The following is a 55,291-nucleotide window of genomic DNA, read 5'->3' on the forward strand; positions in this document are numbered from 1 at the left end:
CGCCCACCACGGGGCCAAGGACGGAGGAGATGCCGAAGACGGACATGAAGTAGCCCTGGAACTTGGACCGGTCCTTGAGCGAAACGATGTCGCCGATGATGGTCAGCGCGAGGGCCAGCAGGCCGCCGGCACCCATGCCCTGGATGCCGCGGGCGATGGCCAGCTCTGTCATGGACTGCACCGAGCCGGCGTACAGGGAGCCGGCGAGGAAGATCACGATCGCGGCCAGGTAGAGCGGGCGGCGGCCGAAGATGTCGCTCAATTTCCCGTACAGGGGCGTGGTGACGGTGGAGGTGATGAGGTAGGCGGTGGTGGCCCAGGCCTGCAGCGACAGGCCGTCCAAGTCGTTGGCGATGGTGTAGATGGACGTTGAGACGATGGTCTGGTCCAGCGACGAGAGGAACATGCCGAGCATGAGCCCCACCATGACGGTGATGGTTTGCCGCTTGGTCAGAACCTCTCCGGGTGCGGGTCCGGCGGTGGTTTTGGACATGGGTGCTCCAAGGGAAGAAAGGGGGCTCGCAATTTATAGTTGCTTTCAGTAACTATATTACTTTCCGCTTTGTTCCCGCAGGGCACAATTATTTATCGCTCGACGAGGATGCCGTCCGGGTCGCACCAGATCGTGGCGCCGGGCCGGATGGTCACGCCGTCGATAAGCAGGTCGACGTCGGTCTCCCCGGCGCCCGCCTTGGCACTCTTGCGCGGGTTGCTCCCCAGGGCCTTGACGCCGAGCGGCAGGTCCGCGATCGCCTCGCGGTCGCGGATGGCCCCGTGGATGACGACGCCGGCCCACCCGTTCGCCACGGCGCTCGCCGCGATCATGTCCCCCATCAGGGCGGTCCGCAAAGAGCCGTTGCCGTCCACCACCAGCACGGCGCCGTTGCCCGGCGAGCCAAGGGTGGACTTGACGAGTGCGTTGTCCTCAAGGCACCGGATGGTCCGGACCGGGCCGCTGAAACGGGAGTGGCCGCCCAGGGACTGGAACTGCAGGGCGATGGAGGCCAACTCCTCACCCCGTTCGTCGTAGAGGTCGGCCGTGCTGATGGCTGCCGCCTGGTGAGCTGCGGAATCGTTGGCAGGGGAAGCGGTCATTGGTTCTCCTTGGCGTAGGTGCAGGTTCCATCCGAGGCGGGGCAATCCTTTGGTGCCCTGTCGTGACGAGGAATTTCGGCTCCGATGACGCCCGCTGCTCTGTGCTCCCACGATAGTCTGATTTCACACGATCAATACCGTTCCAGGGGGAGCCTGCCATGAGTCTGTCGGACATTCCAGGTGCAGTTCCCGAGCCCGGGCTGGTGGGCTCACGGCAGGCCACTGCGTTCGCCGAGCCGACGGTCCGGGTCAGGCCCCTGTGGACCACCGGTGTGGTCCTGGTCAACCTCGGGATCAACGCTGCGTTCTTCGGTCCCATCCAGGTTCTGCTGGGCCAGCAGGCCGAGCACTTCGACCCCGGCCAGAAGGAAGCGATCCTGGCGCTCGTGACGGGCGCCGGCGCGGCGGTGTCGCTGGTGGCAAACCCCCTTTTCGGCGCGTTCAGCGACCGGACCACGTCCCGCTTTGGCCGGCGCGTCCCGTGGGTGCTCGCGGGCGCAATCCTCGGGGCCGCTGCGCTGATTGGCCTGGCGGGGGCGCCGAACGTGGCTGTCATGACGGTGCTGTGGTGCCTGGTGCAGGCAGGGTGCAACGGCGCCTACGCCGCCATCACCGCCGCCGTCCCCGACCGGGTGCCCGTGCCGCAGCGCGCCACCGTCGGAGGCCTGGCAGCGATGGGCCAGACGGTGGGCATCCTGCTCGGTGCGGTGATTGCCGCCGTCGTCAGTGGGAATTTCGCCCTGGGTTACGTGGTGTGCGCCGCAGCCCTGCTGGCGGGCGTCGTCATGTACCTGTTCAAGAGCGACGACGCACCGCTCCCGGCGGCAGCGAGGCCCGCGTTGAACTGGGCCGCCTTCCTGCTCAGCTTCATCCGGCCGCTGCGCCACTCCGACTTCGCGTGGGCGTGGATCACGCGGCTGCTCGTCAACATCGGCAACCACATGGTCACGCTGTACCTGCTGTTCTTCCTCGCGGACGCCGTGCACCTGAAGGAAACCACGGGTCTCGAGCCGGCCGTCGGCGTGCTGGTGCTGACCGGGCTGTACGCCGTGTTCGTCATCATCACGAGCGTGATCGGCGGCCGGCTCAGCGACCGCATGGGCAAGCGCAAGCCCCTGGTCATCGCCTCCTCCGCCATCATTGCGGCCGCTTCGCTGATCCTCGCCTTTGCTCCCACCTGGATCGGAGGCATTGTGGGCGCCAGCGTCCTGGGCATCGGGTTCGGCGCGTACCTCGCGGTGGACTTCGCCCTGATCACCCAGGTCCTGCCCAGCGCCGGCGACCGCGGAAAGGACCTGGGCGTCATCAACATTGCCAACTCCCTGCCGCAGGTCATCGCGCCGGTCCTTGCCTGGCCCTTCGTTGCGTTCTGGGGCGGATACGTTGCGCTCTATGTCGCCGCGGCGGTGATCGGTCTGCTGGGTGCCGTGTTCGTGGTGAAGATCAAGGGCGTCGACTGAGGACAGCCGCCTGGCCTGCTCTCCGGCTAGAGGAGCTGGCGTGCTTCCCGCCTCGGGCGGCCAGCGGCCGGAAATGGTGCCGTATAGTTGGGGGCGAATTGCGGGCAGGATCGGGATGGGGACTCTCCTGGCTGCCAGGAATCTCAACCTCCGGACTGATGATGCTTGAATTTAATCCAGATCTTCCGCCCATGGCCGCTCCTCCTTCCCTGCCCCGGCAGCAGGCCCGGTATGCCCGCATCCTGGACGTTGCGGCGGGCTTCGCGCGCAAGGGAATCAAGTCCGTGACGCTGCCCGAGGTTGCCGCCAAGGCTGATGTACCCCTCAGCACCCTGTACCGCTACTTCCCGTCGGCGACGCACCTCATGCTAGCGCTCTACCGGCATCAGCTGAGCGAGCTCAAGGTCGGCAGCTGGCCCGGCGCCGGGACGGTCCGCGTCCATGCCCTGTCCGGCGTGGTGATGGAGATTTTCCACATGCGCGTGATGCAGCCAGCCGTGGAGCACTGCCTCAGCAAGGGTGTATACGTCAAGGACCGGGACACCACCGCGCTGCTTCGTGAAATCGACACCCTGTCCGAGCGGGCCGTGACCTCCGCCAGCGGCGACGCCGGCATCTCGAGGGTGCTGCTGCTGACCGTTACCGGTCTAGTCCAGTCGGTCCGCTGCCGCCGACTGTCGCTCTTCGAGGCGGAGGAAGACCTGAAGAACGCCTGTGCGCTGCTGGTTCCGCGCCCGCGCTCCATGCGCCACACTGCGTAACCGGTCTAGACCATTGGCTCCGAAATGGGGGCATATCGCGTGAATTTGGGCACAAGATAAGTTCAAATCCCGCCCGCGGGCCTCATCTGGCCAAGAGCGGCGTCCCGCGCTGTTTACCATTGCAGGACCGGAGTGGCTAGCAACCCGTACCACGCGGGCTTCCGGACAGGCCCCGCCACCTTGTGGGCCCGTCAGCGAAGCGCGCACCTGACCATCTTGAGCCTCCCACGCTTGAGCCATACTGTGCCGTGCGCCCACGGCTAGCCAAGGAGACAACGAAGTGTCCACTGAAACGATTGCCCCCATCGACAACACCGCGGCCGAGGCGCTGACGGAGCAGGAAATCTTTGCCTCCCACGAGGGCGGCAAGCTTTCCATCACCAGCACGGTCCCGCTCGACAACAAGCGCGACCTTTCGATCGCCTACACGCCCGGCGTCGCCCAGGTCAGCCGTGCCATCCACGCTGATCCCGAACTTGCCAAGACCCACACCTGGGCCCAGCGCCTGGTTGCCGTGGTCAGCGACGGCACCGCCGTTCTGGGCCTCGGCAACATCGGCGCCAGCGCATCCCTTCCGGTCATGGAGGGCAAGTCCGCCCTCTTCAAGGCATTCGGTGAGCTGGACTCCATTCCCTTGGTCCTGAACACCACCGACGTGGACGAGATCGTGGAAACGCTGGTCCGGCTCCGTCCCAGCTTCGGCGCCGTCAACCTCGAAGACGTCTCCGCCCCGCGCTGCTTCGAGCTCGAAGAAAAGCTCATTGAAGCCCTCGACTGTCCCGTGATGCACGATGACCAGCACGGCACCGCCGTCGTGGTCCTCGCCGCGCTGACGGGAGCCGCCAAGGTCACCGGCCGCGAACTCGAAGGCCTGCGCGTGGTGGTTTCCGGTGCCGGAGCCGCAGGCATCGCCGTCGCGGAAATCCTCCTCACGGCCGGGGTCAAGGATGTGGTGCTGCTGGACTCCCGCGGCGCCATCAGCGCCGAGCGCGCCGACATCGCCGCCGATCCCACCAGCAAGAAGGCCGAGATGGCGCAGCGCAGCAACCCGCGCGGCATCACGGGCGGACCCGGCGAGGCCCTCCTCGGCGCAGACGTCTTCGTCGGCGTGTCGTCCTCCAAGCTGGACGAGGAGCACCTGAAGCTGATGAACCACAGCTCCATCGTGTTCGCGCTGTCCAACCCGGACCCGGAAGTCCTGCCGGACGTTGCCGCCCGCTACGCCGCCGTCGTCGCCACCGGACGCAGCGATTTCCCCAACCAGATCAACAACGTCCTGGCCTTCCCCGGAATCTTCCGCGGAGCCCTCGACGCCGGCGCCCGCCGCATCACCCCGGCCATGAAGCTTGCCGCGGCCCGCGCCATTGCTGAACTGGCAGAGGAGAACCTGTCCGCCGACTACATCGTTCCCAGCCCCCTGGACCCGCGGGTGGCACCGGCCGTGACGGCGGCCGTCGCCGCCGCGGCAGCGGAAGACGCCGTCTGAACCGGCGGATCTGACTGAGGATCACGACGGCGGTGCCGCCCCCTTGCCGGGCGGCGCCGCCGTCGTCGTCCTTTAAGGGAGAGGGGAGCTCAAGGCAGCGGTGAGGCCGCCCGCTGCCGGACCCCGGGCTCCAGGACCCTGGACTCCCGGACCCCAGACTGCCGGGACCTAGACTGGGGGCATGAACGCCCAGACCATAGTGACCATCCTGTGCGGCCTGGCCATCGTTGTGGGCGTGGCCGGCACCGTTATCCCCGTGCTGCCCGGCGGCTTCCTGATCGGACTGGGCCTGCTGGCCTGGGCCATCTGGGGAGGCGAAGGGGCCATCGGCTGGGTGGTGTTCGGCATCGGCATGATATTCGTGCTGGCGGGGATGGCAGCCAGTGCCGTGCTGGCCGGGCGGAAACTCAAACAGCATAAAATTCCCAACCGGAGTGTCGCGGCGGGCATCGTACTGGGGATCGCCGGCATGTTCCTCATCCCCGTGGTGGGCCTCTTCGTGGGCTTCGCCGCCGGGCTGCTGCTCAGCGAGGTGCACCGGACGCGGAACTTCGGCACGGCCCTGACAACCAGCTGGGCCGCCCTCAAAGCCACCGGACTGGGTATCCTCGTGGAGTTTGGCCTCGCCTGCCTTGCCGCCAGCACCTGGGTGATCGGCGTGTGGGTTGGTGCGGCTTCGGGCTAGATTCGTGCGGCTACTAGCATGGAAGAATGAGCGCCGGGCAGATTCCAGGACCGATCTACCGTGACACCCGTGACCTCACTCCGTTTGGCGCCGGGCTGATCCGGACACCTGTACGGGAAATCGCCGAGGGCGTCGGCGGTCTGATCCATGGGGTGCTGGGCGGCCGGGATGCCGCCCTGATCGGCGTGGATGGCAGCGTCCCCAGGCTGAAGCTCCTCCCCGGCAAAACCGCCAAGGCGGTCTACGACGCCATCTTCAATAACACCGACCCGAACCGGTTGATCGCCGTGGGCCGGGAGTACCCCGGCTGGGCCGGCCTGTGCTACGTCATGGCCGGCCTGCTCGCGCACAAGCAGGGCGGGTACCTGCGCGCGGTGGAGCTGCTGCAGCGCGGCCTCAGCATCAGGAACGACGACGAAGCGAACCAGTTCGCGGCCAGCTACCTCACGCGCGTTGTCACCCGGGTGGAGGTCGCCGAGCGCATCGAGGTTCCGGTGCTGTTCAGTGAGGAGTCCGTGTTCCTCGCACTGTCGCAGTCCCTGCGCGAGACGGGCCAGACTGAAGCCGCGCTTGAAGCGCTGACCATGCTTCCGCCGTCGCTGCCAACCGCCCTTGCGAGGTGCGCGCTGGCCTACACTCTCGGGCGCGACCAGGAGGTGGTTGTTTGGACCGAAGGTCTGCTCAACGCCGACGACCTCTCCGCGGCCCTGCTGCTGCTCCGGGGTCGCTCCCTCCGCCGGCTCGGCGCCCATGAGCACGCGCAGCGGGCGCTGAAGGAAGTCCTGCGGCGGCGGAAAACCAATTTGGCGCTGCGCAACGACGCCATCACGGACCGCGCCCTGCTTGTGCTGGACAACGGCCGGAAATCCCTGAACCCACGGGACTGGCGGCGGCGGCGCGCAGAGCTGGAAACCTTCGAGGTCATCCGCAAGGACGTGGAGGCGCGCAGGCTTTGGGAACAGGAGTGGAAGGAGCTGGACGGCGACTGACGCCGCCGTCGCTGCCAGGCTCCACCCCGTGGCTCTTGTGGGCGCGTTGGCCCGGGGGTACAACGGACAAATGACTGACGCAATCAGGCAATGGATGGAAAAGTACATCGCAGCGTGGGAAACGAATGCGCCGGACGATATCCGGGCGCTTTTCACCGAGGACGCCGTCTACGCAACCCGCCCGTACGACCCGGACGCCTGGCGCGGCCGTGAGGAGATCGTGGACCGGTGGATCGCCTCAGCCGACGAACCCGAGGACTGGAGGTTCGAGTGGTCCGTGCTCGGATCCGACGGCGACCTCGCCTTCGTCCAGGGACGCACCACCTACCTGGACGACCGGCCCAGCTACGAAAACCTCTGGGTCATCCGGCTGGCTCCGGACGGGCGGGCGAATGCCTTCACTGAGTGGTTCATGGAACGCAAGACGTGAGGCTGCTTGCTGTTAGGCGAGCCCGACGAAGAGGGGCGCCAGCTGCTCGAAGAGGAGCGCGGCGCCGAGGCACACCATGATGATGCCGCTCGCCAGTGTCACCCGGCGGGCGGCGCCCGGCCGGGACTGGAGCAGCCTCCGGGACAGCAGGGCCACGGCGGTGTAGACGACGGCGGCCAGCAGCACGAACGTCAGGCCAAGCAGCCCCGACTGCACCGGCACGGGCAGCGGCGCCTCGGCACTGACGAACTGGGGCACGAGGGCAATGAAGAACAGCAGGCCTTTGGGATTGATGCCGCTGGTCCCCATCCCCTGGAAGAACGACCGGAGCTGGTTTGTGCCGGAATTATCCGCTGCACCGGCGATAGTGAAGCTCGCACTCCGCCAGGACCGGATGGTTACGCTTCCCAGCCACAGCAGGTAGCCGGCCCCGGCGACCGTGATCCATCCGAGGAGCCCCGGCAGGGCCGCCAGCAGGGCTGCCAGGCCAGCCACCATGAAAACCGTGTGCAGCACGTAACCGCTGCACAGGCCCGCCACCGCAGGCACGAAGCTGCGGCGTCCGAGCCCTGCCGCAATGGTGTAGGCCCAGTCCACACCGGGGGTACAGGCCAAAGCGGCGGCGACCACCACGAAGGCTAGGAAAAGCTCAGGATTCATGGCGGGGCTCCTCGTCGACGGGTGATGCGAAAAGCCTAGGAAATTTGCCGCCATAAGTGTTCCCTGATTTCGCGCAGGCTCCTGCCGCACGGGTAAGATCTTTGCGTGATTGACCACATCGACAGAAATATTTTGCGCCACCTCAAGGAGGATGGCCGGATGACCGCCACGGCGCTCGCCGCAAAGGTGGGACTGACCGTGGCGCCATGCCACCGCCGGCTCCGTGACTTGGAGGCGTCAGGGGTAATCCGCGGATACAAGGCGGACATCGACCCGTCCGCCGTTGGGCTGGGGTTCGAGGCCATCGTCTTCGTGACACTGCGGCAGGTGGACCAGCCCACCATGGAGATCTTTGAGAACCGGGTTGCCGACAACCCCAACATCGTGGAGGCCCAGCGGCTGTTCGGCTCGCCGGACTACCTGCTCAAGGTGATAGCGGAAGACCTGCCCTCCTATCAGCGGTTCTACGACAGTGAACTTACGGTGCTTCCCGGCGTCGAGCGGCTCACGTCCACACTGGTGATGAAGAACCTCAAGTCCAATGCCGGTCCACCGGTATAGCTTGAACACGGCAGGTTAAACGCGGCAGGCCGCGGAAGGGGATCTTCCGCGGCCTGCCGTTGTGGTGTTTGTTGGGCGATCGGTCTAGCGGGGGTTCAGGACGGACGCCTGGAAGCCGCCCTGCCTGTTGCCCGCGTATAGCCACAACTGGCCGTCCGGCGCCGTCGCGATGAGGCCAGGGCTGGCGGTCCCGGCGAACCGGCCCACGTTTGCTATGGACTTGTAGATGTTCCAGGCGCTGCCCAGCTGCTTCCTCGGGAGGAAGCCGCCTCCGCCGTTTCCTGGATAGAGCCACAGCGCGCCGGCCGGAGTGCGGGCCATGATGTCGTTCCTGCCGTCTCCTGTGAAGTCGTCGGCGCTGACAATCTGGTCGAAGGCGTTCCATCCGTATCCGAGCGCCTTGCGCGGCTGCAGGCCACCCGCACCGTTGCCGGGGTAAAGCCAGAGCTGGCCGTCCGGTGACTGGGCAAAGAGGTCGCTCTTTCCATCGCCGGTGAAATCCCCTGGAGACAGGAAGCGGCTGAAGCCGGTCAGGGACCTGCCCAGGAGCTTTCTCGGCAGCATGGTTCCCCTCCCGTCGGTGGGGTAGACCCAGAGCACGCCGGCCGCATCCCGCGCTATCAGGTCCAGGCCGCCGGCTCCGTCGAAGTTGCCGGCGCTGAAGATCTGGTCATAGGTCTGCCATCCGGAGTTGAGCTGCCGGGCAGCCTGGAAAGCGCCGGAGCCGTTACCGGGGTGGAGCCACAGCGTTCCCTGCGCTGTGAGCGCGAAGATGTCCGCGCGGCCGTCACCCGTGGCGTCGCCGGCTTCCCAGACCTGGCGGAACTCGTCCCAGTCCGTGCCGGGAACCGTGACCCGGGTGGCGAAGCGGCCGGTTTCGTTTCCGGGGTAGAGCGCGGCCGGACCCGTTGCGGTGGTGACCAGCAGGTCCCTTTGCCCGTCCCCGGTGAAGTCGTGTCCGCCGATGAGGTCCTTGAACGAACCCCAGCCGCCGCCCAGGCTGGTGGGTGCGAGGAATCCGCCGGCACCGTTTGCCGGGTAGAAGAAGAGCGATCCGGTCTGGCTGCGTGCGAACAGCCCGCCGCCGGTGCCACTGAACCCGCTGGCCGGAGCGACGGCATTGAAGGTACCCCATCCGGCGCCCACATTGCTGGGGAGCAGGAAGCCGTCCTTGCCGTTGCCGGGATACACCCAGAGCGTTCCATCGAATTTGATGCCGGCCAGATCTGCCTTGCCGTCGCCGGTCACGTCGCCGGGGGTGACGAGGCGCTGGAAAATCTGCCAGCCGCCCCCGATGCGGATGCGGGGAAGGAATCCGCCCTTGCCGTTGCCCGGGTACAGCCAAAATTCGCCCGCCGACGTGCGGCCGAAGATGTCAGGGAATCCGTCCCCGGTGAAGTCGACGTCGCCGACCACCGTGTTGAAGATGTTCCAGCCGCCAGCGAACCGGACGGGTGCCGCGAGCTTGTTTCCGGCCTGGCCGGCGAGCAGCATAAGGGAACCGTCCGACTCGCGGGAAAGCACGTCAGCACGCCCGTCGCCGTTGAAGTCACCGGCGGAGAACTGGATCTTTGCCCGCAGCGCGGGATCGGCGTTGATGGTCACGGTGGCGTAGTCGGCAGTGACGGTGTTGATCGTAACCGTGGTTCCGGCGTGCGTGGTGAACGTGCGTCCGGCCTGCCAGGCGTGGTTCGTGCTGTAGTAGCCGCTGAAGGGAATGGTGGACGGCATGAGCGTCAGGGATGAGACTGGGGTCGCTCCGCCGCGCTGCACGATCTTCACGCCCCGGTTGCCGGCGTAGTCACTGCTCAGGTAGCTGTCGTAGCCCACCGGTTGCCGCAGCTCGAGGTAATAGGTCTCACGGCTCACGGGGTCGGTGAACTTGAGGGCCCGGTTCGCGAGTGTGCCGCCCCACGGCCGCAGCGTGTAGCTCTTGATGCCTGTCGCAATTCCCAAGTCGCGGACCTCATCGCCCCGGCCGAGTCCGCGGGAGTCCCAGAAGGGGGAACTGACCACGGGCATGCTGTACCGGGACGCACCCATCAGGTCGGTGGTGTCGCCGTATTCACGGATGTAGCAGCTGGAGTCCTTGAACTGGCCGGTGCTGGTGGTCGCCACGTCGTTGGCGCCGCTGCCGCACTGCAGGGCGTCCGCGTGCATGGCACCCAGCACGTGGCCGAACTCGTGGGTGAGAACGCTCTTGGTGAAGGTGGCGTTGATCTGCGGCATCAGGACGCGGCCGCTGTTGCCGTTGCTGCTGAAGCCGGCGCCCAGTGCACCGTAGGAGAGGGTGGCGGTGGGAACGAAGACGACGAGGGCGGTGTTGGTGCCGTAAGTCCACTTCAGCTCGGATGTGATCTTGTTGATCATGTCGTAGTAGGACATCGAGGACGTGGCAGCCGACTGGTGCCCCGCGAGGCGGCTCGTGACGGTCATGGAGATGCGCCCGTTGGACATCGCCTTCCAGTAGTTGCTGGTGGCTACGATCGCCTGGTCCGCCGCCGTCATGGAGACGGCGTTCTTGTTGTCGGCGAGCTTCGCTGTAACGAGCTTCACCGTCATCGGCGCGGAAGCAAGGACCCCGGCTTCTGCCTGGAGGGCCGTTCCGGTCGGCGGAGTGTCCATGGGGACGCCCGGCGCTGATTCGTACATGTGCTCCCCGTGCGGGGTGCCAGGCACGAGTTGTGTCGCCGGAGCATCGTGGGCGTGATCAGCCGTTTGATCGGTTGATGCAGCGAACGTGGGGCTCGCGGGAAGGGAGACCAATCCGGCGGCGAAGACCAGCAGCCCGGTCGCTGCGGCGATTGAACGGGAAAATGAGCGCATGGAGTTCCTTAGTGAGACCGAACCCTGGCTGAGACCTTGGGATGGAGGGCGCACCGGCTGCCGGGGGACGGACTTCGGCGGCAGGTGCTGAATCAGGCTACAGTCGGCGCCGCAGGACCGCCGTCAGAATATCCGCAGTTTTAACTCATGATTTGCGCAGGTCCGGCGTGGCGCGTGAGGCACGCCGTCAGCCGCCGAGCAGCCCGGTGGTTCGGTAGGGAATGACCTCCCGAAGGAACATGCTCGTGGATGTCCGGACGATCCCCGGGCACAGCCGGATCTCTTCAGACACCCGGTAGAGATCATCAGGGCTGGTGGCCACCACGCGGATCAGCAAATCGGTATCACCGGCCGGTGCATGGCACTCCAGCACTTCCGGGATGTCCCGGAGGGCGGCGATGGCCTCGTTGAGGTGGCTCTGGTCCAGCTCGGCGCTGACTGCCGCCGCCACGCCACGGCCAAGTGCGGCAGGAAGCACGCGGCTGCTGTTCGGACGGAGCGCCCCTGACTCAGTCATCCGTTCCAGTCGCGAGTGGACGGTGCCGCGGGCCAGGCCGAGGCGCTGGGCGAGCACCATGATGGGGACCCGGGGGTCGTCGTCGAGCGCGGCGAGGATCCTCCGGTCGGTGGCATCCAGCTGCTGCAATCTGATCACTCCCTGTCGGTATGGCGCACCACCAGTGATCAGTCTGACCACATTCAGCGCCGCCCTTTGCGCCTACTGTAGGACTTCTGCTCAAATAGTGGCAACAAGGGGCGCGGCTACCGCCAACCCCCGCAGGCTCACAGGCCTACCGGCACACCACCCGGCCCCTGGACGACGCTTCCCGCAAGGAAGCAGCCGCTGATTGACACTTGTTCACGCATCGTCACTCCGCAAGCAGTGCCGCACTTCCGCAGCCAGGAACCGGTACGGCAAGAGCCCCTGAGCCACCGAGCCCCGCGTACGCGGGACAGCGCGGTAGCTGAGGGGCTCTTGTGCTGTTCGGCATAGGCTGGACGACATGACTAGTGCCGGCCGCTTCGCCCCCAGCCCGTCCGGTGAACTTCACGTGGGCAACCTGCGGACGGCGATGCTCGCGTGGCTGTTTGCGCGGTCCACCGGCCGGCGTTTCCTGCTGCGCGTCGAGGACCTGGACCGTGCCCGCGCCGGGGCCGAGGAACAGCAGCTCCGCGACCTGGCCGCCGTCGGCGTGTCCTGGGACGGCGACGTCGTACGGCAAACCGACAGGGAGCCGCTGTACACGGCCGCGATCGGCCGGTTGGCCGCCGCAGGGCTGACTTACGAGTGTTTCTGCACGCGCAGGGAAATCCAGGAAGCGCCGTCGGCGCCACATGCACCCCAGGGCGCATATCCGGGAACCTGCCGGAGGCTCTCGACGGCGGAAGTGGAGTTCAGGCGCTCGGTCCGGCCCGCTGCCGTCCGCCTTCGCTCCTCCGCCTCGGAGTGGACGGTGCAGGACGCCATGCACGGCACGTTTACCGGAGTGGTGGACGACTTCGTACTGCGCCGCAACGACGGTGTGGCGGCGTACAACCTGGCCGTAGTGGTGGATGATGCCGAACAGGGCATAGACCAGGTGGTGAGGGGTGATGACCTGCTCCCATCGACGCCCCGGCAGGCCTACCTCGCATCACTCCTTAATATGCCTGTTCCGGAATATGTCCATGTGCCACTCGTGGTGAACGCCGACGGCGCACGGCTGGCCAAGCGGGACGGGGCCGTCACGCTGCGCGATCTCGCCGCCGTCGGCATGCCGGCAGATGCTGTCCGGCGGATGATCCTGGACTCGCTGGATCTTCCGGCAGACTCCCTGGAGGCAGCACTCGGCGCGTTCGATCCTGCGGCCCTCCCGCGCGGGCCCTGGGTCTGGCCGGGCGTGTAGTTGGAGGCGGTCGGTACGCTGAGGGTATGCCAGAACAAGGATTGCCGGAAGCACGATTCAACGTAGAGACTGCCAAGGTCCTCGCAGAAGTGGCGCATAACCGTCAAAAGGACAAGCTCAAGCGCCCGTACCGCGAACATGTGCTGGCCGTGGGGGATGCGCTGGAGGACTTCGACGACGACATCCGGATCGCCGGGTACCTCCACGACATCGCGGAGGACACCCCTATGACCAGGCAGGCGCTGCTCGACATGGGCGTCTCCGAACGGGCCGTGCGGATCATCGAGCGCGTCACGAAGCGGCTGCACGACGACCCCGACGACTATCAGGCCGGCATCCGGTTTATCGCCCAGGACCATGACGCCACTCTCGTGAAGATCGCCGACAACGCGCACAACTCCCTCCCGGAGCGCGTGCAGGCCTTGGCCGAGAAGTGGCCGGACAAGCCGCCGGCCACCCGGTATGCCGATGCCCGGCCCGTGCTGTACGCCGCCGTTCCCGAGGAGGAAGTCCGGAAGATCCTGCAGCGGATCAACCCGTGGCTGCTGGAGGAGCTGGACGGGACGCCGGGACTAAGGGATTCGCCAGCGCCGCGCCCTCCACAGCAGGCCGATATAGGCGAGGTCGAAGATGCTGCAGAGGGCACCCACGCCCAGGATCAGCGGTGAGTTCCCGTACCAGCCGAAGACGATGGTCGGTGCGAGCGTGCCTATCCACTTCGCCCCCGCAATCAGCAGGGACTGTCCCCGCGCGCCGCCCCGGGTCACGAACATGGCGATGAACAGCCCCGACATCAGCAGGTTCTGCAGGAAGGCAGCGTATTTGGCGGCGTCGTCCCAGCCGAACTCCACGACGAAGAGCCCCTGCACCGCGAAGGCCGCAACGCCCAGCAGAACGCCCCAGCCGACGAAGAGTTTCTGCGTGACCCACACCGGGAGTTCGGACCTGCCGAACCTGAAGAAGGTGTACAGGACCAGGACGTCAGCCAGCGCCCACGCGATGTTGAAAACCCCCTGCGCCGAAAGCCCTGTAACGGCGGACCGTGAGGCGTAGATGACCTCCCAGGCAAAGTTCAGCGCCAGGGCCGCGGCCGGAATGGCATAACTCCGGTCCCTGAATCCGATCCGTATGGCCTCGATGTACACCAGGGTCCAAGCCAGCCCGCTCACAACAGTCAGGAACAGGATCACTGTTTCCCCCTTCCTGTCGCCGTTTCGACGGTTCCGTGCCCACTCGACGTCAGCCCGCGTCTAGCTGGCAGGGAACCGTCGAAACGGCGGGCAGCTACACGCGGCCCAGGGCGTCGATGTCCTCGAGGAACTGCTCGTGGGCTTCCTTGCTCACCGTGGTCCGGGTGTCGGCGATGGCGTCGAGGTAGTCCTCCGTGGCGGGACCCTTCCGGACGGCCTCGCGGACGGAGACGGTGCCCCCTGAGGCCAGCCCACCGTCGTCGTACACCGCTTTTTCCAGCGCCCGCTGGGAGGCGCTGCGGGCCGCGAACTCGATGTCCGCGGGAGAGAAGCCCTCGGTGCGGTCCACGAGCAGTTCGACGTCGACGTCGTCCACCACCGCGGCGGGGATGAAGCGCTGCCACATGGCTTCGCGGGCCTGGCGATCGGGCAGCCCAATGGGAATGACGTAGTCGAAGCGGCCGTGGCGCAGGAAGGCCGAGTCCAGGGCGCGGATGAAGTTGGTGGCGCAGACCAGCAGGCGGCCGGGCTGTTCGCGGAAGGCCGGAATGATCTTGAGGAGTTCGTTGGTGACGCCCTGCAGCGGGGACGGCGGCTCACCCGAGCGCTGGGAGGCGATCTCCTCCACCTCGTCGATGAACACCACGGCATGCTCGAGCTCGGCGATTTCCAGGAACGTCTCGCGCAGCGCACCGGCGAGGCCCTTGGGATCGGCGGCTAGCCGGGAGGGGAACACCTCCACGAACGGCCACTCCAGGCGGGAGGCAATCGCCTTGGCGAAGGTGGTCTTGCCCGTTCCCGGCGGACCGAAGAGCACGACGGCGCGCGGCGGCACCACGCCGAATTCATCCGCAAGGTCGGCCTCGGCCAGCGGGAGGACCAGCCGGCGCTCCAGCAGCTCCTTCTCGCGGCGCATGCCGGCCACGTTCTCCCACAGGTCGCGGGCGAGGACACGGCCGCCGAGGAGGCTGAGCGGCTCGAGCTCCTGGCGCTGGACCGGAATGGTCCGCTCGAAGTAGCGCAGGTTCTTCTTCAGCAGGAAGCCCTGGCTCAGGAAGGCCTCCACCCGGGTTTCGGATTCCGGCATGAGCGCCGAGAGCTTGTTCAGCCCGTGCGGGGCCATCCGGTTTTCGACGGCGGCCAGCAGGGAGGTGCCGATCCCGCGGCCCCGGTACTCCGGGAGGGTGGCCAGGAAGACGATCCAGCCCTGGTCATGGGCGGCACGGCCGACGGCGGCACCGACCACCAGGTCGCCCTGCACCGCCACCACTGCATGGTCCTTTTCGCACGACGCGAGCACTTCGGAGAGCGCGTAAACGGGCTCAACATTCGTGGCCTTGAGGGACTCCCACAGATGCAGGATGCCGTCCAGGTCCGCGGTGTGAAAGTCCCTGATCCGCCAGTTGGTCATGACATTGCTCCTGTATGGGTTCGTCGTTGAGCCTGGGCTCAGGTGCTCTGCTGAGCATAGGTGATTGCGCCCGCGCATGGGGTTGCGGGTGCGTTGTTACGCCGGGGGAAGGACCGGATCTACGGCTGGGACGGGTCCTGGCCCTTGGCGCCCTTCCGGAGATGGTGCGTGCGGTGGCTGCCGTCCGTGTGGACCACCAGGACCGGGCAGTCAGCGTGCGAAACGCAGGCCGAGCTCACGGATCCCAGGTGCATGCCGAGGAACCCGCCATGGCCGCGGCGCCCCACCACCAGCATCGCCGCACCGGCTCCGGCGTCCACGAGTTTGGCAGCTGCCGGCCCGCGGACCAGCTCCTGGCTCAGTCCCTCCGGTGCATCTTGCCCAGCCGGCCCGAAGGCTTTGGCGATGGTCTCGGCCAGGGTCTTCGCGGCGGACTCCTCGAACGCCGCAAAGTCCGGGGGAATGTAGCCGGCGTACATCTGCGGGAAGTCCCAGCAGGCGACAACGTGGATCCGGGCTTCCAGGGCGGGTGCCAGCCGGGCCGCGAGCCGGAGCGCCTGCACCGACGATTCCGAACCGTCGACGCCGACGACTACTTTTCCTTCCGCGTCCATCGTGTTCTCCTTTGAAACGAGGATTCTCCTGCGCCCTAGCCGGACGGCCCCAGCACCTGCACGCCGGCGGGGGCGGCCTCGCGGAACCGGGCATCGATCTGCACCACATCCCGGCCGGCCCGCTGCAGGAGGCTGGCGGCTACCCCCGCACGGTATCCCGAGGCGCAGTGCACCCAGATCCGGCCCTCCGGGAGTTCGCCGAGCCGGCCCAGCAGTTCGTGCAGCGGCACGTTCACCGCACCTGCCACGTGGGACTCGGCGAACTCATCGGCCCGCCGCACATCGAGGACGGGGTCGCCGGCCGGCTTGTCAAGGACGACCGCGGCCCAGTCGACCCGCGGGTAGGAGGCCACCGGGGCGTTCGGAGCCAGCGCTGCGGGCTCTGTTCCGACGGCGGCATCCGGCCGGTCGATGCCGATGCGGGAGAGGTCACGGACGGCGTTCTGCAGGTCGTCCCGGCTGCCCACCAGCGTCAGCTTCTCGCCCCAGGGGATGACCCAGCCCAGGTAGGAGCTGAACATGGATCCTGAGCCATATTCGAAGCACACGGCGGCCTTCAGGTGATTGCTCGCGAAGGCCCTGCGGCGGCGCAGGTCCACCACCCATTCGCCGTTGGCCAGCCGGCGGGTCAGCTCGTCGGCATCCGGCGGCTCCGGCAGGCCCAGGGGCGCGGCTGGCGGACCAGTGAGGTTTATCGGAGCCATGTGCGCGTAATACGAGGGGTAGGCCGCAAGATTGTCCAGGAGTTCGGCGACGAAGTGCTCGGGATCAGGGTCAGTGAGTGCGTGGTTCGTGGTGAGCTGCTCGCCGATGGTCGATGATTTGGCGGAAGTGGACGGCCCCACCGAGCAGAACGATCCGAAGCCGTGCGTGGGATACAGCGCAGCCGCGGGACCCGCCTCATCGGCCAGTCTGCGGACCGAGGCGTACTGGTCCCTCGTCAGTTCATCGGTGTCTGCCGGACCGAGCAGATCGGTCCGCCCCACTGAGCCGTACAGCAGGCTGCCGCCCGAGAATACCGCCTGCTCCCCGTCCTCCGAGGTGACGATGTAGGACAGGTGGGTGTGCGTGTGCCCGGGGGTGCTTACGGCGCGCAGTGACAGCCGGCCGATCGGCACCGTCTGGCCGTCAGTGATGGGCTCCCGCTCGAAACCGACTGCGTCCGCAGCGTTGACCAGGTAGGTGGCACCGTGGGCGCGGGCAAGGGTCAGGCCACCCGTGAGGTAGTCGTTGTGGATGTGGGTTTCGGCGACGTGGGTGATGCGCACTCGGGCTGCGCGGGCGGCTTCCTCGATGCGGTCCGTATCGCGCTGGGCGTCAATCACCAGGGCCACGTGTCCGTCGTGGACCAGGTAGCTGCGGTCCCCGAGTTGCGGGGTCTCGATGACAACAACGTCCATAAACCGGTCCTTCCCGGGACAGCCCGCCGTTCTGCTCCACTTTGCCGGCCTGCATTGAGGCACCGGCCCTGATTGGCGGGGCCGGTGCCACTTTGGGCGGCCGAAACCGGTGCAGAAATGCCCTGGCCTGGCGGTTTCAGACTTTCAGGGGAACGGGGTGGACCTCGTCTGCGGGATGGCCTGCGCGCTCATGAATGCGCTTCACGGCATCCGCGGAAGGCGCCTCGGAGAGGCAGTAGACAAGCCCGGAGTCGGGGTCGGCCCAGGCATTCTTGAACACCACGTCTTCCTCGCTCTGAATGGCGAGGTCGGCCTCGTGTGCTTGTTTGAGGGCTTCCTGGGTCAGTCCCGCCATGTTGCGGTGGATATCCATGAATTCCGGCATGATGACGCTCCCTAATTTGGTTCGACGATGAATACCCGGGATGGGGCTGACGGTAGACCTGTGCCCTGCCCCCGTCAAGAGGATGTGGTGCCCACTTAAGAGCAGAACGACGGCGGCACGTGCGGTTCCGTGAAAACAGAACCGCACGTGCCGCCGCCGCGATCAAAAACCCGTTCGCGCTTAGCCGGAGGGGTCAGATGCGGTCAGCCGCTCCTGACCCCGGACGGTTGGCGACCACCGGGGACATGCCGGTGAAGCCGTCGCGGGTTTCGGCGATCTCGTGGATCTGTTTCCGGCAGGCGTACCAGCCGCCCACCATCAGCCCGCAGGCCACGAGCGTGACCAGCAGGGTCAGCGGCGAGTCGATGAAGACCATGACCAGCACGCCGATGAGGAACAGCAGGGAGAGGTAGCCGGTGTAGGGGGCGCCGAACATCCGGAAGGAGGGGCGCTTCAGCCAGCCCTTGTCCGCCCAGCGCTTGAGCTGCATCTGGCACAGCACGATGGTGGCCCAGGTGACGATGATGCCCACGGAGGCGACGTTCAGGACGATCTCGAAGGCCTGGGAGGGGACGAGGTAGTTCAGCGGGACGCCCAGCAGGGATACTCCGGCGGTGATGGCGATGCCGCCGTAGGGGACGCCGGCCTTGTTCATGCGCTGGGCGAACTTCGGGGCGGAGCCGGCGACGGACATGGAGCGCAGGATCCGGCCGGTGGAGTAGAGGCCGGCGTTCAGGGAGGACAGGGCCGCGGTGAGGACGACGAGGTTCATGATGACGTCCACGCCCTGGATACCGATGGAACCGAAGAACGTCACGAAGGGGCTGACGCCCTTTTCGTAGGAGGTGAAGGGCAGGAGCAGCGCCAGCAGGATGACGGAGCCGACGTAAAAGACGGCGATGCGGAAGACCACGGAGTTGATGGCCTTGGGCATGATCTTCTCAGGGTTCTCGGTCTCGCCGGCGGCGGTGCCCACGAGCTCGATGGAGGCGTAGGCGAACAGGACGCCCTGCATAAGGATGATCATCGGCAGCAGCCCGTTCGGGAAGATGCCGCCGTTGTCGGCGATGAGGCTGAATCCGACTTCCTGCCCGGCGACCGGGGTGCCGAAGATGACGAAGTAGGTGCCGACGAGGAGGAATGCGACCAGGGCTGCGACCTTGATAAGCGCGAACCAGAACTCCATCTCGCCGAAGACCTTGACCGAAACGAGGTTCAGGCACAGCACAACAACCAGCGCGATCAGCGCCCAGGCCCACTGCGGCACGGCGGCCATCCAGGGGACGTAGTTGCCGAAGAAGTTCATGTACAGGGCCGCGGCGGTGATGTCCACGATGGTGGTGGTGGCCCAGTTGATCCAGTAGAACCAGCCCGAGATGAATGCGGCCTTCTCGCCGTAGAACTCACGGGCGTAGGAGACGAACGACCCCGAGGAGGGGCGGTGCAGGACGAGTTCGCCCAGGGCTCGCAGGATGAGGAAGGCGAAGAACCCGCAGACCGCGTAGGCGATCACGAGCGAAGGTCCCGCGGCGTTGAGCCGGCCACCGGCGCCGAGGAACAGACCGGTACCGATGGCGCCGCCGATGGCGATCATCTGGATCTGCCGCGGCTTGAGGCTCTTGTGGTAGCCCTTGTCCTCCGCGTGAAGGAGCGATTCGGTGGCGTGGGCTTGGGCCGGGACGGTGTGGTCCGTGATGGCCGCTTCGGTAGCGGCGCCCTGTTGGGGGTTGGGCATGGGGGATCCTTTGGTTTCCGGTTTCCGGTTTGGGGGCGGTGGTAGTTACTTGCTGAGGTTGGCCAGGCGTTCGGGACTGAGGAGTTCCTGGAGTTGCCCGGCGGTGAGGAGGCCGTGTTCGAGGACGAGCTCGGCGACGCCCTTGCCGGTGGCGAGTGCTTCCTGGGCGATGGCGGTGGCGGTGGCGTAGCCCAGGCGGGGGTTCAAGGCCGTGACCAGGCCGATGGATTGTTCCACGGTGAGGCGCAGGTGTTCGGTGTTGGCGGTGATGCCGCGGACGCAGCGTGTGGTGAGGGTGCGGGCGGCGGCTTCGAGGTGCGAGATGCTCTTGTGCAGGCTGTGCACGATGATGGGTTCGAAGGCGTTGAGCTGGAGCTGCCCGGCTTCGGCGGCCATGGTGATGGTGACGTCGTTGCCGATGACTTCATAGGCCACTTGGCTGACCACTTCCGGGATCACCGGGTTGATCTTGCCGGGCATGATGGAGGATCCCGACTGCACGGCGGGCAGGTTGATCTCGCCGAGGCCGGCACGGGGACCGGAGGAGAGCAGCCGGAGGTCGTTGCAGATCTTGGAGAGCTTGACGGCAACGCGCTTCAGCACGCCGGAGAGGTGGACGAACGCGCCGACGTCCTGGGTCGCTTCGATGAGGTCGACGGCGGTCACCAGGGGCAGCCCGGTGATCTCGGCCAGGTGCCGGCAGGCGGCCTCGGCGTAGCCGGGAGCGGCGTTCAGGCCGGTGCCGATGGCGGTGGCGCCGAGATTGATTTCGTGGATGAGCAGGTCCGCTTCGGCCAGGCGCAGCCGGTCTTCGCCGATGGTGATGGCGTAGGTGCCGAATTCCTGGCCCAGGGTCATGGGCACGGCGTCCTGGAGCTGGGTGCGGCCCATTTTCACGACAGTGCGGAATTCCAGGGCCTTCTCGGCGAAGGCGTTTTCGAGGACTTCCAGTGCGGCCAGGAGCTCTTTGACGGCGAAGATGGTGCCGAGCTTTATGGCGGTGGGGTAGACGTCGTTGGTGGACTGGGACAGGTTGACGTGGTCGTTGGGGTGCAGCCGGGCGTAGTCGCCCTTGGCGTGTCCCAGGATTTCCAGGGCCCGGTTGGCGATGACCTCGTTGGCGTTCATGTTCGAGGACGTCCCCGCGCCGCCTTGGATGACGTCCACCACGAACTGCTCGTGGAGGCGGCCGTCCAGGATGTCCTGGCAGGCCTGTTCGATGGCGGCGGCGCGTTCGGCGTCGAGGAGGCCGAGTTCCAGGTTGGTGCGGGCGGCGGCGAGTTTGACCGCGGCCAGGCCGCGGACCAGGTGCATGTTGGTGGAGAGCGGCTGACCTGTGATGGGGAAGTTCTCCACCGCGCGGAGCGTGTGGACACCCCAGTAGGCGCCCGCGGGGACGTCGCGGTCACCGAGCAGGTCATGCTCGGACCGGACGTGCAGGTCTTGTGCCTCCGGCAGGGGCAGGGTTTCGGTCATGTGCAGTCCTTAGTTGGCATCGTTGGCAGGGACAGAGTCGTTGGCAGGGAGAGAAGAGAGGAAATCAACGGCTTGGAGCAGGCCCACGGGCCTGCCGCCGCCGAGGACGGGGCCGGTGGCGATGCCGGCGAGCGGTACGGTGTCGACGTCGAGCGCTTCCAGGGCGCGGACGGTGACCGGCATGCGGGCGCGGTCGCCGCCGTCGGAAATCTTGATGACGATGGCACGGCCGTCCGGCAGTCCCACGGCCTGGATGCCCTCAAAACCGTCCTTTGCCAGCAGGCCCGGCATGAGGCGCATGAGCTCGGTGACGTCGCGGCCAACGCCTGCCACCATCTCCGGGTGGCGCCGCATGGCATGCGCGACGGCGGCTTCCGGACCTGCGGAGGCCGTCCCGCCGTCGGAGGCGCCGTCCGGGAGTCCTGCGGCGGCGAGCCGGCCGAAGGCGCGGGCCATCCCCTGGAGTGACAGCGCGAAGAGCGGGGTGCCGCAGCCGTCGGTGCTGATGCCGGACGGCTGCTCGCCGGTCAGCTCGGCCACGGTTTCCCTGACGAGCTGCTGCAAGGGGTGGGACGGGTCCAGGTAGCCCCGTACCGGCCAGCCGTTGATGACGCACGTGGCGGCCATGGCGGCGTGCTTTCCCGAGCAGTTCTGCGTGATCTGGGTGGCCCGGCCTCCCTCTCGCACCCACTCTTCGCGTTCGGCCACGCCGTAGGGCAGGTCGGCGCTGTTTTCGAGTGCAGCGGCGGTAAGCCCGTGCATGTCCAGGATCCGGGTTGTGCCGTTCCGGTGCTCCGCGGCTCCAGAGTGGCTTGCGGCGGTGAGGGCCAAAAGGTCAGCCGGGATGTCGAGCCCTGCCCGGACCAAGGCCACTGCCTGCAGCGGCTTGAGCGAGGACCGCGGATAGAACGCGGCCTGCGGCTCACCGACGGAGAGCAGGGTGCTGCCGTCCGGTGCGGTGGCGATCAGCGAGCCGTAGTGGATGCTTTCCACGAGGCCGTCGCGGGTCTGGAAGGCAAGCGGTTCGTGGCGCGGTAGAGCCTGTGCAACGGCTGCTGAGGCAGGCGCCGCTGCAGCAGGCGCGGTGAACGAAGGGCTTGCCGGCATGGCGGGGGAGGGCATGGAGTCCTTGGGGTGGTGGATTACTGCTGGCGGTTATTGATTGAGGATGGAGTCGAGGGCCTCGCCGACGGCGAGCAGGTGGGCGCTCATGGCGGCGCTGGCGTCCGTTGCCGAGCCGGCTTCGATGGCGTCGAGGATCCGCTGGTGTTCGATGTCGGAGGCGTGCTGGCGGTCTGTGACCAGGTTCAGGGTTTCAGACTGGTGGGTCAGGGCGTCGCGGATGTCCGCCACGACGCTTTCGAAGACCTTGTTGCCGCTGGCGCGGGCGATGGCGGCGTGGAAGCCGGAATCGAGCGCCACCCAGGCTTCGGGATCGGTTTCCCCGGCCATGGACGCCACCATGGAGCGGAGGACCTCCAGGTCCTCTGCGGTCCGGCGTTCGGCGGCGAGTCCGGCGGCGGGGACTTCGATGTGCGGCCGCGCCTCGTTGAGGTCGCGGGCCGAGAACTGGCCGAGGACGAGGTCGTTGGCCACGTGGTCCGCGACGACGAACGTGCCCCGCCCGGTGCGCGTCACCGTCAGGCCCAGGGCAGTGCAGGAACGGAGGGCCTCACGGATCACGGATCGGCTGACACCGTACTGCTGCGCGAGGGCAGCCTCGGAACTGAGCTTGGCGCCAACGGCCACCTTGCCGGTTTCGATGTCGGCACGGATGGCGTTAAACACGGCTTCCGCGGCGCTGAGGCGGGCCAGCGGTGCGGGAGTTCCTCCACTTTGCTGTCCGGCTGTCCGGCTGTCTGACAGGTTCACGCTTAAAATATGGCACTGGTCACACTTGGTGTCAACCCCGGGCCTGTATGTTGAAGCGCCAGTCGAAAGGATGAGCGGTGAATCCCGGACGTGGTTCCGCGCACACCGGAACGTTCGTGCCGCTTTGCCGCTTTCCATATCTGCAAAGCGGGTTTAAGCTGGAAAATATCCGGGATCGGTACGAACGTGCCTATAAGGGGCTTCCACTTGGCTGATAATTTTCCAGCAATGCTTGCGGCGGCAGTCCGCGCCCGCCGTGCTGCCCTCCGGCTGAGCCAGCAGGATCTCGCCGCCATGGCCGGCGTGTCCGAGCGCTTTGTGCGTTTCGTGGAGCAGGGCAAACCGAGTGTGCAGCTGGACTCACTCCTCGCGGTGCTGGAGACGCTGGGCCTGGAGCTGCGGCTCGCCACACGGGCGAGGGAAGCGGCCCGCGCACTCGTGAGCCAGCCGCCGTCGCACGTTCCGGCCGACGCGGCAGCCGCGGAAGGGGACGGGCGGCCATGAGGCACCGCATCGCGGACATCTATAAGCGGGGCGTCCTCGCGGCGCGGCTGGAACGGCACGACGGCGGGACCAAATTCAGCTATTTGCCCGCATACCTGCAGAACGGTGGTCCCGCCGTCGCGAGTTCGCTGCCGCTCACGGCGGAACCGGTGCTGTCCGCGGCAGGGGCCGCCCCGCCGTACTTCACCGGGCTGCTGCCCGAGGGCCGGCGGCTGAACGCCCTGCGGAGGTCGATCAAAACCAGCGCGGACGACGACCTCTCCCTGCTGATCGCCGCGGGCGGCAACCCGGTGGGTGACGTGCAGATCGTGGGGCACGGCGAGCCGCTGGATGTCGAGGAGCACGCTGTCGAGGTGGACCCGCGGAAGCCGGTGGACTTCGATGAGCTGCTGGGGGACTCTGGCCTGATCGATCCCGTGGCGCTCGCGGGCGTGCAGGACAAGCTGTCAGCCGGGATGATCTCCATGCCGGTGGCCAGCGCCGGCCGGCGGTTCATCCTTAAGCTCAATGCGCCCGAATTCCCGCACGTGGTGGAAAACGAACTCATCATGTTCCGCTATGCGGCGAAGCTGCGGATTCCGCTGAGCCGGGTGCAACTGATGCGGGACGTCGCGGGCCGGCCGGGGCTGCTCGTGGAGCGGTTTGACAGGGTCCCGCTGGGGGACAGCACCGCGGGCAGCGCTGACCATGTGGCCCGGCTCGCCGTCGAGGACGGGGCGCAGGTGCTGAAGCTCTATCCGGCGGACAAGTACAACGTGGGTTTCGGAACGGTCTGCCACGCGCTCGCCGAGTACTGCGCCGCACCCCTGCCCGCCCTGCGGAACCTGGCCATCCAGGCCGCCTTCGCGTGGCTGAGCGGCAACGGGGACCTGCACGCGAAGAACGTGTCCATGGTGCAGCAGCCACACGGGGAGTGGTCCATCGCACCGGTGTATGACATCCCCTCCACCGTCGTCTACGGCGACAAGACCCTCGCGCTGACGCTCGGCGGCAAGCGCACCGGCATCTCGCGGAAGCACTTCCTGGGCTGGGCCACCGGCCTGGGCTTGACGGAACGCGCGGCAATGCAGGTGGTGGAGCTTGCGCTGAAAGCGGCGGGCCCGCTGCTCGCGGACCTGGAAGCGGGCGCGGCTTTTGCGTCAACGCACGACGGCGGCGGCTCGCCTTTCCCGGACATGGTCACCAGAGCGTGGGTCAAGGAACTGAAACACCGACGGAGGCTGTTGGAGGCGTGAGCCGCGTGCACGGATGAGGTCCCGCGGTCGTGCTTTGCATTTGGTCGGGGACCCTGCAGTTGGTCGGTGCCCTTGGTTGCTAGAGGTGCTGGATGCCTGCCCGCTGCATCGCATCCTTGTAGATGTCCACGCTCTTGGCGAGGAGTTCCTCCTGCTTGGCCTCGGAAACAGCAAAGGCCCGCCCGCCGAGCGCGCTGGCCTTGTAGATTTTGATGCCGTTGTTCTTCAGGGAGGAGTGGTAAGTCTTCTCGAAGAGGGTCAGGAAGGTGGAGGCGTCCGTGCCGTGGGCGATGATGGCCGAGACCCGTTTATTGATTTTCAGGAACTGCCGGAAGGGGCGCAGTCCGTCCGTTTTTTCCTGCACGTTGAGCGCAGACGGCATGTCCGGGTCGCGAACCCAGGGATAAGCGTTCCACGGCATCACATAGCGGGGGTCGAGTTCCGCGAGCTCGTAAATCTGGGTGGCCCGGCGGGCGGCTTCATCGTCATTGAGGTGGGACACGAAGCCGGATTCGGTGCCCTTGCCCGGGCTGACGTGCAGACTGACGATCCGGCACTCGTCCTCGTCGTGGATGGGGTCGATGTAGGGAACGGTGGATCCCGGCTTCTTTTCCATGAGTTCGTCGCAAAGCTGCGTTACCGCCGCGATGTTCGGTTCCTGTAGCAGGGCCTTTTTTTCGTCCCAGTCAATCGTCACGGTCTCTCCCTCAGCAGCAAGGCGTCCAGAATCAGGCGTCTTGTTCCACTGTACGCTTTTGCCGGTTTGGGTGCGCGGGTGATTCCCAACCCCTCGGAACATCGGACACCCCGTGAAAGGATGACGGGATGAAGATCACCCGACAGATTGTCGTCTTCGATACAGCGGATCTGACCGCCGAGAGCACCTTCTGGGCCGGACTCCTGGGTGGCACGGTGGAGACCGATGATGACTGGCACACTGTATACGTCGGGGAAGAGCCCCGGCTGGGCTTTCAGCTCGCGCCCAACCACATTCCGCCTGAGTGGCCCGGCGGGACGCCACAGCAGATCCACCTCGACCTGTACGTCGACGATTTGGCCGTCGCCCATGAGCACGCCATGTCATTGGGTGCCCGGCTGTTGAAGCCGGCAGATGACACCGAATCAGCCGAAGGTTTTCAGGTCTACGCGGATCCCGCGGGGCATCCGTTCTGCCTCTGCTGGGGCTGATTCAGTCCCCGAGCAGGCGGCGTTCGTGAGCAAACGCAACGAGTTGGATCCGGGTCCGGAGCTTCAACTTGTCCAGCACGCTGCGCAGGTGCGTTTTAACCGTCGCCTCAGAGATGAACAGGCCCTCTGCCATTTCGCCATTGCTCAGGCCCTTGGCCGCGAGCAGGAAGACGTCCCGCTCCCGCACTGAGAGGACATCGAGGACCGACAGGTCCGGTCCGGTGGCCGGAGCATTGCGGGCGGCGTGTTCGAAGAGGGAATGGATGGATCCCGGAGCGATAACCGAGTAACCGGAGTGAACGGTGCGGATGGCGGCCAGCAGAAACTCAGGCTCTGCGCTCTTGAGCAGATACCCGCTGGCCCCGGCCTGCACAGCTTGAACCACCGCCTGATCACGGTTGAAAGTGGTCAGTGCGATGATCTTTGGCTTGTCTGTTCCCGCCGCATCGGCTTGCTCAACGATTCTTCGCGTCGCCTCGACGCCACCCATAACGGGCATACGCAGGTCCATCAACATCACGTCCGGACGCCGTTCCGTTGCCAGGGCTATCGCCTGTTTCCCGTCGCCGGCCTCGCCCGAGACTTCCATGTCCTCCTGGCTCTCAACGAGCATCCGGATGCCGGCACGGAATAGGGACTGGTCGTCAACGAGAGCCACCGTGATGCGCGACCCTGCATCAGCCACGGCCGGCCGCTCCCTGTTCAACCGCTTCCCGCCGCGGCAGACCCGTTCCCATCAGAGGCGGTTCCGCTTCCGCAGGAGCTGCATCGTCTTCCGCCGGACAGACGTCCCGGCTTCCGTAAGGAACGAAGACGGTCACCCGGAAGTGTTCCCCATCCGGTCCTGCCGTCAGCCAGCCTCCGGCAAGATGGGCGCGTTCGCGCATGCCGGGAAGCCCTCGCCCGATCCTCGGCTCGGCCTGGTTCCCGAGGCGTTCCTGATCCACGGGCCCGATTGCCGACGCCGCGTGCAGGGTCAGTCCCGGTCCGGTCCAGTCAAAGTGGAGCCTCATGTCTGTACCGCGGCCGCCATGCTTGAGCGCATTCGTCAGGCATTCCTGAACGATCCGGAAAACGGCCAGCTGTTGCCCGGTGGAGAGCTCCACGGGCGCTCCGGATTCGCTGCGGTGGATGTTCAGGCTGCCCCGCTGCATGCTTTCGATCAACGCCTTGATGTCGCTCAGTCGAGGCTGGGGCGTCACCATCCCATCGTCGCGGACACCTTCGATTACTCGCTGGGCGTCCACCAGCGCGCTGCGGGCTGACCGGGCGATCGTGTCCAGTGCGTTGAGGACAGCAGGGGGCTGGTCCCTGCTCAGATATCGCGTCCCGTCGGCCTGTGCCGCTATGACCGCAAGGGAATGGGCGAGGACGTCGTGAAGATCGCGGGCGATGCGTGTCCGTTCCTGCTCCACCACCAAGTCGATCTCGGTTTCCTTCAGGCTGCTCTGCGCGAGTTCGCGGGCACGGAACAGGTTGCCGCGCTCCTGAGCCAAAGCGAGCAGAAGACCGGCGGCCGCGCAGGCCCCCGCAATCAGAAGCAGGAGGGCGAACAACTGCCAGCCATAGGTCATGAGCATCGGCCTGTCACCGTAATGCAAGGGCATGTACCAGCCGACGCCGCCGCCGTACCTCCACGAGAGCATCAGGAAAGTAATGATGGCCGCAAACACCACATTTGCCCCCGCTGCGACGTAGCGCATCCGGCGCGGGGCGGTCCACAGGATGAAGCCGAGAGCGATGAATGAGCCGATATAGATGGCCCAGTGATTGGACGCCATCATCGGGATGGAATGGCTCAGCTGCCCCGCCAGCAGCGCAGCCGTGAACCCCAGAGACACCGCCGGTTGCCACGCTGCCGAGGCAACAGCCAATGCCATAAGGACCAATGGTAAGTTTCCTGACCACCCCAGAAACGACCCTTGCATTCTGCCGGCTTCGGCCACGCACCAGAGGGAGAAGAAAATGACGGCCGCCACGGGGGCGCCCCAACGCCGTGCAATATTCAGAACTGTTTCCATGCCTGCCACCATATCCACGGCAAACAGGCGGAACCCGTCCGATCACGGCAATCTCAACCTAAAAGCCAGACGATTCATTCATGGGGCCAGTTCTTGCCAGCCTTCGAATCCCCACGGCACCAGCTGTGCTGGCGCCAGTGTTACGACCTGCGTGTTGGGTCCGGTTCCGGCAGTCTCGGGCCGGGCTCCGGCAGCGGGCCAGGCGCCGGATCAGGATTCGGGTCAGGGGGCTGCGGAGATGTCGGGTCCGGAGAACCCGGGGCAGGTTCTGGAGAGGTCGGGTCCGGCGGGCCGGGTACCGTGGGTCCCGGCTCACTCGGAAACGGCTCGGGTTCTGGCAGCGGCGGAATGGTCATGGGCTCCCCCTGAATCCTGCTCTGGCATTGGACGGCAATTCCAGACTACGGGCAGTTTGCCTCCGCACAACAGGGCGCTTCCGTTATCAGGGAGGGCCCGCCGTTATTAGCGGTCGATGCCCCAATAGATCCGGATCGCCTCTGCGATAGGGCCTGTGGTGACATCAACCCGGAACGCGACGGGCGCCGTCCCTGTCTCTTCGATGACCGTGTCACGGTACACGCGGCCGTATGACGGGCAGAGCGTATAGAGATCCTCATCTTCGGGCCATGCAGCCAACCCTGCCGGGACAGGGATGCTGCGTCCGTTATAAACGGGGACGCCCTGTGAATTGGCCTGAATCAATCCTTCGTTGCTGACGGTGTTACCGCAGACGCACGTGATGGTGGTGACATCATGATCGATGACTTCGGCGATTTCAGCGTCCATGATGAGCACTCCCGCGTTGGAATAGAACATTCTGTTCTGCTTGTAGCTTATGCCTGCCAGAGCGCTCAAGTGGCTAGAGTGCTGCGCCGGATTTGCCGACTACTGCGGAACTGATCAGGCGCGTCATGCCGGGGATCCCTGCCAGTCGGATCACCGTCCGCCGCATCAGTGCAATGGCGGCTTGGTCCTGCCCGCCGCTTCTATGCCAGCACGGTAATCCCCCCGCTACGAGCTGCAGCCACTGCTTCCTGATATGCACCTCCGGTGGGACGATTCCAGTATGAGCGAGAAACCAAACGCGGCCGATCACGGCCCGCACCAACACGCGCACGCCGCACCGACGACGCAGCAGATACGTACCGTGGGCCAGCGCCGCCGCGACGCGGAGGAGAAGCTGGAACAACACCTTCAGGAAGCGCGCCACAAAGAGCATCCGCAACACAAAGATCATGAGCACCACGATGGGGGCGCCAAGGAGGATGGTCCTAAGGCCGATGGCAAGTCCTGAGCACACCGGCCCGCCCATGCAGCCTGCCAGGACCTGTGGGGCAGGGCGACGGTTGCGCGGCCCTAAACTCCCGGGTCCCGGTGCGTGAACTGCCCCGCGACCAGTGTCGCGGCCACCGGCATTTCGGCGAAGACGGCATCCGGAACAGCCAGCGGGTCGCCGTCGAGCACCGCGATGTCGGCTGGGTCACCGGCCCGGATGCGGCTGCGCCCGCGTGACGAGGCGGCCAGCGCCTCTTCGCGCGTGAGAGCCTGCTCCGGGTGCCACGGGCCGCGGCCGTCCGGGCGGGAGCGGGTGGTCGCGGCAGACATCGCGAGCCACGGATCCAGCGGGGCGACCGGGGCATCGGAGCCGAGCGCCAGGGTTGCGCCGGCGTCCAGCAGCGACCGCAGCGGGAATGCCCGGTCGGTCCGGCCGCTCCAGTTGGACTCGGCGGCGTCGCGGTCGTCCAGGGCGTGCGCGGGCTGAACGCTCGCCGTCAGCCCGAGTTCGCCAAACCGCGCGAGGTCCTCCCGCCGCACAAACTGGGCGTGCTCGATCCGCCCCAGAACACCGGCGGCGGCGAAGGCGTCCAGCGCCACCTTGTTGGCGCCGTCGCCGATCGCGTGGACGGCGGGGACGAAGCCGGTTTCGCGTGCACGCACCAGCAGCTGGAGCAGCTCGGCTTCGCTGACGGTGAGCATCCCGTGGCCGCCGTACGGATACGGGTCCACGCAGTAGGCAGTGCGCGTGTTCAGCGAGCCATCGATGAGCACTTTCAGCGGCCCCACCCGCAACAGTCCGGCCCCGCCGTTGAGCTCCTGGCCGGTGCGCATCCCGGCGGCGGCGGCCCGCTGCAGGTCGTGCGGATAAACGCCCGCGTCCACGCGGAGGGAGCCGAAGCCGCCGGCAAGGCGGCGCAGCCAGACGTCGCGGTTCCAGGTCATTTCGAAGTCGACGATGCCCACAATGCCGCGGGCGGCGGCGGACCGGCCCGCATCCCGTACCCACGGATCAACCACCTCATTCGGCAACCTGCCCAGCTCCCGGGTCACAGCAAACGCCGCATCCTCGCGCAGCAGGCCGCTGGCATCCACCTCCACGCCGTACGTTGAAGCGGCAGCTGAGTTCAGCCACACGCAGTGAAGGTCGTGGCTGAGCAGTGCAGTGGGCTGGTGGTGGGTGGCGGCGTCGAGCATTTCAAGGCTGGGCACATCCGCCCACACCGCGTCCCGGAAGCCGACCCCCACCAACGTGCGGTTCGGGGACGTGCCCGAAAGGCGGGCCCGGACCGCCTCGACGGCGTCTCGCGCTGATTCCGCCTTGGACAGATCGACCCTGTTGGCTGCGAGGGCCCACTGCGTCATGTGCACGTGCTCATCCCACAGGCCCGGGATGGCGAACCGGCCGCCCAGGTCGACCACCGGAGCATCGCGGGGTACCTCTCCTGCGGGTACGACATGGCTGATGACGCCACCGGCAACGCGGATATCCAGCAGCGCCGCCTCCCCGGGCTGCCTGACGGAGGTGAGCAGCAGGTCGGGCGCAGCGGGGTCCGTCGCCTGGGGAAGCATGGGAACAGGCTAGGGGCGGACTGCCCGGGCAGCAAATCCCGCCGGGGCAGCGAAGCCCGCACAGGCCGCCTCTTCACAGTAAGGGCTGGAGGGTGCATTCTGGACCTGAACGCGCGGTTCCGACAGGGACGTCGGGGGAGGAACCGCGGTCCGCTGACGTCAACGGTCTCGCCATATGTGGGGAATGCCATGGCTGCCCGGGCTGTTCCCGCCGAGCAGGAATGGGAACCTCACCGTGGACCGCACCCTCACCCAGCACCGGCTCAAGATCCATGTCCACATCGATGACCACCTGCTGACGGCCAGCATCGAAGTGCGCGGAACCCTGACTGTCGCCAACCTCCGCGCCCTGTACGTTATCGCCCGCAGGACCAGCGCACTGCTGCCCGGCCGCGAGATCGTTATTGACCTCACGCATGCCCGGGCTGCTACGGATGCCGTCAGCGTCCTGCACGATCCGGTCCAGCTCAACAGTCTCGCCATCACTTCCGGCAACAAGGGGCTGCTGTGCCCGCTGCGGATCCTGGACCCCCCGCACATGCACGTTAGCCATCCGCCAGAGCCCACCGCAGCCCACCCGCTCCACGGCGGACCTGACAGGAGGCTGCCAAAGGGTCGGGCCCTCAGGAGGCAGGAGAAAGTATGAAACCCGGCCGCGTCGTGATGCTCGTCCTGGGCACGCTCTCGGCCCTGCTGGGCCTGGGGCTGCTCGCCGCTGCTGCGGGAACCGGATGGCTCAACATCCAGCAGCGCGATGAGGGCTTCTTCACGCCGTCCACAGAGCGCTTCGAGGCCAGCTCCCATGCCATCACTTCCATCGGGCTGGACATCATGGTGGGCCAACGCCTCCCGGACATCATACCGTCGGACACCGCAGGCAGCATCCTCGTCCGCGGCGTATCAGCCACCGCGGGCAAGGACATCTTCATAGGAGTTGCCCGGCAGGAGGACGTGGCGCGGTACCTCGACGGCGTTAGGCGCTCGGAAATCAGGGAGCTCAACCTGCGGCCCTTCAGGGTGGAGTACCGGGACGTTCCCGGTACCAGAACACCAGCACGTCCCACCGCACAGACCTTCTGGGCGGCCTCCGCCACGGGCGCGGGCACCCAGGAACTCCGCTGGGACCTGATGCCTGGCAGCTGGGCGGTCGTGGTGATGAATGCCGACGCCACCGCTCCCGTCGCCGCCGACCTGCAGGGCGGCATCCGCTCGGACCTGCTCTGGCCGCTCTTCGTTGGCCTGCTCATCGCCGGAATCGTGCTGCTGGCCATCGGCGTGCCGCTGATCGTCGCGGGTGCCATGGGGCTGGGCCGCCATGGCCTGCCGCCGCAGCGTCCGACGGCGGGACCTCCCGCCGCTGTCCCCGCAGGCGGCGGATCCCCGTACAGCGCAGGCCCCGCCGGGGGCGGCGTGGCGACGCCACCGCCGCCGTCCGCCGTCGGGCTCTTCTCCGACGCGCCGTACCCCGCCCGCCTCAGCGGCAACCTCGACCCGGCACTGTCCCGGTGGATGTGGCTGGTCAAATGGTTCCTGGCGATCCCGCACGTGATCGTGCTGTTCTTCCTGTGGTTCGCCCTGATTGTCACCTCCATCGTGGCGTGGTTCGCCATCCTGTTTACCGCCCGGTATCCGCGCTCGCTGTTCAACTTCAACGTGGGCGTGCTGCGGTGGAGCTGGCGGGTGTCCTTCTATGCCTTCACGGCCGTGGGCACGGACCGCTACCCGCCCTTCACCTTGGCCCGCACCGACTATCCGGCCGACTTCGACGTCGACTACCCGGAGCGCCTCTCGCGCGGCCTGGTGCTCGTCAAGTCATGGCTGCTCGCCATTCCGCACCTGCTGATTGTGGGGGTGCTGGCCGGAACGAGTCGAGCCTGGGTGGCGTCCGACGACGACTGGTCGGGTTACGGGGCGCGCTATGCAGCGGGCGGCTCCTTTTCGTTAATCGCCCTCCTGACGCTCATCGCCGCCGTCATTCTGCTCTTCACCGGCCGGTACCTCCTGAGCATGTTCGATCTGCTGCTCGGCCTGAACCGCTGGGTGTACCGCGTCACCGCGTATGTGGCACTCATGCGGGACGAGTATCCGCCGTTCCGCCTCGACATGGGCCCCTCAGACCCGGGAGAAGCGGTGCCCAGCAATCCTCCGAAAGGCCAATCATGAAACTCACCGTTCATACATTCGTGACCCTCGACGGCGTCATGCAGGGTCCCGGCGGCAGGGAAGAGGACCCCAGCGGCGGCTTCGAATTCGGCGGCTGGCTCGTACCGTACGTGGATGATGACTTTGGCCGCCTCGTCGACGGCTGGTTCGCCGAGGCCGACGCGATCCTCCTGGGCCGCACCACGTACCAAATGTTTCAGCCCTACTGGGAGCAGGTCACCGATCCGGGGGATGCGGTGGCCGCCGCCCTCAACTCGCTGCCCAAGTACGTGGTTTCCAACACCATCAGCAACCCGACGTGGAACAACACCAGCATTCTCTCCGGCAACTTCCTCGAGGCGATTGATGACCTCAAATCCGGACCGGGCCGGGAACTGCAGGTGCACGGCAGCCACCGCCTGGCCCGGGCGCTGCACGATGCCGGCCTCGTGGACGAATACCGGATCCTCGTATTTCCCCTTGTGCTAGGCCAGGGCAAACGGCTCTTCGAGGGCGGGGCCATGCCCTCCGCCTACACTCTGGCCGGGCACAAGGCCACGTCGGCCGGCGCGGTCCACGTCACTTTGGTCCCCACGGCCTTCGGCGCTGCGGAGCTGGAAGCGGGGGAGTTCGAGGTGCGGGAGGGGCGGGGCCAAATCAAGGAGTAGCTGCATCCGGCGGGAGGGGTCGGGAGCTTCCCGGCCTAAGCGCCGCCTTAACTCCGCCGAAGCCGTTCCATTTCCCGCCGGTCTTTCTTTGTGGGCCGCCCTGCGCCGCGGTCACGCTGTGGCAGGCCAAGCGCAGGGGCGATCGGGCGAGGAGGCGTGTGATCGGTAAAGCAGTGCGAGGCCGCTTCGGCCCCCACGCGCTTGGCAATCAGGCGGCGAACCTCGAGGATGCGCTCATATCCCGGCTGGCGGACCCGGACAGTGTCGCCGGGGACCACTGGCTGCGACGCTTTGGCCGGGTTTCCGTTGAGCCGGACATGCCCGGCCCGGCAGGCGGCTGTGGCCGCTGAGCGTGTCTTGTAGGCACGGATGGCCCACAGCCACGCATCAATGCGGACCGTTGCAGGGGCTGAAGGAAGGCTGCTCATGACTGCTGCCGAGTATAGGCCGTGTTTCCGGCTAGGTACTATATGCCCAGTACTGTACACGGGGTATAGTACCGATCATGGTTAGGCATAAGGAGATTGACGGGACGCTGAGGGACTGGGAAGCGGTCTTCCGGCAGGGAGTGCTGACTTTCTGGACCTTCATCGCGCTGGACGCGGACTGGCATGACGTATCCAGCCTCAAAGTCCGGATTTCGCAACTGACTAACGGAACGTACGATCCGGCCGACCAGACGCTCTACCGCCAGCTGCGGCGCCATTTGGACGTTGGCTTGGTGGACATGCGTCTGGAAAGCAGTCCAGGAGGTCCGCCGAAGAAGCTCTATACGCTCTCCCCGCGCGGGCGAGACGTGCTGGAGCAGTTCACACTCCGGAACATTCAGCCGTTCTCACGGCCTGAAGTCCGAACAGTTATTGAGAGGAAGCCAGCATGAACTTACAGGTCATCCTTCGCACCAACCTCAAGTGGTTTATCCTCATCAACACGATTAGCACGATGGTGTTTCTGCCGCTCATGAATCATGTCGTGGTCAGCGGATCCCAGCTTGGAGCCGCAATAACGGGAATCAGCTACGGGGCTGTCTGGTTTGTCAGCGGTCTTGTGACCGGCATCGCAGACAATGCAGCCACACGCCAATACCATCCGGGCTTGAGCTATGCAGCCTTCTCACTGTGCATCGCCATCCTGGTATTTCTGGCGGGAAAGCTTATCTGGCCCACCATCATGCCGTTGAGCTGGACAGCCGTTCTGGTGTTCTCAGGCGTCTGCGCCGCTGTGGTCGCTCTGATCCAGCTCAAGATCAGGCGGACTGACCAGGGCTACACGGGTAAGGACCTGTTCGAATAGCCTGCTCATGACTGCTGCCGAGTAGCATTCCTGCCAGCGCCCGAAGGCGCGCAGGCAAACCCGGGGCCGCCGCGAGCGACGGCCCCGGGTAGGGCAGGTCGTTCAGGAATCCGAGACGGCTGAGCTGACAGCCGTCGGGCTGTCGTATTCCTTGTCCGGAATGTTTTCCAGGGCGCTGATGACATTCCCGTCCGCGCCTGATTCCTGGGCATGCGCGATGAGGGCATCACGGGTGGCAGGGTAATCGATACCGCCGAGGAATTTCTGAACTTGGATCGGGTTGGGTGCGTCGCTCATTTCAGTTCCTTTCCTTAATGAGGGGTAGGGCGTTTTCTTGCGGAGAGTCTGAGAGGACCACGTTGAAGGCCTCCACCCGGCGGTCCGTAACCGTGGTAGGCGACTCGAGGTGCACGGCGCCTGTGGGCAGGATTCCGGCCCCGCCGTAGGATTCCATGACGCGCCACTGGGCCACGACGTCTTCGCCGCAGTGTTCGGGCGGCAGCTGCTCCCAGAAGCGGAAGCCACCGGCTTCCTCCAGCGCCTCGCGGCGGAACATCGTACAGCCGCCCAGCCACGCCACCTTGTAGGGCAGCCATTGCCCGGGCTCCAGGCCCAGTTCGGCGCTTAGGTGGCTCAGGTTGGCGGCACTGTGCAGAGGCCACCGCTGAAAGGCGGGCTCATCCGGCCGGACACGTTCCGGCATGACAGGCCCTTCCCAGGCAGCAAAAGCCCCGGTCTGCTCGGGCCTGCGGTCTGCAAGATACGAGAGGCCTTGCGGTGCCATGCCCACGAAGCCGCAGCCGAGCTCGTCCAGTGCATCGCTCATCCTTCCCAGGGCGCCGGGCTCCAGCCACACGTCGTCATCGAGGAAGAGCACCTTGTGTGTGATCGCCTGTTCGAGGAGGAACTGCCGGTGTTCCGCCAGGCCCCGGCGGGGCAGGTGCCGGAGCAGAGCGACTTCCGTTCCCTGCGCCCTGAGCACGCGCACGATGGCAGAGACCGGCGCCTTGTCCCAAACAGGTTGCCCGTCTGACTGGTCACTGACTACCAGGCGGAAAATGGGGCCCGGTTGAGCGGCCAGGCCAGCGAGCGTGACGGCCAGTTCCGCCGGTCTGTTGCGCGTGGGGATGAGGATGTCCAGGGACGCGTCTTCGATGGTCTGTCCTGTGGCCCAGCTGGCTGAAGTGTGGCGATTCATGACCACCGCCTTTCCGTGGCCGATTAGTCTGAACGGTGCATTAGTTGGAACGGTGCATTGTTCTGAACGGGGCGTTGTCCTGAAAGGATGCATTGCCCCGAAAGTGTGCATTGTCCAGATACCCCCGCAGCCCGGTTCCTAAACGCGTCTCCGGCGAGTCGCCCGCGAAGGACTCGCCGGAGACCCGCCGGCTGCGCAGCATGCCCTCGGGGGCGAGAAGCCTAGGCCACCAGTACGGCTGCGGCAGAGTCCATGTGTTCGCGGATCGTGTCGCGGGCCAGGGTGGCATCGCCGGTTTCGATCGCGGCCACGATGTCATGATGGCGGGCCACACTCATGTTCTTGACGCCTTTTTCCAGCCCGGCAAACATGATGGACATCCGGATGGATCCTTCCAGCGCTTCCCAGGAGTGAAGCAGAGTCTCGTTGCCCGTGAGGCGGCACATGGTGCGGTGGAATTCGAGATCGGATTCGATCCGCTCCTCAAGGGTGCCCTTGGTTGCATCCTCCATGGCCTGGATGGCGGCGCGGAGCGACTCGATGACGTGCTGTCGGTCCGGCAGTTCACACAGGGTGCGGGCCGCCAGCGATTCAAGGGCAGCCCGCACGGAGTAGATGTCGCGGATTTCCTTGGCATCGAGGTTGCGGACAGAGAGGCGGCCGCGCGGACCTGCCGAGAGCAGGCCTTCCTGCTCGAGCTGGCGAAGGGCCTCGCGGAGGGTTCCGCGGCTGATCTGCAGCATGTCGGAGAGCTCGGTTTCCACCAGATGGCGGCCGGGTTCCAGGGCGCCGCTGGTGATGGCGGCGCGCAACGCGGCCAGCGCCTGCTCGCGAAGGCTCTTCTTTTGCAGTCCCAGCAGGGACGCTGTTGGCGCGGCCATCGATGGTTCTCCCCAATGTTGGTGGTCGACTGTTTACAGACGCTCTGTTAACAGATGGTACGGCAGAAGCGCGGGTAACGGCACGTGCCGTCCCCGCGCTTCTTGCGGCGGTCAGCCAAGTTCTGCGAGGACCTTGGCCACGATCCGCTGTACGGACAGGCCGTAACGCTCGTGCAGGGTGGGTAGGGCGCCGGCGCCCAGGAATTCGTCCGGCAGGGCCACCGGCACCACACGCTTCCCCACGCCGGCAGTAACAACTGCCGAGGCAACGGTCTCGAACAGCCCGCCCACCACGCTGTGGTTCTCCAGGGTCACCGCGAGCCGGTCGGTGTTGATTTCGGCCAGGACGGTTGCGGCGTCGAACGGCTTGATTGTGGGGGTGTGGACAACGGCGACGTCCACGTTGTGTGCCGCCAGCGCGTCCGCTGCCTGCAGGGCCCGCATGGTCATGAGTCCACTGGAGACGAAGACGACGTCGTTGCCTCCGCGCAGCACCTTGGCCTTGCCCAGTTCGAAGGTGTAGTCGTACTCGTCCAGCACGGTGGGGACATTGCCGCGGAGCAGGCGCAGGTAGGTGGGTCCTTCGCTGGCGGCGAGCTGCGGCACGGCCTGCTCGATGTCCACGGAGTCGCAGGGGTCCACGATGGTCAGGTTGGGCATGCCGCGGAAGATCGCCATGTCCTCGGTTGCCTGGTGGCTGGGCCCGTAGCCGGTGGTGAGCCCGGGAAGGCCGCCGACGATGTTGACGTTCAGGTTGGGTTCGGCGGCGTCGAGGCAGAGGAAGTCGTAGGCGCGGCGGGCAGCGAACACGGAGTAGGTGGAGGCGAATGGCACCAGGCCCGTTTCAGCGAGGCCGGCCGCTGCCCCGAATAGCAGCTGTTCGGCCATGCCCATCTGGAAGAACCGCTCCGGAAAGGCCTTCGCGAAGATGTGCATGTCCGTGTACTTGCCCAGGTCCGCGGTGAGGCCAACGATCTTATCGTTTTCCTGCGCGGCTTTCACCAGCGCGTGGCCGAACGGGGCCGGGGTGGTCTTTTGGCCGGGATCGGCGAAGGATGCGATCATGGCGGAGGTCTTGAGCTTGGGGATTGTGCTCGTGGCGACGGTGCCCTTAACTGCGGTGGCTGTTGTGGTGGCTGGGGACGTGGTGGCGGTGCTCATCAGGCGGCCTTTCCTTCGTATCCTGCGGTCAGTTGCTCGCGGCAGAGCTGCCACTCGTGTTCTTCGATGCGCATGAAGTGCGCCTTCTCGCGTTCTTCCAGCAGCGGCACGCCGCGGCCCACTTTGGTGTCGCAGAGGATCACGGAGGGTCGTCCCACCGCGGCCGCCTGGGCGGCGGCGCTGTCGAATGCCTCCAGCAGCTCGCCGAGGTGGTTGCCGTCCACCCGCTGGGTGTACCATCCGGCGGCTTCCCATTTATCGGTGATCGGCTCGGTGCGGAGCACGGAGTCGGTCTTGCCGTCGGCCTGCAGGGCGTTGATGTCCACCATGGCGGTGAGGTTGCCGAGCTGGTGGTGGTGGGCGCCCATGGCCGCTTCCCATGTGGAGCCTTCGTCCAGTTCCCCGTCGGAGAGGAAGTTGTAGATCCTGGCGTTGGAGCCTTGGTGGCGCAAACCGAGGGCCATGCCCACGGCGATGGTCAGTCCGTGGCCGAGCGAGCCCCCGGAGATTTCCATGCCGGGGGTGTAGGTGGACATGCCGGACATGGGGAGCCGGGAATCGTCGGAGCCGTAGGTTTCGAGTTCCTCGACGGGGACGACGCCGGCCTCGGCAAGGGCCGCGTAGTGCCCGATGGCGTAGTGCCCGGTGGAAAGCAGGAACCGGTCGCGCTCCGCCCACTCCGGGTCGTCCGCCCGGAAGCGCAGCTGGTCGGAGTAGACCACGGCGAGCATGTCCGCCGCGCCGAGTGCCTGCCCCACATAGCCCTGGCCCTGGACCTCGCCCATGGTCAGGGCGTGGTGCCGGATCCGGTAGGCCGCGGCTGAAACACTGTCAACGCGTTCTGTCGTGGGAGCCATGTTTTCCTGTGTGGTGGTCATTTGTGCTTCTTCCGTGCCGGTCATCAGACGTTCACCGTCTGCGGGGTGCTTTTGGTGGCCTCATCTGCAAGCTGCCGTTCGCGCCTGCCCCAGGTTTCCCGGGTAACGATGGCCGCCCAGAGCCCGATGGCGGCGTAGAAGCTGAAGAGGAGCGCGGGGCCCATCCAGCCGAGTGAAACGAACAGGAGCGTGGTGATGAAGGGCGTGAAGCCGGAGACCATCGCGGAGATCTGGTAGGCCAGGGAGGCGCCGGAGGAGCGGGTCTTGGCCTGGAACAGCTCCGGGAACCAGGGGCCCTGGGCACCGGCCAGGGAGTTCTGGCAGACAGCGTAGGAGATGACGATGGTGGCGATCACAAAGATGAACATTCCGGTGTTCACGAGCAGGAACATCGGGATGCCGAACAGCGCGGCGAACGCGCAGGACCAGACATAGAGGGGCCGGCGGCCGATCCTGTCCGTCAGCCTGGCCCAGGCCACGGTCGCGAAGATGCCCACGGCCGATGCGATGCAGAGGGCGACGAGGGTCTCGGTCTTGTCCGCCAGCTGCTCGGTGTGCAGGTAGGAAATCATGTACGTGATGGAGACGGCGTAGCCGGCGGTTTCCGCGATGCGCAGGCCGATGCCCCGGACGACGCTGCGCCAGTCTGTCTTGATGACCTCGATGATCGGGGACTTGACGATGGAGCCGCTTTCCTTGACCTCGTCAAATACCGGGGACTCGGGGACCTTGGAGCGGATGATCAGGCCGACAGCGACGAGCACGATGCTGGCCAGGAACGGAACGCGCCAGGCGAGTTCGCCGCCCAGATTTACACTGACGAGGAACACCAGGTTCGCCAGGAGCAGGCCCACGGGGAAGCCGGCCTGGACGATGCCCGTGTACTTGCCCTTTGACTTCCACGGTGCGTGTTCGTAGCTCATCAGGATGGCACCGCCCCATTCGGCACCGAAGGCCAAGCCCTGGACGATGCGGACGAAGACCAGCAGCGCCGGAGCCAGCAGGCCGACCTGCTCATACGTGGGCAGCAGGCCGATCAGGAAGGTTGCCACACCCATCAGGATGAGCGAGGCGACCAGGACGGGCTTGCGGCCCACCTTGTCGCCCAGGTGCCCGCCGATGATGCCGCCGATGGGGCGGGCTGCGAAGCCGACACCGAGGGTGGCGAAGGCCGCCAGCGTTCCGGTCACGGGATCACCCGTGGGGAAGAAGGCAGTGCCGAAGTACAGCGCGGCGGCAGTGCCGAAGCCGATGAAGTCGTAGGTCTCAATGACGGCGCCAACGCCGGAGCCGATGGCGACCCGCTTTGCGTCTTTTGTGCCGTGGACGTGGCCCCGCATTTTCAGAGCTTCGTTGCTCATGAAGAGTTTCCTTTCGAAGAGCGCTGAAAGCCTTGCCTCAGCGATGTCGACTGTTAACAGGTGATATGCCAGTGTGACCGAGGTCATGTTCAGTGTCAACAGTTAACTTAGAAGGTTGACTGTTAACAGTCAACGCGGGTACTGTGGGGGCCATCACTACCCTGCCTGTCGGGCACGAACAGCCAGAGGATCAACGACGATGTTCCATTCCCGACTCGGATGCTCATCCATCAGCTTCAGGCACCAGGACCTTCCGACCGCCTTGCGGACCATTGCGGGGCTGGGTTTCGAGGAGATCGACCTCGGGGCACTTCCCGGGGTCTGCGACCACGTTCCCTATGAACTGGACGGGCCTGCCGTCACCGCAGTGGCCAAAGACGTGGCCCAGTCCGGCTTGCGGGTCCGTTCCGTCAACGGAGACATCGGGGATCTCAACGCAGTGCTCGACGGCAGCCGGCAGGCCGCGCGGGCTCTGGACCGAATCGCTGCACTTCCTGCGGTTCTGCTGGAACTTGGACCGCGCAGAAGCGCTGGCACAGCGGCTGGCGGGCTCCGGTGTCGGAATTGTCATGGACTTCAGCCACATCGTTGCCGCCGGCGAGGACCCGGAGGAGTACCTGCGGCGCCACCAGGGCCGGATTGCCCACGTTCACCTGCGCGATGCCGTGCCGGGCAACATCAACCTCAGCATCGGCAACGGCCTCGCTGATTTCGCCGGCGGGCTGCGCTCGCTGGCGGAACAGGGCTACACCGGCCACTTCTCCCTCGAACTGGAAACCCGCGACGTGACCCACCACGAACGCCCGGCCGCCGCCGCCAAGGCTGCCAGCTTCATCACCGACCTCATCTGACCCCCCAAAACACCTCAAGAAACCCAAGGAGCATCATGACCACCATCCAGCGCACGGCCGTCCTCACCGGGGCAACCTCTGACCGGGGCATTGGCCTCACCACCGCCCGCCGCTACGCCAGCCAGGGCTGGGGCGTGGTGATCCTGGACCTCGACGGCGAGAAGTCGGCGAAGGTCGCCGCCGAAATCGGCAACGAATTCAACGTCCCGGCGTTCGGCTACGAGATTGACGTCGCCAACGAAGGCTCCGTCAACGCCGCCCACAAGGCAGTGGCGGCTGAGGTCGGCGCCGGCACCCTCCCTCCCGTGGGCGCCCTCGCGAACATTGCCGGGATCACCTCACCGGTGCCGTTCCTGGAGACCACCCTGGAGCTGTGGCACAAGGTGATGGACGTCAATGCCACCGGCACGTACCTCGTCACCAAGGCCTTCCTGCCGGGCATGATCAACAACGGCTGGGGCCGGATCGTGAACATGTCCTCCGTCTCCGCCCAGCGCGGCGGAGGGGTGTTCGGCAAGGTCCCGTACTCCGCCGCCAAGGCCGCGATCCTCGGTTTCACCAAGGCCCTGGCCCGCGAACTCGGTGACACCGGCGTGACCGTCAACGCCATAACCCCCGGTGCCGTGGACACCAACATCCGCGTGGGAAGCACCGAGGAACAGGAGGCTGCCATCAACTCCGGCATCCCCCTGGGCCGCAACGCCACCACCGAGGAGGTGGCCGCCGTCATCACGTTCCTGTCCTCCGAGGACTCGGCCTACCTGACAGGCACCACCATCGACATCAACGGCGGAAGCCACATGCACTAACAGCGGCGCGGTGCTCAGTGACTACGAAGGGTGCTGACCGGCCCCCTGCCTACTCAACGGTTACGCGGATGCACTGGGCCACATTGTTGCCCATGCCCTGATAGTTCCAATGTTGTTCGAGCGGCTGGACGGCGCCTGTGGCGTCTTTCGCACGGCATACCAGTTCGTGCTCGCCCGGGTCTGCCACCCACGGCAGGCTCCAGCTGCACCACGCGTAGGCACCGGCCGGCCTGTCCAGCTGCGCGGGCATCCAGTGCCCGTCGACGCCGACCTCCACGCCCGTCACGGGGCCCTCGCCGGACCAGGCGCGGCCGCGCAGCATCACCGGGCCCCGCGGCAGGTGCCGCCGGCGCGTGAAGAAGTCGGGGACACCCGGCGGAACCATCAGCGCGCGGACCCTCATCCGCGTCACCGGAGTGCCGGCGTCGTCCGCGGTGTGCTGGTAGCGGTACGCGACCGCCTGCTGGAAACCCTGGAATGGCGAGGACACCACCTGGATGGACTGCAGCCACTTGACGCTGGCCATGCCATACCACCCGGGAACCACCAGCCGCAGCGGGTAGCCGTGCTGCGGCGGCAGGTCGGCGCCGTTCATCTTGTAGGCCAGCACCACGTCGGCGCGGAGGGCCTCCGAAATGGGCAGGCTGCGTGCATAGTGGTGGCGGACGCCGCCCTGGATTCCTTCGTCCAGGCCGGTGAAGACCACCTCGGTGGCCTCCGGCTCGATCCCGGCCTTTCCCAGAAGGTAGGCCAGCGGAACACCCGTCCACACGGCCGTTCCCACGCCTTCAAGGGTCCAGGGCTGGCTCAGCGGCCTCGGCCTCAGGAGTGAACGCCCGTTGCCGGCGCATTCCAGTGTGACCGGCACGCTGATCGCCGGATCCCTCTTCAGGGCGGCCAGCCCCAGTTCCATGGCCCGCTCAACGGCGCCGCCTATCCTCACGTGCCAAGCAGCCGGATCGATGTGCGGTATGTCGAAGTGCGTCAGTACGTAGTGCAGTCCGGGCGGGGTGACATCCTCACGCAGCACCTCCAGCGGCATCGAATGGTTCCGTACCGCGAGTTGCAACTCAGCACTGGTCAGCGGACCGTGCGTGGGTTCCTCCGGATGCGGCGCGGGCCGGACGGACTTGCGGCGCCTGTAGATCACCTTGGACATGGCATTGCGATTCTGCTCGGTTCTGCGGGCTGGTCCCCTTTGACAGGTTTACGCCCAGCCCGCGAAGCCGTCAATGCCACAGTTTCCCGTCAGGCCACCTAAGATCGGACGCGGTTTTCCGTATGCTGCGCCAGCGAGACCATGGATCCCGTGTCCAGGACGGCCATGTGGCCCACGTCTGCAGGCTTCTTTGCCGGCCGCGCGGGCTGGGCAGAGGCGGCGAGCGAGGACTGGACCGGCTGGACTTGTGGCGCACTGCCGGCGCCCTTTGCCGCATCTGGTCCGCTTGCGCCCGCCCTGGGGGCGCGGGTCGGCCGGGGCGGGACCTGATTGACAGGGGCGCCTTCGCCGCCGTGCAGCGCTGACTCCACGAGCGGAGCCACTTTCACCACTTCTCCCACGCCTGTGACGGGCGCTTCCGGAACCGGGATGTCGAGCACCGGAGCGGTCTCCCGTGCCCGGGCGACGGCCCGGGCATCTGCAGCGGCAACCGCCTCTGCCCAGTCCTTCGCCAGGACAGGCGGCACCGGGCGTGCCGCCGTCAGCAGCGGGTGATCGGCGACGGCGGTTCGCAGGGCGCTTTGCAGGCCGGCACGGGTCATCAGTGTCTTCCAGTCCACGGAAGGACGCGGCGCGCGGACCGGGCGCGGGGCGCGGGGTGCCTTGGCAGGCTGTACCTTCGCGGGCTTCGGGGGCAGCGCCTCCGTAGTTTTCGTGTCGGCCGGCAGCCGCACAACTTCGACGGTGTCGTTCTTCGGGATCCTGCCGAACAGGGCCATCACGATCAGCACGAGCAGGCGGCTGACGCCGGCGATGACGAGCATGACGATGAAACTAATGAACAGCCCCAGCGACATGAGAAAGGCCACGAACACCGTGCCGAAAAATGTCAGGTTCAGTGCAACCGTTGTCGGATCTTCCACTTCACCCTCCTAACCCACCGCTGCTGCAAGCCGGGGCATTGCCCACATGCAACAGCCTTTACCACCTTACGGACTATTTACTGCCGACATGCCCGCATGACAAGGCCGGGCGGATGTTGTTTCGAACCTGTTACCGGACGGGTCTGTCGACTCAGGCATATAGTCGAGATCAGCAATTTACCTCCACACTTTCAGGGAACTTCGTGAGCCAGTCCCAGACCTTTACCGGCAACTGTCCTTGCCTCTCCGGAGAGCAGTACGCCGACTGCTGCGGCCGCTTCCACAGCGGAGCCGCGGACGCTGCGACGGCCGAACAGCTCATGCGCTCCCGGTACAGTGCATTCGTTCTCCTGGATACCGGATACCTCCTGAAAACCTGGCACCCGGACACCCGGCCCACCGAGCTGGAACTGGATCCCGGGCTGGAGTGGCGGCGGCTGGACATCGTCTCCACGAGCCGCGGCGGCCCGCTGGACAATCAGGGCCTGGTGGAGTTCACGGCGCATTTCAGGCAGGACGGCAAACGGGGCGTCCAGCACGAAACCAGCCGCTTCCTTAGGGTGGACCGCCGCTGGTACTACCTTGACGCTGTCGTCCTTCACCAGGCCTAGCTGCTCCGGACGGGGCCCTGCAGGGCGCCGGCGCGCGGGACCCACTCTGCCGTGGCTCCTAGTGCTCCTCGTAGTCGGCCGTCGGCGTGAAGCCAGCACGGTCCACCTTGCGGTGGAAGCGCATGCCGGCCATGCCGCCCACGACGGCGCCCACCAACGCGACGACCGCGACCACGACGGCGGCGATGATGCTCGTGGTGGTGAGCTGGCCTTCGTTCACGGGAATCCGCGGGAAACTGTTCAGCTGGGCGAGGATATTGAATTGTTCGCCGGCGATCATGCCGAGGACGGCGACAATGACGGCGGCGATTAGCGCCCAGATCCAGACCATCAGGCCCTGCTTGGCGCCGTTGAACCTCGCCATCCGCCCGGCCACGTAGCCTCCGCTGTAATACGAGACGAAGAGGATCACGAGCAGCACGATGATGCCCACCAGGCCCACCGTCTGGTTTGACGCCGCCTGGCCGATGGCGGCGTTGACGTCGGGATTGGTGGCGAGCCCCACGGCCGTTCCGGCTGCCGCCACAAAGGCCGTCAGCAACACGGCCATGCCGGTGGCCGCCAGCCAGCCGAAGAACGCCGAGCCCACCTTGACCCCGCCGAAAGCCTCCTTTTCGCGGGCCATCGCGGTCTCCCGCGAGGCGAGGCTGGGGTCGGAGTGCGGCCGCGCGTCGTCGCCCTCCGTGTCCGGAGCATAGTCCCGCTCGGCGTAGGGCGCCTGAGTGGTCATGGCCCTGGTGCTTGTGTCAGTGTCCCGTGCGCCGGTGTCCGCTTCCCGCGTATCCCCCTCGCGTGACCGGGTGGCGTCGTAAACCGGGGTTTCGTCGGGCCTGCGGCCGGACTGCATGTGCCGAGGGCGTCTGTCCTCGGAACTGATTGGGCTGCTCATCGAACGCCTCACTTTCATTGAACGGACCAGGCTCACGGTCTAAGCCGGGCAACGCAATGCCGAGGCCAAGGCGCTGGCCTCACTTCTAGCTAACTCCGTTCAATGCCTTGTAGCAAGGATGCTTACTATCCGGGTTTTCGTGCCGCCCTTCCTGGATGCAACCGGATTCCTTCCCCGGTCACCGGTACTTTCGGTGCAGGTTTTCCTTTGCCGACGCGTGCGGCGAAGCGTCGGCGATCCATGGCCCGGTGCCCTCGGACTGGTCCAGCACCCCGGCTTCCAGCCACACGTAATCCCCGGCGAGGACCTTGCGTGACAGTTCGCGGTCGCCGTCGTCCGTATTCCGCCACAGCTGGTCAAAGTATTCGTCTACGCGGACGCGGGCCTGCTCGCAGTAGGCCTCGGCCAGCTCGAATGCCGTGGCGCCCTGCTCGGGAGCCGTGCGCAGCAACATCTCCGCCCGCGAGCAGCACGCGGCCATGGCGAAGAGCTCGGCGCCGATGTCCACGATCCGTCCCAGGAAGGCCTGCTTGTGCTCCAGTCTGGCCTGCCATCGCCCCATGCCGTAGAACGTCTGCCGGGCCAGTCGCCGTGAGGACCGTTCCACGAAGCGCAGCTGCTTGGCGAGCCGGCCGAACTCGCTGTAGGAGCGGGGATCCATCCCGGCGCCCGCCACCAGTTTTGGCAGCCACTTCGCGTAGAAGCCGGAGGCCCCGACGGCGGCCCTCGCTTTGTCCGACAGGCTGGCGTCCGCGGACGCCAGATCCCCGGCGGCGGCCAGATGGGCGTCCACGGCCTCACGGGCGATCAGCAGCTTCATGATCTCCGATGACCCTTCGAAGATCCTGTTGATTCGAAGGTCACGCAGTTGCTGCTCCGCGGGCACGGCGCGCTCGCCCCGGGCCTCCAGCGAATCCGCGGTTTCGAAACCCCGGCCTCCACGGATCTGCACCAGCTCATCCGCTATCCGGTAGCTGATTTCCGTCGACCACAGCTTGGCGAGGGCGGCCTCGATGCGGACGTCCTTCTGCCCGGCGTCGGCCATCTCGGCGGACAGTTCAAAGACCGCGTCCAGGGCGAACGCCGTGGCGGCAATGAAGGCGATCTTCTTGCCCACGGCCTCGTGCTTGCCCACCGGCCTGCCCCACTGGGTGCGCGCATTGGACCATTCGCGGGCGATCTTCAAGCTCCAGCGTCCCGTGGCAACGCACAGGGCTGGAAGGGAAAGGCGTCCGGTATTGAGCGTGGTAAGTGCGATCTTCAGGCCCTGGCCCTCGCGGCCCAGCCGGTTGGCGGCCGGAACCCTCACCTGGTGGAAGCGGGTGACACCGTTTTCGATGCCGCGGAGGCCCATGAAGGCATTCCTGTTTTCCACGGTGATGCCCGGTGAGTCCATCTCGACCACGAAGGCGGTGATGCCGCCCTTATGGACCGTGCCGTCGGGGGTGCTGTGCCGCGGCACCACGGCCATCACCACAACAAGCTCCGCGATCACGCCGTTGGTGGTCCAGAGTTTCACCCCGTCCAGAAGGTACTCGGCGCCGTCGTCCGTGGGGACAGCGGTGCTGCCCATCCGGGCGGGGTCGCTGCCGACGTCGGGCTCTGTGAGGAGGAAGGCGGTAATGGCGCCGGCAGCGCAGCGGGGCAGGTATTCCCGCTTCTGTTCGGCGGTGCCGAACACCTTCACCGGTTCCGGCACGCCGATGGACTGGTGGGCGGAGAGCAGCGCGCCCAGGCTGGGGTGCACCGAGCCCAGCAGCCCCAGCGCCCGGCCGTAGTACACCAGCGACAGGCCCAGTCCGCCATACTCCCGCGGGATCTTCATGCCGAACACGCCAAGGTCAGCCAGCGCCTTCAGGTACTCGTCCGGAATCTTGGCATCGCGCTCAATGACCCGTCCGGACATGGTCCGGCACAGCGCTGTGAGCTGCTCCATAAAAGCCTCGCCGCGCTCCACGTCATCGGCTTTGGCTGCCGGCCAGGGGTGGATGAGGCTGAGGTCGAAGCTGCCGAGGTACAGGCCCTTGGCGAAACTCGGCTGCTCCCACGCGGTCTCGCGGGCCGCCTCGGCGACGGCTCTGGCATCCTCGGCAGATGCACCGGCCCCGATCTTCTCGGCGGCCACCGGCGTTTCGGACGCCGGGCTGTCGATGGGCGGGATGGTGCCGGCCTGAGGCCGGGTGGCCTGGCTGTCAGTGGCGGGACTCTCAGTGGCGGAGCTCACGGGGCATCTCCTCTAACCGGTGACCGGCTCAAGCCCTGGGTTCGCCGCGGGTGGAGAACCCTTCAGCTGTCCCTCAATGCTACCCGCGGGTAAGTACCCGTGCTAGGGGAAGGCTGCCCCGCAAAATCACCCGGCAACTCAACCGTGGATGCGTGGTGGACCAGCCGGTCCCACACGTGGTTGATGCCGTGCACCAGGCCCAGCAGCGTGCCGGCGACAACCAGCCATGCCAGCCTCCCCACGCCTACCAGAACGAGGGCGGCCATTGCCGCCACCGCCACGAACAGAACCAGTGCCAAGGCAAAAACCAGCGTTCCGATGAACACCAAGGTGGCGTTCTCCACTGCACTTAGGTCAAACTGCATGTTTCCCCCTGCGCCGTTGCTGCGGTTGATCAGTAGCACGAGCGTAGGGTGCAGAGGCGGGATCCATCCACAGCCTCGCCGGCGGATCGGGCCGGTTGATACGGGATCGAAATCATACTGCTCCGTAGGTCACGGCCTTGTCTCAGAATTATCACCAGTCACAACGGCTTCGTTACGCGGCAGGCGACGGGGACGGCAACCCCCCTGTCCGTCCGAGGTGGCTCCGGGGCGCGCCGGCGGAAAGAGGCTCTGCGTTAACCTTGTAGTTGGCAGTTTTCCGGTTTCCCGCTGCCCAGACCATCCCCGACGCAGCTTAGGAGAGTGTGTGCCCCGGTTTGCCGCGTCCTCCGCTGACGCCATCAGCGCACGGCTCCGGGACCTTGAGCTCCTGACCAAGGGGCCCGCCTGGGCGCTCACGCGCTCCGCCCCCTGGGTGATTGCCGTGCTGCAGGCGTCCTTCACCAGGACCCGGCCGCAGCTTCCGCTGGAAGAGTTCCATGCCGACGTCGATTCCTTCCTTGAGCAGCTCCGCCGCCAGGAGCCGGGGCTGGGTGGTGCGGCCAACGGGAAGACCTTTGGCGATGAATGGACGCGCAAGCAGTTCCTGACGCGACGGAACCAGTCCGGACAGATCGTGTACGAGGTCACGGAACCGGCCGCCCGCGTGCTCGCCTTCCTGGACAGCCTTTCCAGCGAACGCTCCACGCTGAATGGTTCCCGGCTGGGCACGCTGCTGGGCGACGTGGAGAAGCTCGCCAACGAAACCAACCCGGACCAGAGCGCCCGGCTGGAGTCCCTGGAGGAGGAGATCGAGGAGCGCCAACAGCTCATCCAGGACATCAGCTCAGGGGACTTTGACGGGCTGCTCGATGACGACGAGGCCGTGGAAGCCGCCGGCAACATCCTGGACCTCGCGGCCAGCCTCCCCGCCGACTACAAGAAGATGCGCGACCGCATCGAGGAGCTTGTGGGCGAGCTGCGCAACCAGATCATCGAGGAATCGCTGACCAAGGGAGCCACCATGGCCCAGGTGCTGGAAGCGGACAAGCGGCTGCGGCAAAGCCCCGAGGGCAGGACATTCCGGTCCTTCACGGCCTTCCTGGATGATCCGCAGCAGCAGCTGCGCTTCCGCTCGGCGATCGGAGAGGTGCTGAGCCGGCAGTTCGCGGACGACCTCTCAGCGGAGGACCGCGAAACTCTGAAGAACCTTGTGGCCGAGCTCCGCCACCAGCACAGCCAGATCCAGCGCATCTATGGCAAGCTCAGCGAGAGCCTGAACACCTACGTCCAAAGTGATGACTTCCGCCAGTCCGTCCGGCTCCGCAAGGTGCTGCGCGAAGCCGAACAGGCCATCCGCGGACTGCCGTACGAGCGTGAGCGGCCAGGCCTCGTCCCCGGCCCAGTGCTCTTCAACGCAGGCTTCGAATCGCTGGCCATGGTGAAGCTGTTCGATCCCGACGAGTCCGCGGCCCCGCCGAAGCTCGCGGATCCGATCGCCTTCAGCGACTCCGACCGCGTGCGCTCGCCGCGCACCCGCAAGGCGAACCCGGAGGCCATCCGGGCAGCCATGGCGGGCGCCGCTTCCCTTGCCGAGGCGTGGGGGCAGCTGCCTCCCGAGGAACGGCACATCAACTCCATCCGTGCTCTGCTCTCCCACGCCCTCCACGACGGCGCCGGCTTCGACCGCGAAGCCTGGGACGCCGTCGAGTTTGAACAGATCGACGGCACCACCCGCAAGGCCTACCTTCCGGTGGTCACCCTCACGAAGGATTCCGATGACTGAAGAGATGACGACGGCGGCCGCCCCGGCGGTTGAACCCGCCGAAACCGAAGCCCCGGTGGCAGAGCCTCGCGAAACCCGGACCGACCCCTTCCCGGTCCGTCCCCGGGACACCTTCGTCGACGGTGCGGCCCTGTTCCCCGGTGACACCGGCGTGCTCCCAATGAAGGTGCGCCAGGCACTTGTGAAGCTCCTGAAAGGCCCCTACGTCGACGGCGGACGCGACGAGAAGCTGTGGACCACACTGCTGGACAACCAGCTCATCCTCCGCAGCAGGCTCTCCGAGCTGTTCCTCACGCTGCAACTGGACCACGAGCGCAAGATCGCTGTCCTGCGGCCGGTCGACGCCGAGGCCATCGGGGGAAGCGCACGCTCCAGCATCCTGCGCCAGCAGCGTGCCCTGAGCCGGGTGGAAACCATCGTGCTGCTTCGCCTCCGGCTGCTGCTGGACCGCCACGTCACAGCCCAGACCGACCCCACAATCACGCGTGAAGAAATCGCCGAACTCGTGGCGCATTACCAGCCTGCAGGCCAGCAGGATGCCCTCCGCGACTCGGACGTGGTGAACCGGGCGGTCACCAAGCTCCTCGCCCGCCAACTCCTCCTCAGCACCGGCCTGGACGACGTCTACACGATCTCCAACGCCCTCCCGCTGGCTCTCCCCTTCGAAAACATCGGCGACATCCCGGCCCAGATCGAAGCCCTGGTTGCAGCAACGGCAGACCCCGCCGGCACGGAAGCGATGCTGGAGCTCAACGACAGCCCGCTGGTTGAGCCCGTCGAAGCCGATGAAGAGGCGGACACCGAGGACGGCGGCGACGCCGCCGAAGGGAGCGGCAAGTGAGCATCGCGACCATGCTGCCGATGGGCGAGCTCACCAACCCCGGCCAGATGCGCCTGGCGATGGTGCAGGTGGTCAACTGGGGCACGTTCCACGGCGCCCACACCATGCATGTGGACCGCAACGGGACGCTGCTGACCGGCAACTCGGGGGTCGGCAAGTCGACACTGTTCGATGCCATGCTGCGCGTGTTTGACGCCCGCCCGCGCTCCAACGAGGCGGCGGCCCAGCGCTCCGGCGGGGCCGTGGAGGACAAGAGGACCACCTTCACGTACATGCGCGGCAAGGTGGGCGACAAGGCTGTGGGGGAGGGCTCGGCCAGCGCGTTCCAGCGCCCCGGGGCCACCTGGTCGGCCGTCGCCCTGACGTTCGACAACGCCGCCGGCACGACGGTGACGGTGTCCGCGCTGTTTGACCTGCCGAAGAACGGCACCGAGTCCAGCGTCGGGCGTTATTACCTGATCGACAACAAGCCCCTGGATCTTGCCGCCATTGAGGGCATCGCCGAGAAGCGTTTCACCAAGGCGGCGCTTGAAGGCATCTTCCCGGACGCGCAGGTTTTCGACGTCCACAAGGCCTTCGCCGAGCGGTTCCGCCGCCTGCTGGGCATCAACTCCGACCAGGCGCTCCCGCTGCTCCGCGTGATCCAGGCCGGCAAGGGCCTGGGCGGCAGCGTCAACACGTTCTTCCGCGACCAAGTGCTGGATGCGCCGGCGACGCTGGCCGCTGCGGACGGCGTCGTTGAGGAATTCAGCAACCTGATGTCGATCCGGCAGCGGCTTGAAGACGTGCGGCAGCAACGCGACCAGCTGGCCCCGGTACCGGAGCTGAACAGGGACTATGCCCAGTCCCTGCTGGATGCAAACCGGCTCCGGGAACTTGCCGGCGAGGAATTTGAGGCCTACCGGCAGCGGCTCGCCGTCGCCGTCCACGAGAGGACCCTCGCCCGGATCAAGGCACGGGCGCAAGCCAAGGCCAAGGAGCTCGGCGCCGAACGGGCCGTCCGCGACAGCCTCGCCATGGACCTGCGCCAGCTCGAGGCTGAGTACAACAACCAGGGCGGCAACGCCATCTCCTCCATCGAGCAGTCGCTGGAGAACGCCCGGGTCGGCCTCAAGCTTCGCCAGCAGGTGGAAGAGGCGGCCCGCCAGTCACTCTCCGACGCCGGCCTGCAGCTGGACTGGACGGCCGAGGGGTGGGAGCAGGCCCACGAGCTGGCCGCCGCCCGCTCCGCGGAACTCAGGGACGATTCGGAGACGTTGAAGGAGCTCCGCTTCGAGGCCTTTGACGGGCACGCGACGAAGAAGCGTGAACTCGCTGCGGCCGAACAGGAGCTCATCTCCCTGAAGACGCGCAAGTCCCTGCTGCCGCCGTCGAGCATTGAGAACCGCGCTGCCATCGCAGCCGCCACCGGCATCCCCGAGGAACTCATGCCCTTCGGCGGCGAGCTCATCGACCTCGCCGAGGGAGAGGAACAGTGGCGGCCCGCCGCCGAGCGCGCGTTGCGCAGCCTCGCCACGACGCTGCTGGTCCCGGGCGAGCACTTCGCCGCCGTCACGCGCTATTTGAACAACCACACCGTCCGCGGCGCCCTGCGCGCCGTCGATGTGTCCAAGCCGCTCGCCGGCGGCGCGCTGGCTGTGGAGGACGTCTCCGACGGCGATCTGTTGACCAAGCTGGACATCCTCACGGCCGGGCCCGGCGGCGGCTCCGCCGCACAGGCAAGCGAGTGGATCCGCGAACGCATCGCCTTGGACTTCGCCTACCCGTGTGTGGAAAATCCGGACGACCTTGCCGCGCTCGACAAAGGCCTGAGCCTGGGCGGCGTGGTCAAGCGCAACAGGCACACCGTGGAGAAGGACGACCGCTTCACCGGCCGCCAGGATTACGTCCTTGGCTTTGATAACGCCTCCAAAATGGAACTCGTCGCGGCACAGGTGGCGGACCTGCAGCAGGAGCTGGCCAAAGCAGCCGAACTCGCCCAGAGCAGGGAGGAATCCCACCAGGGCATGTCCCGGCAGCTCGAGGCGCTGCGCCGCGTTGCCGAGGACCACCGTCCCTGGGAGCAGGTCTCCGCGGCGGTCGCCGCGGACGAACTCGCCCGGATCGAACAGCGGCTCAAGGACGCCCTTGCTGCGCAGGCCGACCTCGAACCGCTGCGGGCCAATATCGAGGCGGCACGCCAGAAGCACCAGTCCAGCACAGAAGCGGCCGCGGTGCTGCAGAGCGAGTACAAGGCACTGGACCACCAGCTCAGCACCGCTGATTCACTGCTGGAAGCCGCGCGGACCCGCCTGGCCCAGGCACCGCCGTCGGCCTCCACCGCCGCCGCGTTGGAGCCATACTTCGAGGGCTTCGGCGACGTGACGGAAATGCATGAGCTGGACAACCTGGCCGCCCGGGTCAGAACTCAGCTGCTGGGGGAACTGCACACCGCGGAATCCCGGGGCCAGGCGATGTCCGAGCGGCTGACCCGGATCTTCGAGGGATTCGTGCGCGAGTGGGGCACGGCGATCTCGGCCGACCACGGCACGTCGATCGGCGCAGCCAGTGAGTTCGAAGCCCGCTACCACGCGATCGTCAGCGACGGCCTGCCGGCACAGGAAGCGGAGTTCCGGCAGTTCTTCAACCAGCGCACCCACGAATCGTTCAGCACGCTGCTGCACCTGCTGGACGAGGAACGGCGCTCCATCATGAGCCGCATCCTGCCGCTCAACGGCATTCTCTCCGAGGTCAACTTCCATGAAGGCAGCTTCCTGGAGCTGGACATCAAACAGACCCTGCCGGCCACGGCCAAGCAGTTCAAGGACGCCATCCAGAACGCGCTGAAGACCCGTCATTCGCGGCCCGGCAGGGAAGCCCCCCATACCAGCGTGGACGACGACGCCGAGCTCACCAGCCGCTACAAGTCATTGGAAACGCTCGTGAAGCGGCTGGGTTCCCAGGCACCGGAGGACCGGCGCTGGCGCGCCGAGGTGCTGGATGTCCGCGGCCACCTGTTCATCCAGTGCAAGGAGCACCGCGAAGTCCACGCGCCGGCCGGAAGCAAGGGCGGCAAGCGGACCGAGGTGTTCATGCACGCCGACACCGGCTCCATGTCCGGTGGTGAGCGGCAGCGGTTCACCGCGTTCATCATGGCCGCCGCGCTGAGCTACCAGCTGGGCATCGCCGAACAGGGCTTCACCACCTACGGCACGGTGATGATGGACGAAGCGTTCGTCCTGGCCTCCGAGGAATTCGCCGGCGCCGGCATCAAGGCGCTGCACGAATTCGGTTTCCAGCTGCTCCTGGCCGCTCCCGAAAACGTGATCGACCTGTCGCGGCATCTCGGTTCCGTCACGGAGATCCTGCGGGACAAGCGCACCAACCGCTCGGGCGTGCTGACCGCCCCTGTGATTGCCCCGAAGCCCGGATCCAAAGGCCAATGGAGGTCCGAGGCCAACCCCGTGGACATCGTGCTGCGCTGAGGGTGCCGCCGCCGGGGCTCCATTTCCCCGTAACCCTGCCTTGGCTTTATAACAAATCGATGGATTTATTGATGATTGGCTAGTGAGAGCGCATTTCAGCGTGCGAATCTGGTGGGCACCAACACTTCGCCACAGCTCCACAGGGTCATCAACACTCCCACGCGGCGGGCCAGAGCCACCCTCTGCCGAGCTTGACGGCGTCCTCACGAAAGGCACCATCATGCGTACTCCTCACCGCGCCACGTTCGTCACCTCCCTGGCGGCCGCAGCCGCCCTCAGCCTTGCCGGCTGCGGGGCAGTCGCGGAGTCGGCGTCCAACAATGCGAGCCCCTCGGCGGCGGCTGTCGGCGCCACCTCCACCGCGACTGCCACGGATGCGCCCGCGACCGCCACGCCTGCGCCGGCCTCGCCTGCACCTTCCAGCACGAAGCCAGGAGCTGCTGCGCCGGGTGCCGGTGCGCCGGGTGCTGCCGGGTCCGGCACCGCCGCGCCCGGTTCCGCTGACCTGGCAACCTTCACGTTCCCGGGTGACAGGGTGTCCTTTAAATACCCGGCCACATGGAAAGTGGAACTCTTCACCGGGTCGGGGGCGGCGCCGGCATCGGGCACGGCGACTGTCTACGACGCCAACGGCAACCGGCAGGTGACCATTTACTCGGGGCATATTGCTGATGGCGTGACGCACCCGGTCACCAGGGACGTCTTCGAAACCCAGCCGGTTCCGGGCCTGCAGAAGCAGCCGGCTCCCGCCGCGCACTACTCCTTCTACGTGGACCGGGTGGCGGACGCGTCCGTCTACCGCATGCACCTCACGGCCGGGGCCCCGCCTTCCGGCGCAGACCTGGCGCAGGACGGCATCATCCGCGTCGGAAGAGATGTGCTCGTCGCGGATGTCCAGTTCATCGAAAAGCCCTTTGCCAGCGACGCAGCCGCCAAGGCATGGCTTGCGGGCGACGAAGGGCAGGCCCTGAAGGCACTCCTGCTGAGCATTTCATACCGCTAGACGGGGGCTCTGGTTGAGCTTGCTGGAGACCAGGTTCAGCAAGCTCAACCAGCGGAGCAGCAGGGCGCTG

At 66.4% G+C, this 55,291-nt stretch carries 55 protein-coding genes and 1 pseudogene (1 of these 56 only partly in view); 24 read left to right on the forward strand and 32 right to left on the reverse strand.

The window, feature by feature from the left end:
• Positions 1 to 493 carry the 5' portion of an MDR family MFS transporter gene (locus ACIP90_RS16870; protein ID WP_400580712.1) on the reverse strand. Its footprint begins 1,163 nt before the window's first position, so 493 of the gene's 1,656 nt are visible here — the first part of the coding sequence; its start codon is at positions 491 to 493; its stop codon lies off the left edge, out of view.
• Between the two features lie 92 nt (positions 494 to 585).
• Positions 586 to 1,095, reverse strand: coding sequence for a ribonuclease E activity regulator RraA (gene rraA / locus ACIP90_RS16875; RefSeq protein ID WP_400580713.1), 510 nt, complete (start codon positions 1,093 to 1,095; stop codon positions 586 to 588).
• Positions 1,096 to 1,253: 158 nt separating this feature from the next.
• Here rraA and ACIP90_RS16880 point away from each other — a divergent pair, with 158 nt between their 5' ends.
• The 6 genes from ACIP90_RS16880 (at position 1,254) to ACIP90_RS16905 (ending at position 6,906) form a co-directional block, all read left to right on the forward strand.
• A complete protein-coding gene (locus tag ACIP90_RS16880) occupies positions 1,254 to 2,555 on the forward strand; it encodes an MFS transporter (protein ID WP_400580714.1) in 1,302 nt (433 codons plus the stop codon).
• A 161-nt stretch (positions 2,556 to 2,716) separates the two neighbouring features.
• Entirely contained in the window at positions 2,717 to 3,316 is a 600-nt protein-coding gene (locus ACIP90_RS16885) for a TetR/AcrR family transcriptional regulator (protein ID WP_400580776.1), read from the forward strand.
• Positions 3,317 to 3,596: 280 nt separating this feature from the next.
• Positions 3,597 to 4,802, forward strand: coding sequence for an NADP-dependent malic enzyme (locus ACIP90_RS16890; RefSeq protein ID WP_400580715.1), 1,206 nt, complete (start codon positions 3,597 to 3,599; stop codon positions 4,800 to 4,802).
• A gap of 181 nt (positions 4,803 to 4,983) precedes the next feature.
• Positions 4,984 to 5,487 (forward strand): DUF456 domain-containing protein, encoded by a 504-nt coding sequence (locus ACIP90_RS16895; RefSeq protein ID WP_400580716.1) that lies wholly within the window; start codon positions 4,984 to 4,986, stop codon positions 5,485 to 5,487.
• A gap of 26 nt (positions 5,488 to 5,513) precedes the next feature.
• On the forward strand, positions 5,514 to 6,476 hold the full coding sequence (locus tag ACIP90_RS16900) for a hypothetical protein (protein WP_400580717.1): 963 nt from the start codon (positions 5,514 to 5,516) through the stop codon (positions 6,474 to 6,476).
• 70 nt (positions 6,477 to 6,546) lie between these two features.
• Positions 6,547 to 6,906 (forward strand): nuclear transport factor 2 family protein, encoded by a 360-nt coding sequence (locus tag ACIP90_RS16905; RefSeq protein WP_400580718.1) that lies wholly within the window; start codon positions 6,547 to 6,549, stop codon positions 6,904 to 6,906.
• Positions 6,907 to 6,918: 12 nt separating this feature from the next.
• Here the strand turns inward: ACIP90_RS16905 and ACIP90_RS16910 are convergent, their stop codons facing one another.
• Positions 6,919 to 7,566, reverse strand: a complete 648-nt coding sequence (locus ACIP90_RS16910) for a LysE family translocator (RefSeq protein WP_400580719.1) — start codon at positions 7,564 to 7,566, stop codon at positions 6,919 to 6,921.
• Positions 7,567 to 7,671: 105 nt separating this feature from the next.
• On the opposite strand from ACIP90_RS16910, the gene ACIP90_RS16915 reads away from it, so the two are divergent.
• Positions 7,672 to 8,127: an Lrp/AsnC family transcriptional regulator gene (locus tag ACIP90_RS16915; protein ID WP_400580720.1), complete on the forward strand. Its 456-nt coding sequence runs from the start codon at positions 7,672 to 7,674 to the stop codon at positions 8,125 to 8,127.
• A gap of 84 nt (positions 8,128 to 8,211) precedes the next feature.
• Here ACIP90_RS16915 and ACIP90_RS16920 read toward each other — a convergent pair whose 3' ends face one another.
• Entirely contained in the window at positions 8,212 to 10,953 is a 2,742-nt protein-coding gene (locus ACIP90_RS16920) for an FG-GAP-like repeat-containing protein (protein ID WP_400580721.1), read from the reverse strand.
• 187 nt (positions 10,954 to 11,140) lie between these two features.
• On the reverse strand, positions 11,141 to 11,599 hold the full coding sequence (locus ACIP90_RS16925) for an Lrp/AsnC family transcriptional regulator (protein WP_400580777.1): 459 nt from the start codon (positions 11,597 to 11,599) through the stop codon (positions 11,141 to 11,143).
• 358 nt (positions 11,600 to 11,957) lie between these two features.
• Here ACIP90_RS16925 and gluQRS point away from each other — a divergent pair, with 358 nt between their 5' ends.
• Together gluQRS and ACIP90_RS16935 are read left to right on the forward strand one after the other, a co-directional pair.
• Complete coding sequence (gluQRS, locus tag ACIP90_RS16930; protein ID WP_400580722.1) at positions 11,958 to 12,839, forward strand: tRNA glutamyl-Q(34) synthetase GluQRS; 882 nt, start codon at positions 11,958 to 11,960, stop codon at positions 12,837 to 12,839.
• Between the two features lie 26 nt (positions 12,840 to 12,865).
• Positions 12,866 to 13,507, forward strand: coding sequence for a phosphohydrolase (locus tag ACIP90_RS16935; RefSeq protein ID WP_400580723.1), 642 nt, complete (start codon positions 12,866 to 12,868; stop codon positions 13,505 to 13,507).
• Here ACIP90_RS16935 and ACIP90_RS16940 read toward each other — a convergent pair.
• The 9 genes from ACIP90_RS16940 to ACIP90_RS16980 form a co-directional block, all read right to left on the reverse strand.
• The gene (locus ACIP90_RS16940; RefSeq protein WP_400580724.1) at positions 13,412 to 14,029 is read right to left on the reverse strand and encodes a hypothetical protein; all 618 of its coding nucleotides are present in this window, start codon (positions 14,027 to 14,029) and stop codon (positions 13,412 to 13,414) included. The two genes, ACIP90_RS16935 and ACIP90_RS16940, sit on opposite strands and share 96 nt — an antisense overlap.
• A gap of 94 nt (positions 14,030 to 14,123) precedes the next feature.
• Positions 14,124 to 15,440 carry an ATP-binding protein gene (locus ACIP90_RS16945; protein WP_400580725.1) on the reverse strand — a complete coding sequence of 439 codons (1,317 nt, stop codon included), beginning with the start codon at positions 15,438 to 15,440 and terminating at the stop codon, positions 14,124 to 14,126.
• 119 nt (positions 15,441 to 15,559) lie between these two features.
• Complete coding sequence (locus ACIP90_RS16950) at positions 15,560 to 16,054, reverse strand: universal stress protein (protein WP_400580726.1); 495 nt, start codon at positions 16,052 to 16,054, stop codon at positions 15,560 to 15,562.
• 35 nt (positions 16,055 to 16,089) lie between these two features.
• Positions 16,090 to 17,454 carry a rhodanese-like domain-containing protein gene (locus ACIP90_RS16955; protein ID WP_400580727.1) on the reverse strand — a complete coding sequence of 455 codons (1,365 nt, stop codon included), beginning with the start codon at positions 17,452 to 17,454 and terminating at the stop codon, positions 16,090 to 16,092.
• 136 nt (positions 17,455 to 17,590) lie between these two features.
• Complete coding sequence (locus ACIP90_RS16960; protein ID WP_400580728.1) at positions 17,591 to 17,839, reverse strand: SCO4226 family nickel-binding protein; 249 nt, start codon at positions 17,837 to 17,839, stop codon at positions 17,591 to 17,593.
• A gap of 193 nt (positions 17,840 to 18,032) precedes the next feature.
• On the reverse strand, positions 18,033 to 19,574 hold the full coding sequence (locus ACIP90_RS16965) for an amino acid permease (protein ID WP_400580729.1): 1,542 nt from the start codon (positions 19,572 to 19,574) through the stop codon (positions 18,033 to 18,035).
• A 45-nt stretch (positions 19,575 to 19,619) separates the two neighbouring features.
• The gene (locus ACIP90_RS16970; protein ID WP_400580730.1) at positions 19,620 to 21,050 is read right to left on the reverse strand and encodes an aspartate ammonia-lyase; all 1,431 of its coding nucleotides are present in this window, start codon (positions 21,048 to 21,050) and stop codon (positions 19,620 to 19,622) included.
• Positions 21,051 to 21,059: 9 nt separating this feature from the next.
• Positions 21,060 to 22,172 carry an asparaginase gene (locus ACIP90_RS16975; protein ID WP_400580731.1) on the reverse strand — a complete coding sequence of 371 codons (1,113 nt, stop codon included), beginning with the start codon at positions 22,170 to 22,172 and terminating at the stop codon, positions 21,060 to 21,062.
• A 33-nt stretch (positions 22,173 to 22,205) separates the two neighbouring features.
• Positions 22,206 to 22,922: a FadR/GntR family transcriptional regulator gene (locus ACIP90_RS16980; protein ID WP_400580732.1), complete on the reverse strand. Its 717-nt coding sequence runs from the start codon at positions 22,920 to 22,922 to the stop codon at positions 22,206 to 22,208.
• A 207-nt stretch (positions 22,923 to 23,129) separates the two neighbouring features.
• Here ACIP90_RS16980 and ACIP90_RS16985 point away from each other — a divergent pair, with 207 nt between their 5' ends.
• On the forward strand, positions 23,130 to 23,426 hold the full coding sequence (locus ACIP90_RS16985) for a type II toxin-antitoxin system Y4mF family antitoxin (RefSeq protein ID WP_400580733.1): 297 nt from the start codon (positions 23,130 to 23,132) through the stop codon (positions 23,424 to 23,426).
• Positions 23,423 to 24,661 (forward strand): type II toxin-antitoxin system HipA family toxin, encoded by a 1,239-nt coding sequence (locus ACIP90_RS16990; protein WP_400580734.1) that lies wholly within the window; start codon positions 23,423 to 23,425, stop codon positions 24,659 to 24,661. The genes ACIP90_RS16985 and ACIP90_RS16990 overlap by 4 nt, the downstream gene beginning before the upstream one ends.
• Before the next feature lie 79 nt (positions 24,662 to 24,740).
• On the opposite strand, the gene ACIP90_RS16995 is transcribed toward ACIP90_RS16990, so the two are convergent.
• The gene (locus ACIP90_RS16995) at positions 24,741 to 25,358 is read right to left on the reverse strand and encodes a uracil-DNA glycosylase (RefSeq protein WP_400580735.1); all 618 of its coding nucleotides are present in this window, start codon (positions 25,356 to 25,358) and stop codon (positions 24,741 to 24,743) included.
• 128 nt (positions 25,359 to 25,486) lie between these two features.
• Between ACIP90_RS16995 and ACIP90_RS17000 the strand changes: the two genes are divergently transcribed.
• Positions 25,487 to 25,849, forward strand: coding sequence for a VOC family protein (locus tag ACIP90_RS17000; protein WP_400580736.1), 363 nt, complete (start codon positions 25,487 to 25,489; stop codon positions 25,847 to 25,849).
• Between the two features lies 1 nt (position 25,850).
• Here ACIP90_RS17000 and ACIP90_RS17005 read toward each other — a convergent pair whose 3' ends face one another.
• The 5 genes from ACIP90_RS17005 to ACIP90_RS17025 form a co-directional block, all read right to left on the reverse strand.
• Positions 25,851 to 26,534 (reverse strand): response regulator, encoded by a 684-nt coding sequence (locus tag ACIP90_RS17005; RefSeq protein ID WP_400580737.1) that lies wholly within the window; start codon positions 26,532 to 26,534, stop codon positions 25,851 to 25,853.
• A complete protein-coding gene (locus tag ACIP90_RS17010) occupies positions 26,527 to 27,729 on the reverse strand; it encodes a sensor histidine kinase (protein ID WP_400580739.1) in 1,203 nt (400 codons plus the stop codon). The genes ACIP90_RS17005 and ACIP90_RS17010 overlap by 8 nt, the downstream gene beginning before the upstream one ends.
• A gap of 603 nt (positions 27,730 to 28,332) precedes the next feature.
• Positions 28,333 to 28,686, reverse strand: coding sequence for a hypothetical protein (locus ACIP90_RS17015; protein ID WP_400580740.1), 354 nt, complete (start codon positions 28,684 to 28,686; stop codon positions 28,333 to 28,335).
• A gap of 43 nt (positions 28,687 to 28,729) precedes the next feature.
• Positions 28,730 to 29,107: a hypothetical protein gene (locus ACIP90_RS17020; protein ID WP_400580741.1), complete on the reverse strand. Its 378-nt coding sequence runs from the start codon at positions 29,105 to 29,107 to the stop codon at positions 28,730 to 28,732.
• A 119-nt stretch (positions 29,108 to 29,226) separates the two neighbouring features.
• Positions 29,227 to 30,717, reverse strand: coding sequence for an amidohydrolase (locus ACIP90_RS17025; protein ID WP_400580743.1), 1,491 nt, complete (start codon positions 30,715 to 30,717; stop codon positions 29,227 to 29,229).
• 235 nt (positions 30,718 to 30,952) lie between these two features.
• Between ACIP90_RS17025 and ACIP90_RS17030 the strand changes: the two genes are divergently transcribed.
• Genes ACIP90_RS17030 through ACIP90_RS17040 form a run of 3 tightly spaced genes read left to right on the forward strand, consistent with a single transcriptional unit; the run spans position 30,953 to position 33,527 of the window.
• Positions 30,953 to 31,363, forward strand: coding sequence for a hypothetical protein (locus tag ACIP90_RS17030; RefSeq protein WP_400580744.1), 411 nt, complete (start codon positions 30,953 to 30,955; stop codon positions 31,361 to 31,363).
• Positions 31,360 to 32,880 (forward strand): DUF4389 domain-containing protein, encoded by a 1,521-nt coding sequence (locus ACIP90_RS17035; protein WP_400580745.1) that lies wholly within the window; start codon positions 31,360 to 31,362, stop codon positions 32,878 to 32,880. The genes ACIP90_RS17030 and ACIP90_RS17035 overlap by 4 nt, the downstream gene beginning before the upstream one ends.
• Positions 32,877 to 33,527, forward strand: coding sequence for a dihydrofolate reductase family protein (locus tag ACIP90_RS17040; protein ID WP_400580746.1), 651 nt, complete (start codon positions 32,877 to 32,879; stop codon positions 33,525 to 33,527). The genes ACIP90_RS17035 and ACIP90_RS17040 overlap by 4 nt, the downstream gene beginning before the upstream one ends.
• 47 nt (positions 33,528 to 33,574) lie before the next feature.
• On the opposite strand, the gene ACIP90_RS17045 is transcribed toward ACIP90_RS17040, so the two are convergent.
• Positions 33,575 to 33,955, reverse strand: coding sequence for an RNA-binding S4 domain-containing protein (locus ACIP90_RS17045; RefSeq protein WP_400580747.1), 381 nt, complete (start codon positions 33,953 to 33,955; stop codon positions 33,575 to 33,577).
• Between the two features lie 77 nt (positions 33,956 to 34,032).
• On the opposite strand from ACIP90_RS17045, the gene ACIP90_RS17050 reads away from it, so the two are divergent.
• Together ACIP90_RS17050 and ACIP90_RS17055 are read left to right on the forward strand one after the other, a co-directional pair.
• Entirely contained in the window at positions 34,033 to 34,407 is a 375-nt protein-coding gene (locus ACIP90_RS17050; RefSeq protein WP_400580749.1) for a PadR family transcriptional regulator, read from the forward strand.
• Positions 34,404 to 34,820, forward strand: coding sequence for a hypothetical protein (locus tag ACIP90_RS17055; protein ID WP_400580750.1), 417 nt, complete (start codon positions 34,404 to 34,406; stop codon positions 34,818 to 34,820). The genes ACIP90_RS17050 and ACIP90_RS17055 overlap by 4 nt, the downstream gene beginning before the upstream one ends.
• Positions 34,821 to 34,922: 102 nt before the next feature.
• Here the strand turns inward: ACIP90_RS17055 and ACIP90_RS17060 are convergent, their stop codons facing one another.
• From ACIP90_RS17060 to ACIP90_RS17085, 6 genes are all read right to left on the reverse strand, one after another.
• Positions 34,923 to 35,117 (reverse strand): DUF2795 domain-containing protein, encoded by a 195-nt coding sequence (locus ACIP90_RS17060; protein WP_400580751.1) that lies wholly within the window; start codon positions 35,115 to 35,117, stop codon positions 34,923 to 34,925.
• Position 35,118: 1 nt separating this feature from the next.
• On the reverse strand, positions 35,119 to 36,018 hold the full coding sequence (locus ACIP90_RS17065) for a glycosyltransferase family 2 protein (RefSeq protein ID WP_400580753.1): 900 nt from the start codon (positions 36,016 to 36,018) through the stop codon (positions 35,119 to 35,121).
• Positions 36,019 to 36,239: 221 nt separating this feature from the next.
• Positions 36,240 to 36,899: a GntR family transcriptional regulator gene (locus ACIP90_RS17070; protein WP_400580754.1), complete on the reverse strand. Its 660-nt coding sequence runs from the start codon at positions 36,897 to 36,899 to the stop codon at positions 36,240 to 36,242.
• Positions 36,900 to 37,010: 111 nt separating this feature from the next.
• The gene (locus ACIP90_RS17075; RefSeq protein WP_400580755.1) at positions 37,011 to 38,060 is read right to left on the reverse strand and encodes a transketolase family protein; all 1,050 of its coding nucleotides are present in this window, start codon (positions 38,058 to 38,060) and stop codon (positions 37,011 to 37,013) included.
• A complete protein-coding gene (locus ACIP90_RS17080; RefSeq protein ID WP_400580756.1) occupies positions 38,060 to 38,938 on the reverse strand; it encodes a transketolase in 879 nt (292 codons plus the stop codon). The genes ACIP90_RS17075 and ACIP90_RS17080 overlap by 1 nt, the downstream gene beginning before the upstream one ends.
• A 23-nt stretch (positions 38,939 to 38,961) precedes the next feature.
• A complete protein-coding gene (locus ACIP90_RS17085) occupies positions 38,962 to 40,299 on the reverse strand; it encodes an MFS transporter (protein ID WP_400580757.1) in 1,338 nt (445 codons plus the stop codon).
• Positions 40,300 to 40,498: 199 nt separating this feature from the next.
• Here ACIP90_RS17085 and ACIP90_RS17090 point away from each other — a divergent pair.
• Positions 40,499 to 41,150, forward strand: a pseudogene (locus ACIP90_RS17090) (sugar phosphate isomerase/epimerase family protein).
• A 35-nt stretch (positions 41,151 to 41,185) separates the two neighbouring features.
• Positions 41,186 to 41,959, forward strand: a complete 774-nt coding sequence (locus ACIP90_RS17095) for an SDR family NAD(P)-dependent oxidoreductase (RefSeq protein WP_400580758.1) — start codon at positions 41,186 to 41,188, stop codon at positions 41,957 to 41,959.
• A 49-nt stretch (positions 41,960 to 42,008) separates the two neighbouring features.
• Here the strand turns inward: ACIP90_RS17095 and ACIP90_RS17100 are convergent, their stop codons facing one another.
• Positions 42,009 to 43,118: a sulfite oxidase gene (locus ACIP90_RS17100; RefSeq protein WP_400580759.1), complete on the reverse strand. Its 1,110-nt coding sequence runs from the start codon at positions 43,116 to 43,118 to the stop codon at positions 42,009 to 42,011.
• A 98-nt stretch (positions 43,119 to 43,216) separates the two neighbouring features.
• Complete coding sequence (locus ACIP90_RS17105) at positions 43,217 to 44,041, reverse strand: hypothetical protein (RefSeq protein ID WP_400580760.1); 825 nt, start codon at positions 44,039 to 44,041, stop codon at positions 43,217 to 43,219.
• A gap of 203 nt (positions 44,042 to 44,244) precedes the next feature.
• Between ACIP90_RS17105 and ACIP90_RS17110 the strand changes: the two genes are divergently transcribed.
• A complete protein-coding gene (locus ACIP90_RS17110) occupies positions 44,245 to 44,652 on the forward strand; it encodes a YchJ family protein (protein ID WP_400580761.1) in 408 nt (135 codons plus the stop codon).
• A gap of 58 nt (positions 44,653 to 44,710) precedes the next feature.
• On the opposite strand, the gene ACIP90_RS17115 is transcribed toward ACIP90_RS17110, so the two are convergent.
• From ACIP90_RS17115 to ACIP90_RS17125, 3 genes are all read right to left on the reverse strand, one after another.
• Positions 44,711 to 45,541, reverse strand: coding sequence for a hypothetical protein (locus ACIP90_RS17115; RefSeq protein ID WP_400580762.1), 831 nt, complete (start codon positions 45,539 to 45,541; stop codon positions 44,711 to 44,713).
• Between the two features lie 178 nt (positions 45,542 to 45,719).
• Entirely contained in the window at positions 45,720 to 47,765 is a 2,046-nt protein-coding gene (locus ACIP90_RS17120; RefSeq protein ID WP_400580763.1) for an acyl-CoA dehydrogenase family protein, read from the reverse strand.
• Positions 47,766 to 47,827: 62 nt separating this feature from the next.
• On the reverse strand, positions 47,828 to 48,130 hold the full coding sequence (locus tag ACIP90_RS17125; RefSeq protein ID WP_400580778.1) for a hypothetical protein: 303 nt from the start codon (positions 48,128 to 48,130) through the stop codon (positions 47,828 to 47,830).
• 325 nt (positions 48,131 to 48,455) lie between these two features.
• On the opposite strand from ACIP90_RS17125, the gene ACIP90_RS17130 reads away from it, so the two are divergent.
• From ACIP90_RS17130 to ACIP90_RS17145, 4 genes are all read left to right on the forward strand, one after another.
• The gene (locus ACIP90_RS17130; RefSeq protein ID WP_400580764.1) at positions 48,456 to 49,913 is read left to right on the forward strand and encodes a DUF3375 family protein; all 1,458 of its coding nucleotides are present in this window, start codon (positions 48,456 to 48,458) and stop codon (positions 49,911 to 49,913) included.
• Complete coding sequence (locus ACIP90_RS17135; RefSeq protein ID WP_400580765.1) at positions 49,906 to 50,754, forward strand: DUF4194 domain-containing protein; 849 nt, start codon at positions 49,906 to 49,908, stop codon at positions 50,752 to 50,754. The genes ACIP90_RS17130 and ACIP90_RS17135 overlap by 8 nt, the downstream gene beginning before the upstream one ends.
• The gene (locus ACIP90_RS17140; RefSeq protein WP_400580766.1) at positions 50,751 to 54,218 is read left to right on the forward strand and encodes an ATP-binding protein; all 3,468 of its coding nucleotides are present in this window, start codon (positions 50,751 to 50,753) and stop codon (positions 54,216 to 54,218) included. The genes ACIP90_RS17135 and ACIP90_RS17140 overlap by 4 nt, the downstream gene beginning before the upstream one ends.
• A 220-nt stretch (positions 54,219 to 54,438) precedes the next feature.
• Positions 54,439 to 55,221 carry a hypothetical protein gene (locus tag ACIP90_RS17145; protein ID WP_400580767.1) on the forward strand — a complete coding sequence of 261 codons (783 nt, stop codon included), beginning with the start codon at positions 54,439 to 54,441 and terminating at the stop codon, positions 55,219 to 55,221.
• Positions 55,222 to 55,291: the final 70 nt, after the last annotated feature.

This window comes from Arthrobacter sp. NPDC093139 (genome assembly GCF_044754165.1).
In the GTDB taxonomy this organism is placed as follows: domain Bacteria; phylum Actinomycetota; class Actinomycetes; order Actinomycetales; family Micrococcaceae; genus Arthrobacter.

Bases quoted from the DNA above. Each gene is read 5' to 3' on its own strand.
- ACIP90_RS17055 (WP_400580750.1), top strand. From the start codon at position 34,404: ATGAACTTACAGGTCATCCTTCGCACCAACCTCAAGTGGTTTATCCTC.
- ACIP90_RS17080 (WP_400580756.1), bottom strand. From the start codon at position 38,938: ATGACCACCACACAGGAAAACATGGCTCCCACGACAGAACGCGTTGAC.
- ACIP90_RS17125 (WP_400580778.1), bottom strand. From the start codon at position 48,130: ATGCAGTTTGACCTAAGTGCAGTGGAGAACGCCACCTTGGTGTTCATC.
- ACIP90_RS17135 (WP_400580765.1), top strand. From the start codon at position 49,906: ATGACTGAAGAGATGACGACGGCGGCCGCCCCGGCGGTTGAACCCGCC.
- ACIP90_RS17085 (WP_400580757.1), bottom strand. From the start codon at position 40,299: ATGAGCAACGAAGCTCTGAAAATGCGGGGCCACGTCCACGGCACAAAA.
- ACIP90_RS16910 (WP_400580719.1), bottom strand. From the start codon at position 7,566: ATGAATCCTGAGCTTTTCCTAGCCTTCGTGGTGGTCGCCGCCGCTTTG.
- ACIP90_RS17035 (WP_400580745.1), top strand. From the start codon at position 31,360: ATGAAACCCGGCCGCGTCGTGATGCTCGTCCTGGGCACGCTCTCGGCC.
- ACIP90_RS16880 (WP_400580714.1), top strand. From the start codon at position 1,254: ATGAGTCTGTCGGACATTCCAGGTGCAGTTCCCGAGCCCGGGCTGGTG.
- ACIP90_RS17015 (WP_400580740.1), bottom strand. From the start codon at position 28,686: ATGTTCTATTCCAACGCGGGAGTGCTCATCATGGACGCTGAAATCGCC.
- ACIP90_RS16935 (WP_400580723.1), top strand. From the start codon at position 12,866: ATGCCAGAACAAGGATTGCCGGAAGCACGATTCAACGTAGAGACTGCC.
- ACIP90_RS16895 (WP_400580716.1), top strand. From the start codon at position 4,984: ATGAACGCCCAGACCATAGTGACCATCCTGTGCGGCCTGGCCATCGTT.
- ACIP90_RS16920 (WP_400580721.1), bottom strand. From the start codon at position 10,953: ATGCGCTCATTTTCCCGTTCAATCGCCGCAGCGACCGGGCTGCTGGTC.
- ACIP90_RS17010 (WP_400580739.1), bottom strand. From the start codon at position 27,729: ATGGCATTGGCTGTTGCCTCGGCAGCGTGGCAACCGGCGGTGTCTCTG.
- rraA (WP_400580713.1), bottom strand. From the start codon at position 1,095: ATGACCGCTTCCCCTGCCAACGATTCCGCAGCTCACCAGGCGGCAGCC.
- ACIP90_RS16885 (WP_400580776.1), top strand. From the start codon at position 2,717: ATGCTTGAATTTAATCCAGATCTTCCGCCCATGGCCGCTCCTCCTTCC.
- ACIP90_RS16950 (WP_400580726.1), bottom strand. From the start codon at position 16,054: ATGGACGCGGAAGGAAAAGTAGTCGTCGGCGTCGACGGTTCGGAATCG.
- ACIP90_RS17075 (WP_400580755.1), bottom strand. From the start codon at position 38,060: ATGAGCACCGCCACCACGTCCCCAGCCACCACAACAGCCACCGCAGTT.
- ACIP90_RS17100 (WP_400580759.1), bottom strand. From the start codon at position 43,118: ATGTCCAAGGTGATCTACAGGCGCCGCAAGTCCGTCCGGCCCGCGCCG.
- ACIP90_RS17095 (WP_400580758.1), top strand. From the start codon at position 41,186: ATGACCACCATCCAGCGCACGGCCGTCCTCACCGGGGCAACCTCTGAC.
- ACIP90_RS16955 (WP_400580727.1), bottom strand. From the start codon at position 17,454: ATGGACGTTGTTGTCATCGAGACCCCGCAACTCGGGGACCGCAGCTAC.
- ACIP90_RS17025 (WP_400580743.1), bottom strand. From the start codon at position 30,717: ATGCTTCCCCAGGCGACGGACCCCGCTGCGCCCGACCTGCTGCTCACC.
- ACIP90_RS17020 (WP_400580741.1), bottom strand. From the start codon at position 29,107: ATGATCTTTGTGTTGCGGATGCTCTTTGTGGCGCGCTTCCTGAAGGTG.
- ACIP90_RS17070 (WP_400580754.1), bottom strand. From the start codon at position 36,899: ATGGCCGCGCCAACAGCGTCCCTGCTGGGACTGCAAAAGAAGAGCCTT.
- ACIP90_RS16905 (WP_400580718.1), top strand. From the start codon at position 6,547: ATGACTGACGCAATCAGGCAATGGATGGAAAAGTACATCGCAGCGTGG.
- ACIP90_RS17065 (WP_400580753.1), bottom strand. From the start codon at position 36,018: ATGAATCGCCACACTTCAGCCAGCTGGGCCACAGGACAGACCATCGAA.
- ACIP90_RS16970 (WP_400580730.1), bottom strand. From the start codon at position 21,050: ATGACCGAAACCCTGCCCCTGCCGGAGGCACAAGACCTGCACGTCCGG.
- ACIP90_RS16960 (WP_400580728.1), bottom strand. From the start codon at position 17,839: ATGCCGGAATTCATGGATATCCACCGCAACATGGCGGGACTGACCCAG.
- ACIP90_RS17045 (WP_400580747.1), bottom strand. From the start codon at position 33,955: ATGAGCAGCCTTCCTTCAGCCCCTGCAACGGTCCGCATTGATGCGTGG.
- gluQRS (WP_400580722.1), top strand. From the start codon at position 11,958: ATGACTAGTGCCGGCCGCTTCGCCCCCAGCCCGTCCGGTGAACTTCAC.
- ACIP90_RS17040 (WP_400580746.1), top strand. From the start codon at position 32,877: ATGAAACTCACCGTTCATACATTCGTGACCCTCGACGGCGTCATGCAG.
- ACIP90_RS16965 (WP_400580729.1), bottom strand. From the start codon at position 19,574: ATGCCCAACCCCCAACAGGGCGCCGCTACCGAAGCGGCCATCACGGAC.
- ACIP90_RS17145 (WP_400580767.1), top strand. From the start codon at position 54,439: ATGCGTACTCCTCACCGCGCCACGTTCGTCACCTCCCTGGCGGCCGCA.
- ACIP90_RS17050 (WP_400580749.1), top strand. From the start codon at position 34,033: ATGGTTAGGCATAAGGAGATTGACGGGACGCTGAGGGACTGGGAAGCG.
- ACIP90_RS17115 (WP_400580762.1), bottom strand. From the start codon at position 45,541: ATGAGCAGCCCAATCAGTTCCGAGGACAGACGCCCTCGGCACATGCAG.
- ACIP90_RS17060 (WP_400580751.1), bottom strand. From the start codon at position 35,117: ATGAGCGACGCACCCAACCCGATCCAAGTTCAGAAATTCCTCGGCGGT.
- ACIP90_RS16945 (WP_400580725.1), bottom strand. From the start codon at position 15,440: ATGACCAACTGGCGGATCAGGGACTTTCACACCGCGGACCTGGACGGC.
- ACIP90_RS16990 (WP_400580734.1), top strand. From the start codon at position 23,423: ATGAGGCACCGCATCGCGGACATCTATAAGCGGGGCGTCCTCGCGGCG.
- ACIP90_RS17000 (WP_400580736.1), top strand. From the start codon at position 25,487: ATGAAGATCACCCGACAGATTGTCGTCTTCGATACAGCGGATCTGACC.
- ACIP90_RS16900 (WP_400580717.1), top strand. From the start codon at position 5,514: ATGAGCGCCGGGCAGATTCCAGGACCGATCTACCGTGACACCCGTGAC.
- ACIP90_RS16975 (WP_400580731.1), bottom strand. From the start codon at position 22,172: ATGCCCTCCCCCGCCATGCCGGCAAGCCCTTCGTTCACCGCGCCTGCT.